Genomic DNA, 55301 nt, shown 5'->3' with positions numbered 1-55301 from the left:
TAGCATACTGCAAGGGGGGATTTTCTGTCATTGATATGACCCCGCTTTTTGCCCGGCTGCGGGCAGCCGTCACCCCATCACCAGATTCTTGAGCCAGTGACGCTGGCGGATCCTGCGCTGCACCAGCAGCACCTTGCACAGCTCCTCCAGCAGCACCACGGCCACCACCCAGGAGAGGGGCCAGCCCAGCAGGCTGACTGCCACCCAGGCGAGCGGCAGGCCTATGCACCACATGGCGACTATGTCGATGAAGATGCTGTAGTTCACGTCCCCCCCCGAGCGCAGCACCCCGACTATGCCCACCATGTTGAACACCTTGAGCAACATGCCGAGGCACATGATGGCAAGCACCTGGCCCGCTTCTCCCATCAGTTCGCCCGGCAGGTTGCCGACCCACTGCAGCAGGTTGGTCTGCAGCAGCCAGACGGCTATCCCCACCAGCAGGGCGCCTATGGGGGCGAGCAGCAGGAACAGCTGGGAGTGCTGCCAGGCCGCCTCGTACTCCTCGGCCCCGAGCCGGTGGCCGAGCAGGGTGGAGCAGGCCACCGCCAGCCCGAAGAAGAGGGAGATGAGGATGCTCTCCAGGGTGCCAAGGGTGGTCATGATGGCCAGCGAATCCGTGCCGAGGTGGGCATAGAGGAAGCCGTAGAGCAGCATGCCGAAGGCCCAGAGCCCGTCGTGGAACAAGAGCGGCAGGGCGATCAGGGTGAAGCGCACCACCTCCTTGCGCCGAAAGGCGTCCCACCAGTCCTGTTTGCGCGGCACCAGCCGGGGCTCCTGGCGCCACACATAGGCAAGCAGCAGCGCCGTCTGCAGCAGCCGTGAAATCGTGGTGCCCCAGGCCGAGCCCGCGACCCCCATGGCCTCGAAGCCGAAGTTGCCGAAGATGAGGGCGTAGTTGAGGATGACGTTGGCGATGATGGCAATGATGCCGATCCGGGTCGGCGCCGCCGCGTTGCCCACGGAGCGCAGGGCCGCCTCCAGGGGCACGACTATGGCGGTACAGAGGATGGTGGCACCTGTGATCATCAAAAACTCGTCGGCCAGCAGGCGCAGCGCGGGATCCTGGCTGGCAAAGCCGAGCACGCTGCCCGGCGAGAGCACATAGATGAGGGCAAACGGCAGGCTCACCAGCAGGGCGCCCACCAGGGCCAGCGCCAGGGAGCGGCGTACCCCGGCCAGCTCGCCCCGGCCATAGTATTGCGCCGCCAACACCGAGACCCCGCCAGAGAGCCCCGCTATCACCAGCAGATTGAAGAAGAAGACCCGGTTACCCAAGCCGACCGCCGCCACAGCCGTGGTGCCAAGCTGGCTCACCATCATGATGTCGATGAGTCCGAGCAGGGAGAACATCATGGATTGCAGCGACACCGGCAGGGCCAGTCGCCACAGTCGGGTCATGAACTCACGATCGGTGGTTTGTTTTAAAATCGCTTGCCAATAATTCATTTATGTTAACCGGGTATGTGAAAAGCAAGGTTTGTCATGGGTATGATAGGGGCTGATACGAGTGGCTTCACTGTGAGCATCTCTCGGCTTTCTTGTTCAAAACTATCATATTGAGGCGTTATGGCATTTGTCAGCGAGTGTCTTGAGATAGCTCCCGGCTGCGAGGAGCGGATGCTGGGGCGCGAAGGCCTGCCCCTGCTGGGGGAGGCGGGCATCTTCCTGACCGGCCTCTCCCGCTTGCGGGATCACTACCTCATTCGCCGCAACAGACCCGAATTTCACATCCTGATGGTGAGCCACGACGAGGGAGGGGCACTGCTGACGGAGCAGGGGGAGCAGCCCATCCCCGCGGGTTCGCTCATCTTTCTGCCGGCGGCCGTGCCGGGGGGGCTCAGGCTCATCGGCGAGCGCTGGCAGATCAGCTGGATCCTGCTCGATGACGTGCCGCGCTGGCAGCACCTGCACCGGCTCGGCCACCGCATCTGGCAGGGGGAGGAGGGGGAGCAGCTCTACCATCTGCTCAGCCTGATGCAGGGGGAAGGAGTGCGATCTCCCTTGCAGCCCCAGCTGCTCAGCCTGTTGCTGGCCCTGCTGGACCGCACCCTGCAAGGGGAGGTGCGCGGCACCCCTGAGCTCAGGCTGCAGGCGCTGTTTCGCCGGGTGGAGGCGCGCCTCGATGAGCCCTGGAGCGTGGCCCTGCTCGCCAGCCAGATGGCCTGCTCTGTGCCCCATCTGCATCGGCTCTGCCAGCAGGTGTTCGGCATGGGGCCCATGGCCTGGCTGACGGGGCTTCGAATGAACAAGGCGCGCCAGTTGCTGCTCTATACCAACTGGCCTCTTGGCGAGTTGGCGGCCCGGGTCGGATACAGTGACGGCGCCAACTTTGCGAACCGTTTTCGCCGCCTCACTGGTCAGACCCCCGGCGCCTTTCGTCGCCTGGGTCGCAAACCTGTTGCCACTGATGTGCAAACCCTTTGAAATTGTTGGCCCAAGCCCATAGGATCGGCGGGCCACACAGTCAAGGTAAGATCCATGTTTGAAGATAATAATCAGAAACGTCCCCTCTACATTCCCTACGCCGGCCCGGCCCTGCTGGAGACCCCGCTGCTCAACAAGGGCAGTGCCTTCACCAGCGAGGAGCGCAGCAGCTTCAATCTGGAAGGCCTGCTGCCCCAGAACATAGAGACCATAGAAGAGCAGGTGGAACGCGCCTATCGCCAGTTCATGGCGTTTGGCAACGACATGGACAAGCACATCTATCTGCGCAACATCCAGGACACCAACGAAACCCTGTTCTATCGCCTGCTGACCAACCACCTGACCGAGATGCTGCCGGTCATCTACACCCCGACCGTGGGCAAGGCGTGCGAGGAATTCTCCAACATCTACCGCCGTGCCCGCGGCCTCTTCATCTCCTATCCGGACAAGGACAGGATCGATGACATGCTGCAAAACGCCACCAAGCAGAACGTCAAGGTGATAGTGGTCACCGACGGCGAGCGGATCCTGGGGCTGGGGGATCAGGGCATAGGTGGCATGGGCATTCCCATCGGCAAGCTCTCCCTCTACACCGCCTGCGGCGGCATCTCCCCCGCCTACTGCCTGCCGGTGGTGCTGGACGTGGGCACCAACAACCAGCAACTGCTCAACGATCCCTTCTACATGGGCTGGCGCCACCCGCGCATCTCCGGGGAGGAGTACGACGAGTTCGTCGATGCCTTCATCCAGGCGGTCAAGCGTCGCTGGCCCGAGATCCTGCTGCAGTTCGAAGACTTCGCCCAGGGCAATGCCACCCCGCTGCTCAACCGCTACAAGGACGAGCTGTGCTGCTTCAACGATGACATTCAGGGGACAGCAGCCGTCACCCTGGGCAGCCTGATCGCCGCCTGCAAGGCCTCGGGGGCCAAGCTCTCCGAGAAGCGGGTCGCCTTCCTCGGCGCGGGCAGCGCCGGTTGCGGCATCGCCGAGCAGATAGTGGCGCAGATGAAGGCCGAAGGACTGAATGATGCCGAAGCTCGCGGCCGGGTCTTCATGGTGGACAGGTTCGGCCTCATCACCGACAAGATCCCCAACCAGCTCGACTTCCAGCGCAAACTCTCCCAGCCGCTGGAGCGGATCAAGGAGTGGCCGGTGGGGGACAACATCTCCCTGCTGGAGGTGATGGAACACGGTCGTCCCGACATCCTGATCGGGGTCTCGGGCCAGCCCGGCCTCTTCACCGAAGAGGTGGTCAAGACGATGCACAAGCACTGCAGCCGCCCCATCATATTCCCGCTCTCCAACCCCACCTCCCGGGTGGAGGCGACACCGGCGGATCTCATCCGCTGGACCGACGGCCAGGTGCTGGTGGCCACCGGCAGCCCGTTTGCACCGGTGGAGTACAAGGGCAAGCGCTACGTCATCGCCCAGTGCAACAACTCCTTCATCTTCCCGGGGATAGGCCTTGGTGTCATCGCCTCGGGCGCCACCCGGGTGACTGACGCCATGCTGATGTCAGCCAGCCGGGCGCTGGCGGAGTGCTCGCCGCTGGTGAAGGGAGAGGAGGGCTCCTTGCTGCCGGATCTGGCGGATATCCATCGGGTGTCCCGCTACATCGCCAAGATGGTGGCCAAGACCGCCATGCTGCAGGGCAAGGCGGTGCAGACCCCCGATGATGTGATAGACCAGGCCATAGAGGCGAACTTCTGGCGGCCGGAATACCGCCGCTATCGTCGCACTTCGTTCTGAGCGAAGAGGCCGCAAAAGCAGAAGGGATGCGCAAGCATCCCTTTTTTTGTGCACGGCAGAGGCGGATGAGGGGTTATTGTGCCGGCTGCTCGGCAGCGGGTTCGGCCACGGGCTCGGTGGCCGCTGGTGCGGCGGCCTGCACGCCGGTCACCCGGATCTCGACCCGGCGATCCGGTGCCAGGCAGTCGATGAGGGCGGCTCTCGCCTTGACGTCATCGCACTGGGTGCCGGTGACCGGATTGCTCTCGCCATTGCCCTGGATGCTCACCTTGTCGGCGGGCAGGCCCTTGCCGATCAGGAAGTTGGCGACCGTGCTGGCGCGGGCCTCGGACAGCGCCAGGTTGTTGGCATCCGAGCCGATGCGGTCGGTATAGCCCATCACCACGGCGTTGCCATCCTTGGGCTTGACGTCGACTATCTGCTGGTAGAGGTCGTCCAGGGCGGCCATGCCTTCCGGCTTGAGCTCGGCCTTGCCAAAGGCAAACAGCACATCAGAGCTCAGGTTGAAGGTCTGATCCACCGGCTCGGGCGGCGGCGGGGTCACCACCAGGGGGGCGGCCACCGGCACGGCGGCCACGGTGCGGTTGGGGTGCAGCACCAGCTCTATGGTGGCGGTGCTGATGTCGCTGACCCAGCGCTGGGTGCCGCTGCCCAGCTTGTCGTTGTCAGGATCGTCCCCGACCCGCACCAGATAGCGGTAGCGCGCCTGGATGTCGACCCAGTCGGTGAGCCTGGCGGTCAGCCCCAGACCCGCCAGGGGGGCCAGGTTGTCATCGCCGCCGTTGACGGAGTCGACGTGGTAGAGATAGCCGCCACCTTCGGCGAACACCGAGAAGATGTCGCCAAGGGGCAGTCTGCCTATCACCGACAGGGTGGCCCCCTGACTGTTGAAGTCGTTGCCGGCGATGTCCCAGTCACCGGTCGACAGATAGCCGAGTTCGGCGCCCAGGTTCTCGGTGAAGTTGTAGCCGACAAAGGCGTCGATGGCGGTGGCGTCCTTGTCGACATCCTGACTGAAATCATTGATGTCGTGGGCAATGGCCCAGCCTCCCCCAGCCCCTATATACCAGTCGTGAACAGGCGCCGCCTGGGCGGCACTCGCCGCCAATGCCAATGCAATCCACACGGGTTTCAGTCTTATGTTCATCGCGTATCCTCGTCGATGTTGGGTGTTATAGGGCTCCCAGCCCTTTGCTATGTATAGCCACCATTATGTATAGGCGATATGAGAGGTTTAACCACTTAAGTGGCGCATCTATATGGAGAATTTGTGAGGAAGCAGGCAAGTGTGGCGCCTTGGACGCCGCCTTGGGCTGGCGGGGAGGACAACAAAAAAAGGGGCCGTACGGCCCCCTTTTTTTTCAGGTGCGGATTGACCGCATTCAGCTGAACTTACTGTTTGACTTCCTGCACGCCGGTGACGCGCACTTCGACGCGACGATCCGGCGCCAGGCAGGCGATCAGCTCGTTCTTGCCCTTGACGCCGTCACACTGGGTGCCGGTGACCGGATTGGCTTCGCCATGGCCTTCGATGGCGACCTTGCCTGCCGGCAGACCCTTGCCGACCAGGAAGTCGGCCACGGTGCGGGCACGGGCTTCGGACAGCTTCTGGTTGTAGGCGTCAGAACCGATGCGGTCGGTATAACCTACCACCACGGCGCTGCCATCTTTCGGCTGAACGTCAACAATCTGCTGATACAGGGTGTTGAGGGCTGCAGTACCTTCCGGCTTCAGGGTGGATTTGCCGAAGGCAAACAGCACGTCAGAGCTCAGGGAGAAGTTCTTGTCGACCATGACAGGCTCGGGCTCGGCGACCACGGGGGCGACCACAGGTGCCACATAGGAGGTGCGGTTCGGGTGCATCACCAGTTCCAGGGTCGCGACGCTCATGTCGGTTTTCCAGGTCTTCTGCTCGTCACCCAGATCCCAGATGTAGCGGTAGCGGGCCTGCAGATCGATGAGGTCGGAGACCTTGGCGGTCAGACCCAGACCGGCCAGGGGCGAGGTGCCGTTGTCGCTCTCGCCATTGCCGTTGACATGGTTGAAGTAGGCACCGCCTTCGGCGAACACGGAGAAGATGTCACCCAGCGGCAGACGGGCAAGACCGGACAGGGTCGCGCCTTGGGTCTTGAAGTCGACGCCATCGACGCCACCCTTGCCGGCGTAGAGGTAGCCGAGCTCGGCCGCGTAGTAATCATTGAAGTTGTAACCGCCGAACAGGGAGATCGCGGTGGCGTCCTTGTCAGCATCCAGACCGAAGGAGTCCAGGTCATGGCCATAAGCCCAACCTGCACCCATACCTGTGTACCAGTCATCGGCCGCTTGGGCGGTGGAGGTTCCCATGGCTGCAATAGCCAGAGCAATCAGGGTTGGAGCCATTTTCATTTTCATCATTTTATCCTCGTTGAGTTGCCGTGCTATGGGCGTACTGCGCACTCTTTGTTATACCGATCGCAGATGACACTTCATGTTGTCATGTTGCGATTCCGTGACCTGGTCACGGACGGCTTGAATAAAAAATGGATGGTAACCTGGATTCTCATGAAGCTGTTTCTCCATGGACAACTAACCGGGCAATGGGCACTTTTAATAGTTCATCCAATGTCTTACAAGCGCAGCTACTGTATTCTTTTGAATCGGCTTGATCAAGTTTCTGCACAGATATGCAGCTACTATGGTGGCGCGACGGGGGCGGGGCCTGAGCAGAGAGGGGGGGGCAGGTACAGCGTGATGAGACAGAGGGTGACGTTTGAGGCGACAGACATGCAAAAGGGGATACCGTGGCATCCCCTTTTTGCGTTATCTGAGCGAATCAGATTACTGCTGAACTTCCTGTACGCCGGATACACGCACTTCTACGCGACGGTCCGGGGCCAGGCAGGAGATCAGCTGAGCCTTGGCGGTTACGCCGTTGCACTTGGTGCCGGTAACCGGGTTGGCTTCGCCACGACCTTCGATGGCAACCTTGCTGGCAGCCATACCCTTGCTGACCAGGAAGTTGGCAACGGTGCGGGCACGGGCTTCAGACAGCTTCTGGTTGTAAGCGTCGGAACCGATACGGTCGGTGTAACCAACAACAACGGCATTACCGTCTTTCGGCTGGAACTCAACGATCTGCTGGTACAGGGCGTTCAGGGCTTCCACGCCTTCGGCCTTCAGGCTGTCTTTGCCAAAGGCAAACAGCACGTCGGAGTTCAGGGCGAAGTTCTTCTCAACGATCTGCGGAGCAGGAGCCGGCGCTTCTTCAACAACAGGAGCCGGAGCCGGTGCTACGTAGGAAGTACGGAACGGGTGGTAAACGGCTTCCAGGGTCGCAACGCTCTGGTTGGACTTGTAGCGTACGTTGTCGGCGTGCAGGTCAGCCACGTCCCACATGTAGCGGTAACGAGCTTGCAGATCCAGCGCGTCGTTGACCTTGTAGGTCACACCGGCACCGGCCAGCGGGGATACCTTGGTATCGCTGGTGCCCATACCGTCGGTGTGGCCCCAGTAGGCGCCAGCTTCACCGAACAGGGAGAAGTCGTTGCCCAGCGGCAGACGAGCGATACCGGACAGGGTGGCACCCTGGCTCTCGTAGCGGTTGCCATCGGTGTTACCACGGCCGGTGTACTGGTAGCCCAGCTCGGAACCGAAGTACTCGTTGAAGTTGTAACCGACGAAGGCATTGGCAGCAGCCGCGTCTTCTTCACCAGCGTTCACGCCTTCGATCTTGTTCAGACCGTTGAAGTGAGTTGCACCGACACCGGCACCGAAGTAGATATCATCAGCGGCGTGTGCAGCAGTTGCACCCATGGCAGCCATGGCGATGGCGATCAGGGAAGGAGCCATTTTCATCATAAAATTAATCCTCGTTGAGATGGCACGTTGTTCACGTGCTTCGCACTTTGTAATTTATGTAAGCTGCTGGCTCTGCCGGGCAACAAGGGTTGCGCCGAGCAGGGATCCTAGATCCATCCAGGAGGCACGTTATCTGGGTGCACAAGTGAGCGAGTTGCACTATCGAGAGCGCATACTTCGCCACGAACAGCCGATGTCATTCCGATGACGTGGCGCACTTTATGCTCATTTCAAAACATGATCAAGCTCACAGATAATCTGTGGGGCAGATTGTGTCGTATGGATAACTGGCTGTTTATCTGGATTTATTAGTGATCCAAGTAGGCGCGATGCAGCTTTCGCTCAAGCTTCATATAGGCCTCAACCCAAGCGTGCTGCGGGGTCGCGATGGCGTCCCTGGTCGCAAAAACCGCGAGATAGTCGGCCTCGGTTGCTTCGCACAGCAAGGGTGTGAAGCCGAGTAAAAAATGGCGGGCGAGATAGGGATCCAGGGGCCAGATATTGAGGATGGCCCTGGCCACCGGCTGAATCGCGGCTGAACAGATGAAATGTTGATGGCCGGCTTCCAGCCACTGGGCCATCTCCTGCAGGCCTTGCTCGGGCACCAGTCCCCCATCCCCTTTCTCCGTCGCCAGCGTCATGCGGCTACCATTGCCAAGCAGCAGGCGGCCATCTTGCTGCAGGACGCCGTCGTGGCTGCGCAGGGGCAGCGGGGAGGCTTGCTCGAGATAGAGGCTGCACTTGTCCGGGAGGGAAGCCAGTACGGATGCGGCCTCGCTCTGCATGGCGGCGGGCAGCCAGAGTGCCTCGGCCCGGGTTTGCTGACTCTGACGGAGCTGACGGGGGAGGGAATTTGGGTCTGAATCCGGGTGAAGTCGGGAGATGATGCCGGGAAATGCCATGCTGAATACTCTTTAAGGGATAACCGGCGAATTATACGAGTTATGGCCGTGGCAACAATAAAGGTTTCTCTTCGAGACTGTTTACCTGAAGCGACTCTGCGATTACCATCCCCGAGGTTTGTTAGGGTTGTCGTCGAAAGACGCTTATTAAAGATAGAGGCTCGACCATAACGAGTCCGTTCAAAACTGATACACTTGACTACGAGTCGTCGCGAAAAATAAAGGTGGAGTGAATCCGCCGAACGGAGTATGGAACACATGAATTCAAATATCGTAACTGTTGGCAAGAAGATCCGTCAGATCCGCGAAGCGGTTGGCCTGAGCCGTCCCAAGTTTGCCGATCTGCTGGGCGTCCCCCCGACTACCCTGAAGAACTATGAACTGGGTTACCGTGAAGTTGGAGGCGCCTTCCTGGTCGCCCTGGCTCATCACCCGGAACTGCACAAGTTCACCCTCTGGCTGCTGGCCGACAAGAAAGTTGCCGAAATCGGTCAGATCGGTCCGGACGATATTGCCAAGGCTTGATTGCCTGAGCCTTGATAAAAATGCCGCCCGGGAGGCGGCATTTTTTATTTGTCAAAACAGGCATTTATTTAAATAAAGAGTGCGTTGTGTGCTTCATGTGGCGATTTCAACTAAATCACCTTGGCAAGCTGGATTAATCCTCGGAAAATTCCGACCCTTTAATTTCAGGCCCCTGATCCACAGAGCGAGACACGCATGAGCAATACCCTTCCCAAAGCCAGAGATGGCTTTACCAGCACCTTCGGCGTGCTTGCCGCGACCCTGGGCTCGGCGGTCGGCCTTGGCAACATCTGGAAATTTCCCTATCTGACCGGGGAAAACGGGGGCGCCGGTTTTCTGCTGGTCTATGTCATCGCCACCCTGCTGGTGGGGCTGCCGGTGATGATCTCGGAGATCATGCTGGGGCGTCAGGCAAAATCCGATGCGGTGAGCGGGCTCATCAAGCTGGCGCCCAAGGGGCAACCCTGGTGGCTGATCGCGGCCATGGGGGTGACGGCGGCCTTCCTCATCATGTCGTTTTACTCCGAAGTGGCGGCCTGGGTGTTTGCCTACATCTTCAAGGCGGCCAGCGGCGAGATCCTCTCGACCGATCCCGCCGTCACGGGCGCTGCCTTCAATTCGCTCATCACGGATCCCTTGCAGAGCCTGCTCTGGCAGTGGCTGGTGCTGGCACTGATGGGGGGCATATTGCTGATGGGGGTGTCGAAGGGGATAGAGGCCGTCACCAAGCGGCTGATGCCGGTGCTCTTCATCCTGCTGCTGGTGATCGGGGTGCGCAGTCTGACCCTGCCCGGGGCGAGCGAGGGGCTGAATTTCCTGTTCTCCCCTGATTTTTCCAAGGTCACCGCCGGCGTGGTGCTGACGGCCATGGGGCTGGCCTTCTTCAAGCTCTCCATCGGCATGGGCTGCATGATGACCTATGGCAGCTACTTTCGGGACGATCAGCACATACCGCTCACCACTGTCCGGGTGATGTGCGCCGACCTCTTCGTCTCCATGCTGGCGGGGATCGCCATCTTCCCGGCGGTGTTTGCCTTCGGCTTCGAGCCGACCGCCGGTCCCTCCCTGCTGTTCATCACCATTCCGGCGGTGTTTGCCAGCATACCGTTCGGCCACCTCTTCATGGTGCTCTTCTTCGTGCTCTCCGCCATAGCGGCGACGGGGGCCATGCTCTCCATTCTGGAAGTGCCGGTCTCGGTGCTCTCAGAGCGTTTCCACATGAGCCGAAGAAGGGCGACCCTGATCAACCTGCTGGTGCTGGGGGCGGTCGGATCGACCTGTGCGCTCTCCAACAGCACGTTGGCGGATGTGCAGATAGCGGGCAAGACCTTCTTCGATCTGTTCGACTTCGTCTCTTCCAACGTGTTGATGCCCCTTGGCGGTATCTTCCTCTGCCTCTTCGTGGGCTGGGTCTGGGGCTTCGAGCGGATGAAGACGGCGCTGACCAATGGGGGCGAGCTGGAGCTGGCCATCCTCAAGCCGCTGTTCTTCATCATCCGTTACGTGTCGCCGCCGCTCATCCTGATCGTCATGCTCAAGGGACTGGGGCTGTTCTGACCCCGGGGTCCGGACAGCAAAAGAGCGCCTGATGGCGCTCTTTTTCATTGGCGTGTTCCGATGGCGCCCTCAGAGTAGGCCGAGTCGGGAGAGCTCCTCCTTGAGCTGGTCCAGGTTGCGCTCGACGCAAGCCTCCCCCTCGTTGATGGCATCGCTGGCGCGGTGGAAGTCCATGATGGAGAGGCTGCCAAGGCGCGGACAGAGCTGGATCTCGGGGGGATCCCCGGCCATGCGGGCACGGGTGATACGCTCCTGCATGATGTTGATGGAGCCCGTCATCACCCCCCACATGCCGGGGGTGCTGGGTTCTCCCCGACCGAGCCACTGGCTGAAGAGGCCTCCCGGGGCGGGTTCGTCCGGCTCGTCTGTCCAGGGCTGATGCAGGTCGGTGTTGAGGTTGACGGCGATCACCACCTCTGCCCCCATGGCCCGGGCCAGGGAGATGGGGACAGGGTTGACCACGGCGCCATCCACCAGCCAGCGATCATCAACCCGGGTCGGGGTCAGAATGCCGGGCATGCCGCAGGAGGCACGCACGCACTGGCGCAGGGGCCCCTCTTGCAGCCAGATCTCGCGGCCGGTATCGAGCTCGGTGGCGACGCAGGCAAAGGGCAGCGGCAGGCTCTCGATGGCGGGATCGCCGAGGTGGCTGGCGGCGATGCCGAACACCTTGTCACCGCGGAACAGGCCGCCGGAGAGGGCGGGATCGAGCAACCCCATCACCTGCAAGCGGCTGAAGCCGCGCACCCAGGACTCCAGTTTGTCCAGCTCGCCGGCGGCATAGGCGGCACCGACGAAACTGCCGATGGAGCAGCCGGCCACCAGATCCGGTTTGACACCGAGGCGCTCCAGCGCCCGTATGATGCCGATGTGCGCCCATCCGCGGGCGGCGCCGCTGCCAAGGGCCAGGCCCAGGCGGGGTTTTCGTGCCACACTTTGTCTCTCCAAAGGGGTTGAGGCTCCCAGCTTACCCCGTGTTTTTGGCGCCGTCATCCTGCCAGCCTTCGCTGCGGTTGCGGCCGTTGGCCTTGGCTTGATAGAGGGCGAGATCGGCCCGGCGCATAGCCTCCTGCAGTGGTGTTCTCGGCAGGGCAATGGTGATAGCCCAGACTGATGGTCACCGCCAGGCCTGGCGCTATCTCCTGCCCAGTGGATGTTCTGCTATCCAGGCGCAGCCGCTCGGCCAGTTGTTCGAGTGGTTCGCTCCCTCGTTGCCAGCAGCAGAAACTCCTCGCCGCCCCAGCGGATCAGGGCATCTTCTTTCCTCAGCAGAGGCTGGCAGAGTGTGCACCAGCCGGATCAGCACGATCGCCGACGGCATGGCCAAAGTTGTCGTTGACCCGTTTGAAGTGATCCGCATCGAACATCAGGATCCCCGCTTGCACGGGCGGGCCAGATCGCCCGACTGCTCCAGCCGTCACCAGATAGTGGCGGTTGAAGGCGCCGGTGAGGGCATCGTGGCAGGAGAGGTAGTTGAGCCGCTGGTTGAGGCGACGGGATTTGAGACTGGAGAGCGCGCCAGCACCATAAAGAGGATGGCGAGCAGGGAAGGCGTGACTGGCAGAGCATGGCCCACGTGAGCGGCAGCAGGGTGACGATGTGACCAGGGTGAGTTGCGTATCAGGGATCGCCATGGTCAGTTGCAATGCCCCTTGCCGCCACTGGTATTCATGCGGTCGCTGGAACTTTTGTGGCACCACGGGCTGCGCGCTGCTGGCCAGCACCTGCTGGTACTGATTGAGCAGCAGATACTCACCGGGGGCCGGACTCATGCATTGAGCCGATTGCAGCCGCTCGAGCAGCATGTCTATGCTGATCATCCCTACCAGCACCTGTCCTTGTAGAGGGCTGCGACAGGGTGATCATGGTGCCCTCCCCGGCAAAATCTTCGTAGGGGCGGGAGACGATGGTCGCGCTGGCTGGGGTTGGGCTGACATCAGCGCATCCTGCCAGTAGTGCTTGAGATAGATGCTGCGGAAAACGAAACTCGCTGGAGGGGATCCAGGGGTAGAGATAGATAAAGTCATCTACCCCGGTGAAGTAGAGCCAGGCAACTCTTGCCCAGGCGCTGGCTGGCGGTGGAGAGCAAGGGGGACAGGCTCAGCGCCAGATGCAGTCTGCGCCTCCCGCTCGCTGCCGGGGCGGCAGTCGGCCCAGCCCGGTCAGGTTGCCCGCTGAGCCCGGCGGGCAGGTTGGCGGGAACCTTGTCGAGCGCCAGCCCCTCTCGCAGTGCGATATGCTTGATAGAGCTGGCGGGTCAGGGCCGACTGGGGGTCGCTGCGCAGCCGCTCTTCGGCCTGACCGCGCATCGCCTCGAGAAACACGGGTTCCATGGCTGCTGAATTGGGATCCCGCAAGTGGATGGCATGTTGAGGGTATCGCGCTCTGTTAGAGTTCGGTGACCTGTTTCAGGCTGATGCCGAAGGTGAGGGCAAGCAGCAGGATGACCAGCGGTACCAAGCAGCCAGATGCTGGCTGCGTGTGACGATATGAATGCGTGGTGCTGGCATAGGCGGCATAGGCCTGATCTGGACTGGTTCGGGAAATCAGTTTAGTGGCAGAACCATCGTGAAAAACGTCTCCTGTGGCGACCTGAAACATTTCGGTGATCTTCCCCGCTTCTGTTACGTTTTGTCACATTTATACATAGTCACGGCATAGTCAGGGGGTAACATGATGCCCATCATTGATGAAGTTACCTCCTCTCAATCTTCATGGATTGTTTGATGAAAATGCGTATCTGGCTGTCGATCGCCTGTCTCTCCCTTGCTGATTGCTGGGTGTCTGGGCGCTGCGTAACGGTGAAGCTGTCAGCAAACCCCAGCCCAAGCAGGTCAATATCAGGGCGCAAACGGTCAAGCAGAGTCTGGCTGAACCCTCCTCAAGCTGGTGAGCAAGCTGGCCGCCAATCGCTCCGTGGTGATAAGCCCCGAGGTGACCGGTCGCATCGTCAAGATAGCGGTGCAGTCCGGTCAGCAGGTCAAGCAGGGCGATACCCTGATTGCGCTGGATGCGGGCAAGCAGCAGGCGGAGCTCGCCGAGCAGAGTGCCAGTGCTGCGCGATGAGGCTCGCAAGCTGCGGGACATGCGCCGGCTGGTGGCCCGTGGCGCCGTGACCCAGTCAGAGCTGGAAGGGCAGGAGGCCACTGTGGCACAGGTGCAGGCAAGGGTGGATGCCGCCCGTTACGAGCTCTCCCTGCGCACCCTGCAAGCGCCCTTTGACGGCTCCGTCAGCCTCATTGACTTGAGTGAAGGGGCGTTGGTCAACAGTGGTGACACCCTGCTCCATCTGGATGAGCTCGACAAACTGCGCCTCGATCTGGCGGTGCCCGAGCGTTACCTCTCCCTGCTGCGTCCCGGCATGGCGGTGACCGCCACCAGCTCGGCCTGGCCGGATCAATCGTTTCATGGCACCCTGGACCACTCTCGATAGCCGCGTTTCCAACGATACCCAGAACATCAAGGCGCGTGTCATCATTCCCAATCCTGACGGCCAGTTGCGGCCCGGCATGCTGCTCAATGTGGAGCTGGCACTGCCGCCCAGCAGCTTACCCTGATCCCCGCCCAGTCGGTGGAGTACGCCGGTGAGCAGCGCTTTGTTTACCGTCTCGAGGCCGATGGTCGGGTCAAGCGGGTGGCCGTGGTGCTCGGCGATACCGATGGTGAAGAGGTGTGGGTCACCGAGGGCTTGAAGGTTGGCGATCGCATAGTGGTCGAGGGGCTGGTCAACCTGCGTGACGGCGCCCTGGTCCGCGATCTGACCGAGGTAAAAGGCTGATGTGGCTCTCCGATATGTCAGTGCGCCGCCCCCTGGTGGCGGTCGTCATCAGTGCCCTGCTCACCGTATTCGGCCTGGTGGCCTTCGCCAAGTTGACGGTGCGGGAGATGCCGGACGTGCAGACGCCGTCCGTCTCCATCACCACCACCTATGAGGGGGCCGCCCCCGAGGTGATGGAGAGCCAGGTCACCAAGCCCATCGAGGATCAGCTCTCCGGCATCAGCGGCATCAAGAACATCAACTCGGTAACCCGCAAGGGGCGCTCCTCCATCACTGTGGAGTTCAAGCTCGGCTGGAACATGCTGGAGGGTACCTCGGATGTGCGTGACGCCATCTCCCGCGCCCGGCCCAAGCTCCCGGACGAGGCGGACGAGCCCATGGTCACCAAGGACAACGGCAACGGCGACGTGGCTATCTGGCTCAACTTCAGCAGCACCCAGATGGACCGCACCGCCATGACAGACTACGTCAACCGCATGCTGGTCGACTCCTTGAGCCTGGTGGACGGGGTGAGCGAGGTATCCCTCTCCGGTGACCTGACTCAGGTGATGTATGTGAGGCTGCGCCCCGCCGACATGGCGGCTCGCGGCATCACGGTGGCCGATGTGCAGGATGCCCTCAAGCGGGAGAACATAGAGCTGCCCGGGGGGGAGATCCGCAACAACAGCATGACGATGGCGGTGCAGATAGCCCGCCTCTACCACAGCGCCGAGGATTTTCGCGGCCTGCCGGTGAAGACAGCCGTCAATGGCCAGAGCATCTACCTGGCTGACATCGCCGATGTTGAGGTGGGGGCCAAGAATGAAGACAGCGCCTACCAGCGCAACGGCCGCGAGAGCTTAGGCATTGGCATAGTCGCGCAATCCACCGCCAACCCCCTGGCGGTGGCCCAGGGCATAGAGCGCAAGATGACAGAGATGCAGCGCTTCTTGCCCGCGGGGGCCACCCTGGAGGTGGACTATGACTCCACCGTCTTCATCAAGCAGGCCATCGACGAGGTGTACGAGACCCTCGCCATCTGTGCCCTGCTGGTGGTGGCCGTGCTCTACCTCTTCCTGGGGCAGGCGCGCACCACCCTGATCCCCGCCATCACTGTGCCGGTGTCGCTTATTTCGGCCTTCATCGGCGCCTGGTATCTCGGTTTTTCCATCAACCTCATCACCCTGCTGGCGCTCATTCTCGCCATCGGCTTGGTGGTGGACGACGCCATAGTGGTGGTGGAGAACATCCACCACCACCTGCAGCGGGGTGAATCTCCCCTGATGGCGGCCTGGCACGGCACCCGGGAGGTGGGCTTTGCCGTGGTGGCCACCACCGCCGTGCTGGTGATGGTGTTCGTGCCCATCGCCTTCATGGAGGGCATGGTCGGGCGACTCTTTACCGAGTTTGCCATCCTGCTATCGCTCGCGGTGCTCTTCTCCTCCCTGGTGGCGCTCACCCTGACACCGGCCATGGGCTCCTGGCTGATGCGTGCCGTGGACAAGCCCAATGCCCTGACGGCGGCGCTGGATCGGGGCCTCGGCCGGGTGGAGACACAGTATCGCCGGTTGCTGGGCTGGGTGCTGCGCCGCTCCGTCTGGATGCCGCTGGTGCTGCTGCTCTGCCTTGGGGGTATCGGCGTCCTGTTTGGCAAACTGCCCGCGAGCCTGACCCCGACCGAAGACCGGGGTGTCATCTATGTGTTCGTGAAAGGGGCAGAGGGCACCAGCATAGAGCGGATGAAGCGCAACATGCAGCAGGTGGAGGCCGCCATCATGCCGCTGCTCGGCAAGGGGGTGGTGCAGGCCATGAGTTTCAGCACCCCGGCCTTCGGGCGCGGTGGCGATCAGACCGGCATGGTCATCATACAGCTCACCGACTGGGCTCTGCGGGACGAGACCGCCACCGAGTTTGGCCGTAGCTTGAGCGGGCGGCTGGCCGGCATTCCGGATGTGATGATCCGCACCTTCCAGCCCGGATTCAGGGGAGGCTCCACCGCCGCCGTGCAGTTCGTGCTGCAGGGCTCCGACTATGCGGAACTCTATCAGCAGGGGCTGGCGCTGCAGCAGGCCGCCAGCCAGAGCGGATTGATGCTGACCCCGGATCTCGATTACGCCGAGAAGACCCCGGAGCTGCAGGTGACCATAGAGCGGGAGCGGGCCAGTCAGCTCGGCATTCCTGTCTCCACAGTAGCCAGCTCCCTGCAGGCCCTGCTCGGCGGCGTCAGCCAGACCACCTATGTGGACAGGGGGGAAGAGTATGACGTCTACCTGAGGGCCAACCAGACCCAGTTCAACGGCATCTCGGACGTCAGCCGCATCTATCTCAAGGCCGCCAATGGCGAGATGGTGAGCCTCTCCACCCTGGCCACAGTCACCCAGGTGGCGAGCCCGCAGCGGCTCAACCACTACCAGCGTCAGAAGGCGATTGCCCTGACCGCGGACGTGGCCCCCGGCCACACCCTGGGGGAGGCGCTCGACTTCCTCGATGGCTGGGCAGGGGAGCATCTGCCGAGCGGCATGACGGTGGATTACGCTGGTGAGTCCAAGGATTATCGCGACAACCAGGGGGAGATGGTGATGGTGTTCGGCCTCGCCCTGCTGGTGGTCTACCTGGTGCTGGTGGCCCAGTTCGAGAGCCTGCTGACCCCGACCGTGGTGATGGTGACTGTGCCGCTTGGCATCTTCGGCGGCCTGCTCGGCCTCTGGCTGACGGGACAGGAGCTGAGCATCTACAGCCAGATAGGGATGATCATGCTGATCGGCATGGTGACCAAGAACGGCATCCTCATAGTGGAGTTCATCAACCAGCTGCGTCAGCGGGGGGAATCCTTCGAGGAGGCCATCATAGCCGCCTCGGTGCGCCGCCTGCGCCCCATCCTGATGACCTCACTCACCGCCATCATAGGCGCAGTGCCCCTGATGGTCTCCATGGGGGCGGGGTATGAGAGCCGGATGGCTGTGGGGACCGTGGTCTTCTTCGGGTTGTCGCTCGCGACCCTGGTCACCCTGCTGATAGTGCCTGCCATCTATCACCTGATCGCCAGACGGGCGGGGATGACGGGGGCGCGGGATCTGCTGGTGGACGAGGCGCTGGCCGAGGGGAACGCCCGGGTCAGCGAGGCCGCCCCCGAGAGCCGGGACAAGCCGGCGGCCTGATCCTGCCCCCCATCCGGGGGGCGGGATGCAAAAGAGGTGGCGGCCTAGGCCGGGCTGGTTAGCATATGACCAGTTCCCACAGGGGTCATCCTTCATGCTGCCATCCGCCATCTACGAGCCGTTGCCTTTTCTCTATCTGGGCAGCGGCTTGCTGCTGTTGAGCCTTGCCGGGCAGCCTGCGCTGCTGCTGGCCGGGCTGGCCTTCTATCTGGCCGGGTCGCTCGCCTGGTTCAGGCGAAGTGCCCATCGCAGGCCAGACAAGTCTCGCCAGCCGCGGCGGCGAGGTTGGCCGCAGTGGCTCTACGAGAGCCGCCCCTTCGCCCTCATCCTGCTGGGCCTGTTGATGCTGCGCCTCGCCACTCACCCCATCTTCCTGGCGCCAGCCTTCATCTGGTGCCTGCTCGGTGGCTATCAGCTGCTGCTGCGCCACCACCACAGGTTTATGCCGGCCCGCCCCTCTCTCTGAGGGCGGCCGCTTCTCCCCTTGTTCTATGGGGGCAAAAAGCCATCGCCCCCGCCTTGCTCTGCCGGTATAATGCGCGACCCGAATTGTTCCAGGTGTTCAAAATGCAGCCGGTTACCCACCTTTTCTCCTATCCCCGCTACTGGGCCGAGTGCTACGGCACTGCGCCCTTCCTGCCCATGTCCAGAGCGGAGATGGACAAGCTCGGCTGGGACAGCTGTGACATAGTCCTGGTGACCGGTGACGCCTATGTGGATCACCCGAGTTTCGGCATGGCGGTGATTGGCCGCATGCTGGAATCCCAGGGCTTTCGGGTTGGCATCATCGCCCAGCCGGACTGGTCATCCAAGGATGACTTCATGCGCCTGGGCAAACCGAACCTCTTCTACGGGGTGACGGCGGGCAACATGGACTCCATGATCAACCGCTACACCTCCGACAAGAAGCTGCGCCACGACGACGCCTACACACCGGGAGACATAGGCGGCAAGCGGCCCGACCGCGCCACCCTGGTCTATACCCAGCGCTGTAAAGAAGCTTTCAAAGAGGTGCCGGTCGTCATTGGTGGCATAGAGGCGTCGCTGCGCCGCATCGCTCACTACGACTACTGGTCCGAGACCATACGTCGCTCCATACTGCTGGACGCCAAGGCCGACATCCTCATCTATGGCAACGCCGAGCGGCCCCTCATCGAGGTGGCGCACCGCATCGCCAACGGCGAGACCATCGACACCATGCAGGACATTCGCGGCACCGCCGTGATCCGCAAGGAGCCGCTGCCGGGCTGGCGCGGGGTGGATTCGAGCAAGCTGGATCAGATTGGCCGCATCGATCCCATCATGAACCCCTATATGGAAGGGGCGCCCTGCTCGGATGACGAAGGCACTGCGCCGGTGGAACAGGAGGCCAAGCCGGTGCTGGTGCAGCCGCCCAAGCAGAAGCCCTGGGAGAAGACCTACGTCAAGCTGCCGGCGTTCGAGCGGGTGAAGGAAGACAAGGTGCTCTACGCCCATGCGTCGCGCATCCTGCACCACGAGACCAATCCGGGTTGTGCCCGCGCGCTCTCCCAGGCCCACGGCGATCGCATCATCTGGGTCAACCCGCCTGCCTTCCCGCTGGAAACCGACGAGATGGACGGCGTGTTCGGCCTGCCTTATCAGCGGGTGCCGCACCCGGCCTATGGCAAGGAGAAGATCCCGGCCTACGAGATGATCAAGACCTCGGTCAACATCATGCGCGGCTGCTTTGGTGGCTGCTCCTTCTGCTCCATCACCGAGCACGAGGGGCGCATCATCCAGAGCCGCTCGGAAGAGTCGATCATCAAAGAAATCGAAGAGATCCGCGACAAGGTGCCGGGCTTTACCGGCGTCATCTCGGATCTCGGCGGCCCTACCGCCAACATGTACAAGCTGCGTTGCAAGAGCCCCAAGGCCGAGCAGACCTGTCGCCGCGCCTCCTGCGTCTGGCCGACCATATGCCCGCACATGGATACCGACCATACCCCCACCATAGATCTCTATCGCAAGGCGCGGGATGTGAAGGGGATCAAGAAGATACTGATCGCCTCCGGGGTGCGCTACGACATAGCGGTGGAAGATCCGCGCTACATCAAGGAGCTGGCCAAGTACCACGTCGGTGGCTACCTCAAGATCGCGCCGGAACACACCGAAGAGGGCCCGCTCTCCAAGATGATGAAGCCGGGCATGGGCAGCTACTACAGCTTCAAGGAGCTGTTCGACAAGTATTCCAAAGAGGCGGGCAAGCAGCAGTACCTGATCCCCTACTTCATCTCGGCCCACCCGGGCACCACGGATGAAGACATGGTGAACATGGCGCTCTGGGTCAAGACCAACAGCTTCAAGCTGGATCAGGTGCAGAACTTCTACCCGTCGCCGCTCGCCAACGCCACCACCATGTATTACACCGAAAAAAACCCCCTCAACAAGGTGAGCCGCCAGGGTGGGGATGTGTTCGTGGTCAAGGGTGAGCGCCGCCGTCGCCTGCACAAGGCGCTGCTGCGCTACCACGATCCGGCCGGCTGGCCCATGATCCGCGAAGCGTTACTGGAGATGGGCAAGGGCCACCTCATCGGCAACGGCCCCAACTGCCTGGTGCCGCCGGAAGGCCGCGGCGAAGCCAAGGCCGAGCGCAGCATCAACAAGGGGCTGAAACCGGCCCTGACCCGCCATAGCGCCATCACCCATCAGCGCAGCAATGGGGCTGGCAACAAGGCCACTGGCGGTAAGGGTGCAGGCGCGGCCACCGCCTCCCAAGGCAAGGCTCGCAGCGGCACCCCTGCCGCCAGCAAGGGCGGCAAGGCGGGCAATGGCAAACCCGCCGCTCAAGGGGCAACTCAAGGCAAACCGGCTGGCAAACCCGCCCATAAGGGCAAGGCTCCGACCCGTGCTGGCTCGGTGAAGCCGGGCGCCAAACCCGCCGTTCAAGGCGGCAAGCCTGCGGCTAAAGGCAATAGTGCCAAGCGACCGGCTCGGTGATATTTGCTGATTCGAAAGCGATAGGAATAAAAAGGCGACCGAGTGGTCGCCTTTCTAAGAAAGTCATAATGGATAAATATATATTTAATACACTAGTGATATTATCACTATATTAATAGACGTAATAAAAATAGAGATAAGGGGGTATTTTGTATTCCTTCCTATCATAGATTAGTGTGTCGACTCGCCGATCTGTTTCAAATTTCTCATTAATACACTCCACGCTTCTTCCATTAAATTTCTCGGTCGACTTGGTGTTAGTGGATATACTGGTCAGAAGAATATCCTTGTAACCAGATGATGTGTCATTTTTTCGGACATGAAGCAATGATTTTCTGACGGCATATTCAGAATTACACATCTGATTATTTTTGCTAAGTCGATAGTGGGAGTCAACAATCAACCCTTTTATAACCAAGGCAAGCGACCCATTATCTTTCGGCTGGAACAGGTTCAAGGTAGTAACAAGATGGCCCTTTGTACCCCAGTTAATTCTTAAGCCAAATGCAAGATGTGAAGAGTTCAACTGATATGGTGCGGTATCAATAAACATATCACCATCGGAATAATCCTCATGTTCGAGAAGGTCATGACGCACTGTTCTATATTTTATGCCCATATTATTGCTATCAATGACTACAATATCCAGGCTGGAGTACATCATTTGGCCATGAGCGCGCAATGGAATAGCAATGATCACCATATTGTCATGCGCAGGCCATGTCTTGCACGTATAACTCTGTGTTGACCCCTGATACTTCTTTCCATCATGTACTATCTCTACATGGTCATTGAATGCTGCCGCCGCCAAAAGTGACTTCATGTACTGGTAACATGGATCGGCAGATGCATCGGCACTAACCAAAATAAATAATAAAAATACCAATCTAGATATCATGTCTCTATACCATTTGGCCTATAAGAATATATAACAATAATTAACTGATACCACCATGCATGTTTTTATTATCGTGGTTAGGTCTGATTCATAGCAGTACACAATATATTTATATTAAACACTATAAAATCCTAAGGCTATTATAAATATAAGGAACCCACCTTTTTTCCTTACTACCACGTGGTCATGCGGGCCTTCTTATGCGGTGAGGATGCTAATTCCTGTCAGTGACATAAAAATCTGGGGCACCAACCTTTTACTTGGAGTGAACGTGAGGTGGCCGAATGTTGGGCGGCGTTGTTCCGATGGCCATTGTGGGTGCGGTGCTGGCGCAGTCAAAGGTGGGTATCCCAGACTCCGCGCTCTCTTGACATGGCCTGATAACTTAACATTAATCAGGCCAATAATACGTGAGGTTATTCCCATCCGTTATAGTGGATGGCTATCCTACTTTACCAGAGCCGAATTGTTGGTTTCACCGGTGGCAGCGATCAGGGGATGTGTCACAGAGCCGTGCATTTTGGCAATCAGGGGGATGCTCAAAAAGAAGGGGATGGAGACATAGAAGCTGGAGAAGCCGATGTCGCTAAACATGTTATATAGCGAGATGCTCATGACGGCCATTGCGCCGAGAATGAGGTAGATGACAGTACAGATATGCCAGAAGTTATTGGTCTTGCGTTTATCTGATTTTACTATTTTGCCACAACAGGAGCAGGCTATTTCGTTGCCTTTCTCCAGAAGACGTGATAGCTCGCGGTTGAGTTTGTAGCGTTCGCCGCATTCACCACAATGGACCTGAATTCTAATATTATCGATGCTCTTATCACTTTTCATATCAAAACTTCCGTGCCTAAAGAAACCGAAATTGTAATAGGAACATATTAAATGGGCGTAAATCAATTGGTATTTTTTGCAGTTTACTTTTCGCTACATGTGTGATGCAGATTCTGGAACACCCACTTTTTTAAAAGTGAGATCCCGCTGGGAGAAGGTAGGCAGCGGCCTTGGGCTGCTGCTCGGGATCATCGGCTTCAATCTGCTGTTGCCCTTCTTGTTTGAAAAGCAGGCGGGCTTTGATGGAAGCCAGATGCTCTGGGCAGCCGTGACGGCGTTGATCTGCTCCGAACTGGGGGCCATCTCATATGTTGGGCTTCGCAGGCTCAGCACCAACCTACATTGTCAATTAATGTCGTAGGTTGTGGCTGAGCGGAGCGAAGCCCAACGTTTACCCAAAAGATGTTTATCCTTGGTAAGTTGAATTATGATTTTGAAATAAATTTCTACCTCGTAACCATGTTCATCACTCTACGTCCAAATTAATATCAACAGCCCAATCGCTCTTTATCCATCCTCGCCTTATATAAAGGTGGATGGAGGAATAATGCCAGTCGACAGGCTTGATGCAATAACCGTGTTTGACCGGGTTGAAATGGATGTAATTAACGTGGGCCTGTAAATCCAGGTCATCCCGGATCAAATGCTCCCAATACCGGCGCTGCCAAATGCCGCGTTCCCGCTTGGCTATCCGGCTTTCTCTTATCCGCTCTGTTTTAGGAAGGGCACGGGAGAAGCCTGCCTTTATCAAGGCCCAACGGATGGAATAATCACTATCGTCTGGCGGCAATCGCCAGATAGTGTGCAGATGATCCGGCATCGCCACCATGGCAATGATCTCGAACGGATGTTGCTTCTTGACGTGGCGGATGACTCCGCGCAACAGATCGATATGGCGGATCAGCAGATCTTGCTTGCGGTTGGCCAGATTGACGGTGAAGAACCAACAGGCTCCGCTGGCTTGGGCGCGGCGATAGCGCATTGATTTCCTTATCGTTGGCTACGAGCTTGTGGATGTCCGGATTTTTGGTGATCTCGAATGTTCGGTAAACGTTGGGCTTCACTTCGTTCAGCGCCAACCTACGCCACCACCGCCGACAGGGAAATCCCACGCTACCGCCCGTGGATGACAGCTTCCAATATGCTCCTGTGACCTGCACTGGCAGCAACACATCGCAGTTCAACAGGTTCTGGATGGCTATGGTAAGCCAAACGAAGCTGGGCCCGCGAGCACAAAACGAGGCAATCATCAGAAAATCATCGTTTTTTGAACCAGGTCATCAAAGCGCTTAAGCAGGTGCGATAAAGGCGGGCAAGCAGGTGCGGCTTTGCTATCTTGCTCGGCCTATGGGGAAGGGGATGGATGACGACGTCCCTTGCGGATCTTTTACGAGAGTCGGCAAATATGGGGCACCCACTTCTTGAGGAAATTATTAAATGATCAAACCTGATGCCAGGCGGCTGGCTTGTTGATCCCCCTGATTTGGGCTGCAACGGAAATAACAAAGGCGACCAGTTGGTCGCCCTTGATGTTATGAGGTTGAAGCGCGAGGCTTGCCCTTGAATGTCACTCTTATTGCAGATCCGTGCTCAGGCTGGGGGCACCGAAGTTCACCAGGCTGGCATGGGAGTGCTCGAAGTACTGTGACCAGAAGTCACCGAGGGCATCCATGGTCTTGCCGGAACGATAGGCGTGTTTCACCGCGTCGGTAACCAGTCCGGCCCCCGTGACATAGACGCGAGCGCCTTGCAGATCGGCAAACAGCCCCTTGCTCTTGGCCTGTTTGAGCTCGTCACCGACATTGAGCTGCTTGATCTTGTTGGTGGCATAGAAGCTGGTGTAATCGGAGTGTTCCAGCATGTCCGAAATAAGGAACACGACCCGATCGTTGACGCCTTGCTCGGCCTTCATATCCTCGCCCACCTTTCGCAGCGAGTTCATGATCTCGCTCTTGGGGATGTCTTGGCGGGCGTCACGCAGCGCTTTCACGAACTGTTTGCCAAAGCCGTTACGAAAGACTTTCGTCTGTGTCGCCAGGCAGGTGTCCAGACTGCGCAATTTGCGCATGTTGACATCGTCCCGGATCTCTCCGTTCAGCGGCATATCCAGTTGCCCCGCGTAGGCCAGGCGAAGGTATTCGCCGGGCAGGAAGGCGGAGAAGGTATAGAGCTTGACGCGATCACCGGCCTGCACGAACCGTTCGATCTGCCCCCAACTGCTGCGTTGCAGATCGTCAGGCATCGGAATGGTCTGGTCGATGATGACCACCAGCTCGCGACCTGTGCCCGCGGGCTTGAGGTCGGTCAGGCCATTGCGCTCATAGCAGCTCTGTATGTCGTTACGGTCGGCGGCCAAGGCTGCGCAAGGCAGCGTCAACGCCAGTAGTAATACCTGGGTGATCTTCACGGTTAGGCACTCTGCTTGGTGGGGAAGAGGCCCAGGGTCTTGAGGGCCATCTGCTGTTCACGGATATCGCGCAACTGCGCTTCGTCCACCCCCAGTGCGCGGCTGGCCGCGGCCAGGCTCTCTTCGGGCAGGCCAGTGACATCATGGAAATCGGCGGCCTTGACGACAGTGCCGGTCTGGCCGGAGGCATCTGTGGTGGACGGGAGCGCCGCCTCTGTCTGAGCAACTACCTGAGCAACTGCCGGTTGCACGGCAGGCGTCGGCTCGGCCGGCACAGTCGGTGCTGCCTGAGGCGCCGGCTGAGGCGCCGGCTGGGGGGCGGGCTTGGGTGGCACAGTGCCCGCTTTGTACTCGATAAAGGCCAGGAAGTTACGATGGGCAGATTTCTCCCCTTCCAGCGCACCCAGCACACCTGAGTTGGTGTGGTCACGGCTCGACAGCAGGGTCTGCAAGCGGCGGAGCTTGTCATCGGCATGACTGGCGATGGCGGTGCGTTGCTGGTCCATGGCGTCCAGCATCTCCTCGGCGGTCGCGTATTCGTGCGTCAGACGCCAGGCAGTCTGTGAGTGGGTACCGGCAAAGTAGTATTTGCTGGCAAGCCAGATGCTGATCCCCTGGATGGCGATGTAGATGAGCGACAGCATGACGTAGGTGGTCAGGCTGGCCTCACGGATGGCCTGCATCTTGTCGTCTATGGTGGCCTCTTCCGCCTCGCTGTTGATTGCCTGAGACTCCTCCGGCAGATCAAAGGGCGATGCCATGCTGCTGTCGCTCTGTGCCGTCGCCTCAGCGCGCATGCTGTTCACCATCTCGGTCTCTATGCTGTCGAGGGTGGCTGAACGGACCACGAAGGCACCAACGGCCATGCAGGCGACAAATACAGCGCAGACAATCAGCCAGACAAACTTGCGGGTAACACCCGAGTTCACGTCTTTCAGTCGTGCCAGCAGCTGTTCATAGTCGGGTTTGTCAGAGTCCGAGAAGGAGTCTTCCAGATTGATGGCCTTGTTTGCCTTGAGGGTACGAGAGCGTTTGGAAGGCTCTTCCCCTTGCCACCAGTGGCGGGCGCGGGCGATCAGACTGTTGTGATGCAGGGAGTGACCGGCCACTTCGGCGAAGAACGCCGATGCGACGGCGAGCAGCAGTGCCGTACCTGCCGTCAGCAGATGGCGGTCATTGGTTGACGCATCCATGTTCATCCAGCCTGCGAGCACGTAGGCAAACCCCATTGCCTCGACCAGCACCAGTACCAGCACCAGGGCCAGCACCCATGCCGGGCGCGGGGAGCGACCTGCCTCTCCCGCCTTGGCCAGGTAGTCGAGGGAGGCATTGTAGGCATCCGGCCCCTTCAGGTGTTTCTTGTACTCGCGGTAGTACACATTCGACAGGGTCACTTCATGGTTGATCCAGCCATCACCATCGACCGAGGCGGGCTTGCGCGCGAGGCGAGCCACAGTGCCGATCAGAGGCAGGCTGTGCCATACCCGGATCAGGAAGTAGGAGACATTCTCCCAATGTCGCCACACCACAACGGCGCTGATGAGGAATGAAATAATGCCAACGGTCAGCATCTGGTTGGCGAGGATCAGCGCTTTGAGCGCTGCCAAAGAAAAGTCTTCCACTAAGTTTCTCCGTTTTCTTATTGGGAATGGGTGGCGGGAATGGGCATGTAGGAAGCCACATAAGCCTCGGAACCTGCCGGATAGAACAGGGCTCCCTGGCTGACCTTGGCATTGCCTTTACTGAACACGAGATCCATGCAGGAGACGGGCGCCTTGGGGTCGCTGGTGAAGACGCGGTAAAGCACTTCACTCTCGCCCTCGTAGGTGTTGGCCACCGCCTTGAGGGATTGGGCTTTCTTCTGGTTTGAGGACTTGTAACCCTGAACCACCTGCAGGAGCGGCTGGCGATCGACCTTGGCGTTATCCCGCAAGATGGAAACCGGAGAGACAGTCACCAGGTGGCCGTTGACGGTATTGGCCCAGACGCGGTTGTTGTAGCCTGGCATGTACTCCTTGGTGGCATGGCGTGGGAGCGGCTTGTCGTCTGCCATGCTCAGCACCTGGCCCGCACTGCGCGGCTTATCCGCCTCACAGCTCGACATCGGCATGTCGCTGGCGTAGGCGCTGCTGATCAGCGCAAAGCCGCTCGCCTTGGGCTTGATGTTCTGGGCCATGTTCCACTGGTAGGTATTGGCAGGTGCGCCGCCAAAATCCACCGCTGCCTTGGCGTTGGGCGCAACCTTGGCCGTGTTGCTGTCAGGTGCGCTCTGTTTGGCTGTGGCTTGACGAGGGGTGGCTTGCGACCCGGCCGCCACCTTGCTGGAACTGCTTGCGGACTGAGCAGCGGGTTTAGCCGCAGCCACACGAGGCTTGGCAGCATCGGAAGCGCCATAACGCAGATATCTTGTGTTGCCCTCTTCGGACTGAGCCCGCATCACCAGGGCCTGCTCGTTCGCGAGTTCAACTATCTCGACCCGGCGATTCTGACCGCGCAGCAAGGGGTCACTGTTGTCTGCGATGGGGCGCGAAGAGCCCGCTCCTTGGTAATAGATGGAGGTGGCCGGGATCCCTGCTTTTACCAGGACCTTGCCGACAGCCCTGGCCCGTTGCTCGGACAGTTTCTGGTTGAATTCTGCAGGGCCGGTCGCATCGCTATGACCGACGAGGAGAATGCGGCGCTCTTGACGCTCAGTGGATGCCTCGGCTTGAGTGGCGGCGGGGGGGGTGGCATACACCTGAGCCAGTTTGGTCACCACCCGTTGACCGCTTTCCGTCAGCTGGTCAGAACCAATGGCGAACATGCCCGAATCGGGTATCTGGGCAACCAGACCCGCATTCTGGGGCACATTGGTCGCCACCGCGGGTTCGGCCAGGGTCAGCTGCTCTGTGGTGATCTTGAGATTCTCTTCCTTCGCGATACGGTCAAGCTCTTGCAGCCGGGATTGCCACACATAGCCTGCCGCACAGCCCAGTACGCCGCCTATGGCCAGCCCTGCGACGGCCCCTTTTTCCCCGTTAAGAGCGTAACCCGCGGCCCCACCTGCGATCATGCCTGCGCCACAGAGCACGGGCATACCATAATCTTTGCCGATGTCATTGACCGTCGATTTGAAACTCTGCATCTGCTGAGAGCTGCAGCCAACGGCAGCAATCAATACACAGCTGAGGGGCGCAAGACGAAACGATTTATCCATAGCTATTCCTTGCCATTCTTATTTAATGCCGAGATTCAGGCATGCAAAAAATGCGCAGAGAAAGTGATCTCTCAATACGCGGTAAAATAATCGACAATTATTGATACGAAAGGCATTAGTGGTGAGTTTTTTGAATATCGGCCCACAACGCGCTAATTCTCGTAAATAACGGCTTCTTGTTTGCCCTATTTGTCAGCAGAGGCAATCGCCCATGTCGTTGAATAGGCATCAAGTGGCAATGATAAGCCAAACGAGGCTGATCAAGCGAGCGCAAAAGTGATGCAAGCATCAGAAAAACATCGTTTTTTAAATAATGTTACCAAGTTGTTTCTTTCTCGGTGATAAAGGGGGCGAGTGGCTGTCAGGCTGTTTGTGAGGGGGTGATCTGCCGTTGTGCCCTATTGGGTCGCGGCACGGCAAGATGGAGAACAGGAGGTGACATCTGGCGTTCTTATCGCTATGTGTTGGTGAAAAAACATGCATCAACAGGATAAAACATGGCATTGATCGCAGTTGGTGAATTAATTATCGAGAGGGGCTGTTGAATAGTGGCTGCATTGCTATCTTGTGCTGCTAAATAATATCGATAAGGAGAGCGGCCGCATGCTTGCCTCTCTTGTAAATCCTTCACGAACACTTCAGCAGGCTTATCTGCATTGGGAGAGATAGATGGCGGTTAAGGTCAGATCCAGAAGAGAGAAGATTGGCAGCGGGCTCGGGCTGGTGCTCGGGATCATTGCCTTCAACCTCATGGTGCCCCTGCTGTTTGAGAAGCAGGCGAACTTTGATTTCAACCAACTGCTCTGGGCTGTGGTCAGCGCCATGCTCTGCTCCGAGCTGGGGGCCAGAGTGGGCAAGTGGCTGGATGCCAGAGAGCAGGCCAAGGGGCTCTCGAAAGAGCTCGAATAGAAAACTCTCTATAGCAAGGCCGGATGTTACCCTGTGCCATCGCACTCATGACAAGGAGTTCCCATGCGCATTGCCCTGATTGGCCTCGGTGATATCGCCCAGAAGGCCTATCTGCCGCTGCTCGCGAGCGACGAGCGGGTCACCCCGCTGCTCTGCACCCGCAATCCCCAAGTGCTGAACAAGCTGGCCCGCCAGTACCGGATCGCCGAGTGCTTCACCGAGGTGGACGCGCTGCTCGGGAGCCGCCCGGACGCCGTGATGATCCACGCCGCCACCGCCGTACATGGCAAGCTGGCGGAGCAGTGCCTGTGCGCCGGCATCCCCACCTTTGTCGACAAGCCGCTCTGCTTTGATTACGCCGAGGTAGAGGTGCTCGCCAACCTCGCCCTGGCGCAGGATTGCCCGCTCTTTGTGGGCTTCAACCGCCGCTATCTGCCTGCCATGAGCGCCGCCCGTGCCGAGCCGCTCACCGAACTCCACTGGCAAAAGCACAGACACGCCTTGCCGGGGCTGCCGCGCCAGTTCCTGTTCGACGACTTTATCCATGTGCTCGACAGCCTCTGCTTCTATGGCGGCCTGCCGAGCGGAGATCTCCACGCTGTGCTGCGGCGAAGTGCCCAGCAGCCCGAGCTGCTGGCCGGAGTGAGCGTCGCCTGGCAGAGCGGGCAGGTGGCGGTGAGCGGCAGCATGAACCGCAGCGCCGGCCTCACCGAGGAGCGCATCGATGCCTATGGCGACAACCTGTCGCTCCACCTGGAGAACTGCACCAGAGGCACCCTGGCCCAGGGCAAGGTGGTGCAGACCCTGACCCCCGACGACTGGCAGCCGGTGCTGGCGAGCCGGGGTTTTGTCGCCATGCTGGCCCACTGGTATCAGCAAATTGAAACGGGCAAGGCAGATGGGGGACTTATCGAGAGCTATCTGCACAGCCACCAATTGGCGGAGCGACTGGTGGAGCTGGCGGGGTAGTGAACCCGGTTTGCCTTTCCCATGGACTGCCGATGGGCCACAGGGGCGAGAAAACAACCGAAGTACTGTACAAGATGACGCATCCCTGCGCGGTTGGCAGGGGAGGGCGCCGCCGCGCGAGCCAAGGGGACGCTTGTTTGCTATCTTGGCGCCCATGAAAGATCTGCAGAGCAACAGAGTGTGATGAGCAACGTTTCGCAAATGGCGCCGGGTTTGCCACGGGCCGCTGATGAGCGCCCGGTCGCGGCGGACAAGGTGATCCCTTCATGAGCATTATTCTGGGTATAGACCCCGGTTCGCGGATCACCGGCTACGGCGTCATCCGCATAGTCGCGGGCAAGGCGGAGTACCTGGGGTCGGGCTGCATCCGCACCGACCTGGGCGAGCTGCCGTCACGCCTCAAGCAGGTGTATGACGGGGTGAGCGAGATCATCACCCAGTTCAAGCCCGATGACTTCGCCATCGAGCGGGTCTTCATGGCCCGCAACGCCGATTCAGCCTTGAAGCTGGGTCAGGCGCGGGGCAGCGCCATAGTGGCGGCGGTCAACGCCCTGCTGCCGGTGAGCGAATACTCGGCGACCCAGATCAAGCAGGCGGTAGTGGGCACGGGTGGGGCAGCCAAGGAGCAGGTGCAGCATATGGTGACCCATCTGCTCAAGCTCTCTGCCACCCCTCAGGCGGATGCGGCGGATGCCCTCGGGGTGGCGCTCTGTCACTTCCACACCCGCCAGAGCCTCATCAAGATGGCGGGGCGTGCCACCAGCTCGGTGCGTGGCCGTTACCGCTGATCCCCAGACGGGCTCTGCGAGGACGCCCCACCGCGCCAGGCACAATCCTGTTGCCCGGCGTGCTGTTGTCAAAAGCGCTGATTGGGTCACAAGCTGTCGCACGATCAGGGGGGACTCTGATGAGAAATGGGGGCGATGCAGGTGCGGAAGCTCCCGTTTAATCAACAACTTGTGACGCACATCACACATTTTGCGTAAATAAAGCCAGCTTCGTCTTACTCCACCACACTCCCATAATATGGCGCCTGTTGAATAGCAGTGTCCGTATGAGCCTTTTTCCAGGCTCCTGTTCTAGTCATCATCGGGAGATATGAGAGTGAAACCATTTGCAGCTGAATTTATGGGCACCTTCTGGCTGGTGCTGGGGGGTTGTGGCAGTGCCGTGCTGGCTGCCGCTTTCCCGAATGTGGGGATAGGCCTGCTGGGTGTGGCCCTGGCGTTCGGTCTGACCGTGCTGACCATGGCCTTCGCCATAGGTCACATCTCTGGTTGTCACCTGAACCCGGCCGTGACCCTGGGTCTGTGGGCCGGTGGCCGTTTCCCGGCATCGGGCGTCGTGCCTTACATAGTGGCTCAAGTCCTTGGCGGGATCGCGGCGGGTGGCGTGCTCTATGTGATCGCCAGCGGCCAGGCCGGATTTGACGTGAGCGCCGGCTTTGCCTCCAACGGTTATGGTGAGCACTCACCGGGCGGCTACAGCCTGCTGGCGGCACTGGTGTGTGAAGTGGTGATGACGGGCTTCTTCCTGTTCGTGATCATGGGCGCCACCGACAGCCGCGCACCGGCGGGCTTCGCCCCTATCGCCATCGGTCTGTGCCTGACCCTTATCCACCTCATCAGCATTCCGGTGACCAACACCTCGGTGAACCCGGCTCGCAGCACGGGTGTGGCACTGTTCGTGGGTGACTGGGCCGTCAGCCAGCTCTGGCTGTTCTGGGTCGCTCCCATCGTCGGTGCCATTCTGGGGGCATTGGCCTATCGCGTGATCGCCACCAAAGAGTGAGCTGTTACTGAACTATGTGTGGTATCGACACGCCTGCGGGCGTGTTTTTTTGTTTCTGGAGGGCAGCAAAACCGGGATGACCCCGGTTTTATTGGTTGGCTGAGGAAGAGGGGGGAGGGCTTACAAGCGCCCGGGCGCTCAGCATCTCTTTATAGCGCTGGTGCAGCAGCTTGACCCGCGCCACACCCGCGCCACATAGGCCCGGGTTTCGGCATGTATGGGAGGGGATGCCGCCGTGCTTGTGTCTTGCAAAGGGTTTACAGGCCCCGGGCGCTCAGCATCTCTTTATAGCGCTGGTGCAGCAGCTTGACCCGCGCCACATAGGCCCGGGTTTCCGCATAGGGCGGTATGCCACCGTGTTTTTGCACCGCACCGGCCCCGGCGTTGTAGGCGGCCGTGGCCAGGGCAACGTTGCCGTCATACTGCTTGAGCAGGCCCGCCAGGTATTTCACCCCACCGAAGATATTCTGCTCGGCCATCAGGGCATTGCCGACCCCGAGCTCGCGGGCAGTCGCCGGCATCAGCTGGGTCAGCCCCATGGCCCCCTTGCGGGAGACGGCCAGCGGGTTGAAGGCGGATTCGGCGTGGATCAGCGCCCGGATGAGGGCTGGCTCCACCTGATAGGTCTTGGCCGCCGCCTGTATGGTGCTGGCATAGTCGTAGAGGAAGAGGCCTGTGGTGCGCCAGTTGACCCTGGAGGCGGGATCGCAGGCGTAGCAGTCGTTGAACAGCAGCAGCTCGTAATGACCCTGCTCCGGCATCATGTCGGAATAGCGCACCACACCGTTCTTTTGCACCGACTTGTAGACCTGGATCTGGCGCGCGGCGGGGGGCGGTGCGGGCTCTGCCACCTTGGGTGACGGGATCGACTCGGATGTCAGGACCACCACCTCGGCCGGTGGCGGCGTCTGACTCCAGGCACTGAGGGGGAACAGCAAAATGGCTCCCAGCAACATCCATGCTTTCAACGGCTTGCTCCTTAAGCCTTGTTAGCCACGTTGAGTAAAGCATCCGGGGCGAGGCAGAACAAGGGCCCCGACGAGGAGTCGCAATAAATGCCCGGGCAGAGGGGGCCACTGGCTCCCCGAGGCGGGTGCTGCAGCCTCGCAAGAGGCAATGGACGGCGCCGTAACTCCCCAACTGGCTATTGGCTTTTTTGTAAGTTAAAGGCGTGTTATCTTGCTGTTGCTCCACTCTGGTCTGATCTCTTCGTGGGGCCGGTTGATGGGTCAAGAGAGGGCCAGGTGGCCAGAGCGAAATGGGTATGAGAAGCAGGCGGGCGATGGAGCTCAGATTCGAAGAGTACTGTGATGCGGATCTTTCCCTGATCAGGGACTATTACGAGACGACGTTTTCCCACTATGTGCCGGATCTGGCCGAACGGATCTTCGTGGTACGGGATGCCCATTGGCTGGTGGGGGCCGTGCGCCTGCGCGACGAACAGGACTATTACCACCTGTGCGGTTTCCGGTTGTTGCCGCACTACCAGTCACTGGGGCTGGGCTCCCGGCTGCTGCAGCACGCCTGCAGCGATCTGCTGGACAAACCCGTGATCTGCCACGCCTTGCCCTTCGAGAAACCCTTCTACCTCAAGGCGGGCTTTGCCCACCTTCCCCTGCATGAACTCGACGGACCGCTTCATACCCTCTATCACCAGCAGCGCGAACAGGGTTACCAGATCGAGCTGCTGGTGCGTCAGGCGACGGCCACTGTCTACAACTGATCCTTCGGCTTGGTCAGCAGGCGGATCTTGCCCGGTGACAGCTCCAGCCCCAGCAGATTCTCCTTGAGCCAGGCCTGGTTGGGATCCTTGTCGTCGAGCTTGTAGACGGGCTGGGTCTCCAGCCGCTTCTCCATGCTCTGCAGCAGCATCCTCAGCATGAAACCGAACTTCTGCTCCGCCGCCGCGGGCTCCAGCTTGTAGTCAATCAGCTTCATGTTATCGAGGAAGAGCGCGCTCTGGGCCTTGTCGTAGCGCGGTCTGGCCTCATAGGTCATGTTCAGCAGGGCATCGTACTGGGTCTGGTCCGGCAGGGAGATCTTCAGCTTGCCCTTGCCAAAGACCCTGGCGGTATCCGGGCTCTGGCGGCCGATCTGGACGTCGCTCTGCTCGAGCTGGACATGGGCCTTGATGATGCCGGGCAACTCCAGCTGTTTGTCGACTTGCACCTGGGATTGCAGGTACTGGTTTATCTGTTGCTCATTGATGTCATATGAGCCTTGACCTAGCATGGCCAGACTCAGCAGCATAGATTGCAGGATCATGCTAACGACCTGATAGAATGGGTTTGTCCCACAGCATACCATTGTGGCCCTGTGGGATCTGCCCATGCCCTTTGTTCATTACACCAAGGAGTCGTCTTGCTCGACGGTCTGGAATACGACATTCAGTTGCTGTTCTCCCGCTTTCTCGGCTGGCTGTTGCTGTTGTTTCACACCGTGATAGTAGCGGGGATCTCCCTGCGAGTGGTGATGAAGCGGCGCCCCATAGGGGTATCCCTCGCCTGGCTGGCGCTCATCTATGCCATCCCGTTTGCCGGGGTCGGCTTCTATGTGCTGTTTGGGGAGATACGGCTCGGCCGCAAGCGGGCCGAACGTGCCCAGGCCATGTACCGCCCTTACGCCATCTGGATCCGCCAGCTCGCCCGCCTCTTCCCCCAGCACTGCTGCGAGGTGGGCAGCAAGGCGCGCCCGCTCCATGATCTGATCCAGGGGCGGTTGGCCATGCCCATGCTCTCGGGCAACCGGATGACGCTGCTGCACAAGCCCGACACCATCATTCAGGAGATAGTGCGCGACATCCGCGGCTCCTCCCAGTCCTGCTATCTGGAGTTCTACATCTGGCATCCCGGCGGGGACGTGGATGCGGTGTGCGAGGCCCTTGTCGAGGTGGCGGCGCGCGGCGTGGATTGTCGCGTGTTGCTCGATTCCGTCGGCAGCAAGACCTTCTTCCGCTCCGGCTGGCCTAAGTCGCTGCGGGCGGCCGGGGTCAAGGTGGTGGAGGTGCTGCCGGTGGGTGCCTGGCGCATCCCGTTCCAGCGCCAGGACTTGCGCATGCACCGCAAGCTGGTGGTGATAGATGACAGGGTCGGTTACACCGGCTCCATGAACATGGTGGATCCCCGCTTCTTCAAGCAGGATGCCGGTGTCGGTCAGTGGGTCGACATCATGATCCGGGTGCAGGGGCCAGTGGTGCCCCTGATGTGGTCCACCTTCGTCTGGGACTGGGAGATGGAGACCGGCGAACGGCTGCTCGACAGCCTGCAGCACGAACCCGAGGCCTGGCCGCAAACCAACTATCGGGCCCAACTCATCCCCTCAGGCCCCTTCGTCGGCGGTGACTGCATCCAGCAGAGCCTGCTGCTGGCCATCTACCAGGCGCGCCACCACCTGGTGCTGACCACCCCCTATTTCGTACCGGACGACCCCCTGGCGGCGGCGCTCTCCTCGGCGGCGGCGCGGGGCGTGCTGGTGCAGCTGGTACTGCCGGCGCGCAACGACTCCCTGATGGCCAACCACGCGAGCAACTCCTTCATGGAGGATCTGCTGGCGGCCGGGGTCGAAATTTACCGCTATGATGCCGGTCTGCTGCACACCAAGAGCGTGCTGGTGGACGACGACTTCGCCCTGGTGGGCACGGTCAACCTCGACAGACGCAGCCTCTGGCTCAATTTCGAGATCACCCTGCTCATCGACAACCCGGTGTTTGTCGCCGAGATGAATCAGCTGGTGCAGGGCTACATGCTGGAGGCGACCCCCATGTCGCTGACCCAGTGGCGGGCCCGCCCCTGGTACAAAAAATTGCTGGAGAACATCTTCTACCTGTTCAGCCCCTTGCTGTGACAGTCGAGAATGGGCCATGAGCCGGGATCTGGCTTGCTTGTGTTCCCATCCTCCCCGTAGAGTGCGCCTATGCACCCGCCATAGAAAAATCAGGAGTAAGAGAGCAGATGAAAAAGACAGTGGCCATGGCTGCCGGAGCGGCATTGGTGGTGGGTGGGCTGGGTGCCTGCTGGTACACGGGCAATGCCTTCGATCGCATCCTGGGGGAGCAGATCGTGAGGGCCAAGCAGGAGAGCGGGGTCGAGATCACCTGGTTACCCACCAGCGAGAACCTGTTCACCCGTGATGGGGTGCTCAAGGTGGTGGTGACACCCCAGACGCTGGCGAGTTTCGATCCCCAGATGGCGGGAAGCGAGCCCATAGAGCTGCAACTGCGCGTCAACAGCCGCCTGCTGCCGCTCTATATCAAGAGCAACATGCTGCTCGACACCTCGGCGGGGACCCTGGCCCCGGTCTTCACCGCCCTCGGCATGCAGCAGTGGCAGCTTGGCCTGGAGTCGGCCAGCAGCCTCTGGACCATGAGCAACAGCTCCCGTTTCTGGGCCAGCGACTTCAAGGTCAAGGAGGGACTCAACGAGTTCAGCTTCCTGCCCCTGAGCGGGGATTATCGCGGGGATCTCGATGGCAATGGCCACCTGGTCTTCCAGTGGCTGGGCATGACGGTCCACGATGCGCAGAGCAAGATGGATCTGGCCCTGGCGGATCTCAAGGGCAGTGCCGACATGGCCGAGATCAGCGGCATCTGGCTCTCTCCTAACAGCGAGATGACGCTGTCCGCCCTCTCCTTGCAACTGCCGGAGAGCGTCAAGCTCTCGTTGCAGGGGGTCAGTACCAACACCCAGCTGGCGGGGGACGATGCCCAGACCCTCTCTAGCCGCTATCAGATGAAGGTGGCGACCCTCAACCTGGAGAACGAGAGCGACAGCCTGGCACTGACCCAGGGAAGTCTGGATCTGGCGCTCAAGGGGCTGGATCTGGAGGGCTATCAGACCCTGCAGGAGGCCAGCAGCCAGCGGGTGGACGAGGCGGCTGTCCAGCAGGCGCTGGACAAGATGCTGCAACGGGGCGCCACGCTGGAGCTGACCGATCTCAGCGCCCAGCTCAACGGCGAGCCCGTCAGCCTGAAAGGGGAGGCCAAGCTGGCGCCAACGACCCTGGCACAGCTGATGGGAAGCGAAGAGGGGATGCAGGCCCTGTCCGGACTGCTCAATGCCAGCCTCGGGGATCAGCTGGGCAAGGCGGTGCCGCAGCTGGCGCCCATGCTGGCCCAGTTCACGGCCCTGGGTTATCTGAAGGCGGAGCCGGCGCACCTCAATGCCGAGCTCAAGCTCGACAAGGGGCTGGTCACCATCAACGGTCTGCCCCTGCCTCAATAAGCGCAAATAAGCACAGCCAGACGAAAAAGGCTCCCTCGGGAGCCTTTTTGCTGGGCGTCGAACGACGGACAGGGTTACTTGAACACCACAGTCTTGTTGCCGTAGACGAAGACCCGCTCGTTCAGCACCAGCTCCAGGGCACGGCTCAGCACGGATTTCTCCACATCCCGTCCCGCCTTGGCCATGTCGTCGGCGCTGAAGGCATGGCCCACGTGGATCACGTCCTGCTCTATGATGGGACCTTCATCCAGGTCGTCGGTGACGAAGTGGGCGGTGGCACCGATCAGCTTGACCCCGCGATCGAAGGCCTGACGATAGGGGCGGGCACCGATGAAGGCGGGCAGGAAGGAGTGATGGATGTTGATGAGCTTGCGCGGATAGGCTTCCACGAAGCTCGGGGTCAGCACCCGCATGTATTTGGCCAGGATCACGTAATCCGGCTGGTAGCCGTCAATGAGGGCGCGTACCTGCTCTTCGTGCTCGGTGCGGCTGAGATCTTCATGACTCACGGCATGGAAGGGGATGTCGAACTTGCCCGTCAATTCTGCGAGCGTGTCGTAGTTGCCGATCACCGCCACTATGTCCATGTCCAGCGCGCCGGCGTAGTTTTTCATCAGGATGTCGCCGAGGCAATGGGTCTCCTTGGTGACCAGGATGACGATGCGCTTCTTGCCCGCCTTGACCAGACGGCGCTGGGCGCCCGCCGGCAGGGCGTCGTCGAGATCCGCCAGCAGGGTCTCGTCATTGAAACGCCCCTCCAGCTCGGTACGCATGAAGAAGCGGCCGTTTTCGTGATCCACGAACTCGTCGTTCTTGTTGATGTTGAGCTGGTGCTTGTAGCAGATGTTGGTGATCTTGGCGATGAGCCCCTTGGCGTCGGGGCAATCGGTCAGCAGTATTTTCTTTTCCATCTCTGTCATGATTCCGTTTGTGGTGTTGGCGCCCGAGTCTGCGCGGGCTGCACGTTTTTGCTGGCACTATGCCATAAACAAAATCAGAAAGGACAGCGCGCCGTGCAGCTGAGTGGCAAGTCGCCAGCGGGCGGCGGTGCGCTGCATCCTATTCATCTTTGATGGGTTTTGGGCTGGTATCCTGCGTTTTTTTTCTTTAGGCTGTCTGCGCTTATTCTCAGGGCGGGGTGAAATTCCCCACCGGCGGTATCCCGATCTGACTCGGGGAGCCCGCGAGCGCCCGACCTTGGTTTGGAACCTGGGTCGGGGTCAGCAGATCCGGTGAGATGCCGGAGCCGACGGTCACAGTCCGGATGAAAGAGGATAAGACAGATATTGCAGTCATGGCTCCCGCGGGCCGGCCGCTGCATACCTATCTCTGTCTGCCTTTCCATGCCCTGATTCTGGTCCTTGTCTTATTTAGGAGTCTTACCATGAATCAGTCTCTACTCAGTGAATTTGGTGATCCCATTGCCCGCGTCGAAGCCGCGCTGGCCGCATTGCGTGCCGGTCGTGGCGTGCTGGTGGCCGATGATGAAGATCGGGAGAACGAGGGCGACCTCATCTTCGCCGCAGAATCCATGACCAACGAACAGATGGCCATGATGATCCGCGAATGCTCCGGCATCGTCTGCCTCTGCCTGACCGACGAACGGGTACGCCAGCTCGAGCTGCCCATGATGGTGGAGGCGAACTCCAGCCATTATCAGACCGCTTTCACCGTGACCATAGAAGCGGCCCAGGGCGTCACCACGGGTGTCTCCGCCGCCGACCGCATCACCACCATCCAGGCCGCCATTGCCGACGGCGCCCGGCCATCGGATCTGCATCGCCCTGGCCATGTCTTCCCGCTGCGTGCCCGCACCGGTGGCGTGCTGACCCGGCGTGGTCACACCGAAGCCACTGTCGATCTGATGCAGCTGGCCGGCCTCAAGCCTTACGGGGTGTTGTGCGAGCTGACCAAGGCCGATGGTTCCATGGCCAGGTTGCCCGATCTGGTAGCCTTTGGTCGTCAGCACCGGATGCCGGTGCTGACCATCGAAGATCTGGTGCAATATCGTCAAATGCTGTCAGAACGTTCGGCTTAAGCTTCATACGAAATTGTAATAAGGGCATTTTTTGGTTACGCTTGGTGCGAACCTCATCCAGAGCACTCGTTTTTGACTTAGATTTGCACAGAAAGTGTGCGTTTAAAAAAAAATGAGGGTTTTAATGCATTTATCTGTGATGGGGCCTATCCAAACTCGTATTTATTTGTGCCATAATCACGCCGCTTGCTAAACGTCTGGCGAGTTAAAGGGAGCTTTAAAAATGAAGAAAATGTTGTTGGTAGGTGTTGTTGGTCTGTCTGCCCTGCTGGGCGGTTGTGCAAACACCAGCGAACTGGAAACTTCCGTTCAGAATCTGTCTAACAAAGTTGACCAACTGGCTCAAGATGTTAGCGCAGTTCGTGCTGATCAATCCAAGATGGCTGCTGATATCGCAACTGCTAACCAAGAAGCAGCTCGTGCTAACCAGCGCATCGACAACATGGCTACTTCCTACAAGAAGTAATCCATGCGAAAAAATGGCGCATTTTAATGCGCCATTTTTTTTTGCCTGAAATTCGTCATTTTCCTTATTCCCACTGCACGTTCTTCGCCTTTGACCCATGAGGCAATGCCGATTTCCCTCGGCACTCCCCCATCATTACTCAGCCAGTTCGATTCCTGATCAGTAGAGCAGGCTATAGAGTTTGCGACGATAGCTCTGCGCCGCCGGGTGTGCTGCCCATGGTGGTCAGGATATCGAGATAGGTCTTCTCTGGCATCGCCAAACGCCATGTCGCGCTTGAGAATGTCCACAGCAGTCCCAATGCCTCTTCCTGACGGCCAGCCTGGTTGTATTGCACCGCCAGCTCCTGGCTGAGGGCAAAATTGTCCGGCTGTTCTGCATGGCGGCTCCAGCGCGCGCAGCTCGGGCTGTCTGCTGCTTGCAGGGCCAGTGCCAGCCGTGAAGTCAGGGTCTGGAAGTGGCTATCCTGCGCCACCATCGGGATGGTGCCGAGCAGCTCCTGCGCTTCATCCAGCAGATTGAGGTCGAGCGCCGCCTGAATGAGCCACAGGCTGATGTCGTGACGTTCAGGGGCCAGCTGGTGGGCCTTGGTCAGATGGGCATAGGCGATGCTGCCTGTTCGTCAGCCAATGCCTGTTGCCCCTTGGCCAGCAGCTCTTCCTCTTCTTGGGGGCGAAGGCGGCGAAATAGTGGCGCAGGGTGGCTTCGTCCTGAGGTCCTTCCAGAATGGCCTGTTCGTCAGGGCGACCCTGATGGAACAACACCAGCGCCGGCAGGGCGCGCAGGCCGAGCTGGCTGGCCAGCGGCTGCAACTGGGGATCGTTCATATCCACCTTGGCCAGGGTGACCTGCTCATTGGCGGGCCCAACCAGTGATTCGACCAGCGGCGTCATTCCCTGGCACTCCGGCATCTGCGGCGCATGGAAATAGATGACGACCGGCTTCTTCATGGAGGCATCGATCAGTTCTGCGTGAAAATTCTGGGGAGTAATGTCGACGATCATCAGTTGGACTCTTCCGAAAGGGTGTTGAGTTAACATGGGGTTGAGTGACTGGCAATTCAAGCGCTCATCCAGCTGGTAACACGTCACGGAGGTTGTTGCCGCTGCGAGACTGAGCCAACCGCTGGCAAAGGGCCAATCCTGTACCTGATAAGCGGTGTCATCGAGCCGGTTGTCGAGTCGCCACCCTTGTTCCGGAACAAAGCGCACCTTCTCCAGCCCGGCTGCTATCCCGCCCCCGTGGGCTTTCAGTACCGCTTCCTTGCGCGACCAGAGCCGATAGAAGGCGCTCTCCTGCTCTTGCGCGGGCAGTGCGCAGAGCCACTCATATTCACTCTGTGCATAAAACCGGCGGGCCAGGGGGAGGGGATGATGCCGCCGTTTGCCCAGTTCGATATCCACCCCAAGCGGCCCATGCGGGCAGAGCGCCAACACCAGCCAGTTGCCACTGTGGCTGAGATTGAACTGCCAGTCATGGCTGACCAGTCGTGGGCTTGCCGTGAGGGCCGTTGAAAACCAGCGCTGGCGGCGGACAGCTGCAGCCGCTCGGCCAGCAGCTGGCGCCGCAGGCGCGGCTCAGCAGATATTCCTGGCGCCGTTCAGGATGGGTCATGGTTTGCCAATGTCGATCATCGTCCGGCGACAGCTCTGATTGCAGCCTGATCAACTGCTCGGCGTCGATGAGCGCCGGTTTTAACAAATAGAGATCCGCATAGAGCATAATATTTCACTTTAAAATGAGGTCGAAACAGCGATAACGATCCGTTTTGACAGGGCAAAACCGGTACTTTTGCGATTGTATATTGTTTGGCCATGATCACATTAATCATGCAAAACAGTGCATTTCCTTGCAAAAATGTGAGGTTGATAGGGATTTTCGCTTGCCTCGATAGAATTCTTGGATATAGTCGGGTGCTGTTGCCTTATAAATTGCCCTGTCGGGCTGCATTTTAACAAGTTTCACTCTATTTGCGGGGATAAAGGATTGCGCCACCTGATGCTACTGCTGGTCGCGCTCGGAATGGTGGGTTGTGCTTCTGCACCCCAGACCGAGGTCGCGAGCAAGATCGAGGTTTCCATGATGGAACCCGTGATTGAACCTGAAGTTTCACCCACACCAGATGTCAACGAAATCCTGACCGTATACAAAGAGTGGCGTGGCGTCCCTTACCGCATGGGGGGCAGCAGCCAGCGAGGCATAGATTGCTCCGCCTTCGCCCGTGAAGTGTTCCGCAATGCCGTCGGCATCGAATTGCCCCGTGATACCCGCTCCCAGGTCCATGAAGGCACCCGCGTTTCCAAGCAGGATCTGGTGGAAGGGGATCTGGTCTTCTTCAAGATCAACCGCCGCCTCAATCATGTGGGCATCTATGTCGGCAACGGTGAATTCATCCACGCCTCCACCCGCGCCGGGGTGACCCGCTCCAAGCTAGACAACTCCTATTGGCGCAGCAAGTTCTGGCAGGCACGCCGGATCGAGATCTGAGTCAGGCTGGACAAACGGCTCGCAGTACGGACTGTTTTTCCAACCTCACTTGAACCGGGCTCCACGAAGCCCGGTTTTTTATGGCCCTCGTTTAGACTTTCCCTGGCCGACTCTCTATAGTGTGGCCCCCTCGACCCTCGGCAGGCCCAGCATGAAGCATCCCATCAGCAATGACCGCAATCCGGATTGCACCCCCGCAATCGCCATCTCGATGGTTACGACTTTGAGGCGCTCTGCCAGCAGACTCCCGAGCTGGCCACTTCGTCTCTTCGTCAACGACTACGGCACCCGCACCATCGATTTTGCCAATCCCGCCGCCGTCAAGGCCCTGAACCGGGCTCTGCTGGCTCACCACTACGGCATTGTTCACTGGGACCTGCCCGCCGGTTACCTCTGTCCACCCATTCCGGGGCGGGTGGATACCTGCACTGGGTGGCCGACCTGCTGGCCGAGAGCGCCGGCAAGGTGCCTGTCCGGCAAGGGGGTGAGGGTACTGGATATCGGGGTCGGTGCGAACTGCGTCTATCCACTGCTCGGCTGTCGCGAATATGGCTGGCGCTTTGTCGGCTCCGATATCGATCCGGTATCGGTGAAGGCGGCGGCCTTGCTGGCCAAAAGCAACGGACTTGGCAACCAGATTGAGTGTCGCCTGCAGGGCAATGCCGAACATGTCTTTCGCGGCATCATCAGGCCGAAGGAGCGCTTTGCGCTGACCCTGTGCAATCCGCCCTTCCACGCCTCGCTGGCTGAGGCGAGCAAGGGGAGCGAGCGCAAGCTGCGCAATCTGGGCAAAGAGGTGAAGGGGGCGCCGGTGCTCAATTTCGGCGGCCAGAAGGCCGAGCTCTGGTGTGACGGGGGCGAGGCGCGTTGACCAGGATGATCAATCAGAGCAAGGAGTTTGCCAGCCAGTGCCTCTGGTTCAGCTCGCTGGTGTCCAAAAAAGGAGAATCTGCCGGCCGCCAAAAAGGCATTGGCTCGGGTGGGGCACGTCAGGTTCGGGTGCTTGAGATGGCGCAGGGCAACAAGGTGAGCCGGGTCCTGGCCTGGAGCTTCCTGGATGATGCCGGCATGCGTGCGGTGGTCTGCCCCGCCGCTGAGCTGAAGTGGGGGTTGACAAAGGCCCGTGGCGGGCCCTTTTTTCCTTGACGCCACAGTTTCCGTAGAAGTGAGCCGTCACTGCAATCGATTTCCTCATTGGTAGATAATGCTTTTTGATGTGATATGAGTAGTGACTTCCGCCTTGGTACAGGTGTACGCCGAGATTTTTTTGCACTTACAGCTGTAACTTTAATAAAATGGGACTGGTTAGACCTCTTTACCGGCATTGAATCATAGGGATCGGTACATGAAAGTTGTCGATTTTCTGAAGCACAAGCGCGAAATCCTGGCGCAACACCCCTTTGAGCTCAAGGATTGGCTCTCTCCGGCGATCCGTGACTACTGGCGTGAGTTTCAGCAAAAGGCACATCTTCACCCTTTGTTGGGACGGGTGCTGGACTTGCAAAGCGAAGCCCAGAACGCAGGCAGCAACAGCAGCGCGCACCGTGGCTCAGGTGGCCAACGGCCAGCCTGCAATGGCTCAGGATCCCGTCATCGAGCTGGAGGGCGAAGCCGCTGCGCTTTATGGCGAGCTGCAGGCCCGGATCGGGGAAGAGACCCATGTGGGTGAGTGGTTGCAGATAAGCCAGGGGTTGATCGATCAGTTCGCGGCGGTGACCGGGGATCATCAGTGGATCCACACCGATCCCGAGCGTGCGGCGGCCGAGTCGCCGTTCAAGACCACCATTGCCCACGGTTTCCTGACCCTGGCCCTGCTGCCCCAGCTCACCGGCTCGGTGGACGAGGCGACGCCGGAATTCCCGAGCGCCCGCATGGTGGTGAACTTCGGTCTGGAGCAGGTTCGCTTCCCGTATCCCATCAAGGTGGACAGCAACATCCGCGCCCGTACCAGGCTGTCAAGAGTGACCCCCATCAAGGGTGGGCTCGAGCTGCTCAAGGAGATCAAGATAGAGATCGAAGGGATCCGCCGCCCTGGCTGCGTCATCGAGTCGGTCACCCGTATCTATTTCTGACACCCGTCCCTCATGGCGATACACACAGGCCCACTTCGGTGGGCCTGTGTCGTTTCAGGGGGGCCTAGAAGCTGGCGCCCAGGGTGATGATATGGCGCCATTCCTTCTCGCTCAGGCTGGTTCTTGCGTCCTGATAATCGAGCCAGGCGTCGTCCCAATCCAGCTCGCTCGACCAGGAGAGGCGCAGGTGATCGTTGAAATAGTACCTGAGCCCCAGGCTGCCGCTGATGGACTGCCGTCTGGTCAGATAGGGTGAGGGCTGGTCGATGAACTTCTCGTAGCGCCCCTTGCTGAAGAGTTCAAACTTCTCCTGCCACAGCTCGAGGGGCTGGCGATAGTCCCACCCCAGGCTGAGGAAGGGGTAGTTGATGATCCGCTCGTCGAACAGATCCGAGTTGCTCCATACATCAGGGGTGAAGTAGGCCCGCTCCAGACCCAGCTGGCTAATAAGCTCCAGGCGGCGTCGCTTGTCATTCCAGAAGCGGTAGCCGGGACCGGAGGCATAGTCGATTTCAAGGTATCCGGCCTCGATCAGGTTGTAGTCGATGTCGATGGATGAGCTCAGGAACCAGTGGTCGTCGAAGAAGAAGTCGAGCTTGGGCTTGAGCTTGTATTCGTGGCTGTCGGTGATGTTGTTCGCCGTCTCGTAGATATATTCGCCATCCAGGCTGTAACGCCAGTCCAGATTGGCCAGCTCGGTGGAGACCTTGAGGTTGACGTTGTTGGTCTTCTTGGTGTTCTCCTTGAGCTTGATGTTCAGATCGCTGGTGCCGGTCAGGAGCCAGGCATTCACTTCGTCAGGGGAGTCCAGCAAGGGGATCCCCGTCTTGGTCAGCGGCTTGGGTTTCTCCTGTTTGTCCAGGCGCCAGCGCTTGATGGCATGGCGCTGGACTGTCAGGGCCTTGCTATAGGATGGCTTGATGCGGATCTGATCGTCCGTGATCTCTTCTATGGTGCCGGTCAGGCGATCGCCGTTCTGCATCCACAGTATGTCCGCCAACGCGGCTGAGCCCGGCAGCAGGGTCAACAGGAGCGCCAGCAGGGGAAGGCCGCATCTCGTCATGGTGATCTCCGGGAGAGTCTTAGCCGCTGATGGGGCGGGGCAGCCCGTTCTTGTCGTCGAGCAGGGCAGTCACCCGGGAGCCATCTATCTCGGGGGCCGCGATGAACTGCTCGACCTCGGGGGAGAGCACCAGCGGGGCACCCTCGGACATCTCCTCCTCGGTGCGGGAGAGGGGGGAGTGCACCTCCAGCCAGCGGCGACCGTCCGGCTCCAGCGCCGTCTTGACCGGCTGGTTGATCACCTGGACCCGGGTACCGACAGGCACCAGGCTGAACAAGGTCTCTATGTCGTCCGGGCGCAGCCGGATGCAACCCGCGCTGACCCGCAAGCCGACCCCGAACTCCTTGTTGGTGCCGTGAATGAGGTAGTCCTTGTTGCCATAGCCCAGGCGCATGGCGAACTTGCCGAGGGGATTGTCCGGGCCCGGGGGCACCACGGCCGGCAGGTCTATGCCCTTTTGCTCCAGCCAGGACTTGCGCACCATGGGGCCGGGTACCCAGGTCGGGTTCGGATTCTTCGCGATGACAGTGGTGGTCATCTCAGGGGTCTCGCGGCCTATGTCACCTATGCCGATGGGCAGCACCATCACCTCCGCCTTGTCCTTGGGGAAGTAATAGAGCCGCAGCTCCGGCAGGTTGATGACGATGCCCTCCCGCGGCACATCGGGCAGCAGCATCTGGGTTGGCAGGGTCAGCCGGGTGCCGGGTGTGGGCAAATAGGGGTCAACCCCCGGATTTGCCTCGAGCAGCGCCAAAAAGCCAATCTGGGTATGTTTGCCGACCAGCTCCAGATGATCGCCAGGTTGGACTATGTAGTCTTCCAGCTCACCGATGAGACGGCTGTCCGCTGGCGGAAGCGGATAGGTTTTCGACCAGGCCGGCGTGGTCCAGAGGCTGGCAGCGGCCAGCAGCAGTGAGACGATACGGGTATTGCGCATGGTGTTTCCTATCGGCAGTTCTCGAGGGAAGCGCTTCCCTCCCCAAAAATGAGCGGAGATTGTCAACCAATCGCCCGGGGATTACCAGCGTCGGACCGCCCTTCTCCCGGGCCGGATTGAGGCAGGTTGAGGGGGATTTTCGGCCCTCAGTCCCCTGCTTATCGGGGAAAGGCGGATAAGCCTGAATCGGCGCCGGGGTGGTTGGCCCTGAGACCATGTCTGACACCTTGGCGCCGCACGTCGGCAAGCAGGCCTGGGCCTGGCAAGGGGAGGGGGAGTCGGCACAGACTGACGGTTTAATAGCCAGTCGTCTGATCTGCAACGAGATTTACGTTGATTTCCCGACTCAGGTTGGGTCAATATGAGGGCCCGTGGAGAGATGCCGGAGTGGCCGAACGGGATTGACTCGAAATCAATTGTGGCAGCAATGCCACCCAGGGTTCGAATCCCTGTCTCTCCGCCATTTATCAAACCCAACTTGTCAAACAGGTTGGGTTTTTTGTTTATGTGCTGTTTGTGGTGCACGGCCATAGTGCATGGCATTGAGCCTGAGGCATGACACCCGCGAGGAAGTGGTGGTAATACCAGCGCCAGCTGCCGTACTCGGTTCTGTGAAATCCACATATCTTCATCGCCTGCGCACTCCTCATTCACCTGAGGGCAGCCCCTTTACCATCAGAAAATGGCAGAAAATCAGCCGCAAAGCGGCTGAAAAAGCGAGTCATCGACCATGACCCGGCTGTAGGCACCCGATCAAGCCGGTTGCACTGCGGCGCGCCAGGCCCCTTGAATATCAGAGATGCCATGACTGCGCAGGTCATGGCTTCACGGCGATCGCCACTGTGTGACTGTGCGCTCTTCCTCTCATGTGCGAAGACCCGAGCGGCCGCCACCTCGGAAGGCTGCCCGGGATTGTCAGGCTTCCACCTTGAGGGAGGCCATGTCGATGACGAAGCGGTACTTCACATCGCTCTTGAGCATCCGTTCATAGGCATCGTTGATATCCTGGATGGCAATCACTTCCACATCCGACACTATGTCGTGTTGGCCGCAGAAATCGAGCATCTCCTGAGCCGCAGCCATACCGCCAATCATGGAGGCCGCTACCGCCTTGCCGCCGATCACCATGGGCATGCTGTCCAGGGCCGGTTCGAGCGGGCCGAGATAACCCACCAGCACCAGGGACCCCTTGAAACGCAGGGTGGGAATGTAGGCATTGAGATCGTGCACATAGGGCACGGTATCGACGATGAGGTGGAAGTGACCCGCAACCTGAGCCATCTGGGCGGCATCGGTCGAGATGACGACCCTGTCGGCGCCGAGCCGATGGGCATCCTCTTCCTTGCCGGGCGAGCGGGTAAACAGCGTCACTTCGGCACCCATCGCCTTGGCCAGCTTGATGGCCATATGGCCGAGACCGCCGAGTCCCACGACGGCGACCCGGCTGCCGGGGCCGATGTCGGCGTTTTTCAGGGGTGACCAGGTCGTGATGCCGGCGCACAGCAGCGGCGCCGCCCCCTGCAAGGCGAGGTTATCGGGAATGCGCACGACGAATTCCTCCTTGACCACGACCTTCTCGGAATAACCGCCTTGGGTCAGGCTGCCATCGATACGGTCGGGGGCGCCGTAGGTGTAGGTTGCTGTCTCGCTGCAGTGTTGCTCATGGCCCTCTTCGCACGCCTCGCAATGACCGCAGGCGTCCACCATGCAGCCGGCCCCGACCCGGTCACCAACCTTGAATCTGCTGACCTGGCTGCCGATGGCAACCACCCGGCCGATGATTTCATGGCCCGGCACTATGGGATAGCGGGTCCAGCCCCAGTCATTGCGGGCGGTGTGCAGATCCGAATGGCAGACGCCGCAGTAGAGAATGTCGATCTCCACATCATCGGGGCGTGGCAGTCGGCGAGTGATGGGATGAGGTGCCAGCGGTGCCGTGGCCGAGGCGGCCGCATACGCGTTGACGGATTTAATCATGGTGTTCTCTCCGATGGGGTGGCAACAGTTGCCGGGGTATCTCTGTGCAACGCTGGGGCTGCACGGCGTCTTGAGCGGGTTGAGTCACGGGATCGGAACCTCATCCGTTCACCTGGGAGGGTTGCAGCCGCTTGCCGCTGCCGACCACCAGCGTGGCCACCATCAACAGGGCGGCGCTGCCAATCAAGGTGGCGCCTATGGTGTAGTGATCGAGCAGCCAGCCACCGATGCCAGCCCCCAGCATGATGGAGAGCTGGATGGCGGCAACGATGAGGCCGCCGCCACTCTCGGGGGCATCGTGGATCCCCCGGGCTATCCAGGCGGACCAGGCAACCGGAATGGCAGCATTGATGGCACCCCACAGGGTCAGCATCAGCGCGACGCCCCAGAAGGAGTGCTGCATGGCGAGCAGGCCAAGGGTGATGAGTGCAAGCATCATGGGCAGCCACCGCAGCAGCCGATAGAGGTGACGATGCAGGGTGGCGCTGGCCACAGTGGTGCCCACGAATCCGGCCATTCCCAGTGCCAGCAGCAGGGAGGAGAGTTCCGGCAGGCTGGTTTGGGTACGCGTCTCCAGAAACGGTCGGAAGTAGGTAAACGCACAGAAGGCGCCAGCAAAGGTGAGCATGACGCCGAGCATGGCCATCGCCACATTGGGCCGTTTCAGCAGCCCCAGCACTTGTGCCACGCGGCGATCGCTTTGCATCGAGGGCAGGCTGACGGCCATCCACAGCAGGTTCAGCACCACCAGCGGTGTAAGCAGCCAGAACACGCCCCGCCAGCCGATGATGCCACCCAGATAACTGCCGAGCGGAGCGGCAAAGGCGGTGGCGACGGCATTGCCGGTGTACATGAGGCCGAGGGCCCTAGGCACCGAGTCGGGGGACACCAGCCTCATGATGGTGGCGGTGGCCAGTGCCCAGAATCCACCGACCACCACGCCCAGCAGGGCCCGGGCCAGCATCAGCAGCGCAAAGTTGGGGCTTAGCGCGATCAGGATCAGGGAGAGCAGCATCACCAGTGCCAATACCATCAGCACATGACGCCGCTCATGGTGGGCGCAGACCCGGGTGACCAGCAGGCTGGCGACGACGGCGAAGAGACCCGAGATGGAGATGGCAAGGCCCGCCTGGCCATCGCTGGCACCGAGATCGCGGGCGATCGGGGTCAGCAGGCTGACCGGCATAAACTCGGCGGCGATCAGCAGAGTCACGCAGAGGGACATGGCCCCCACGGCCCCCCAATGTTCTTGTACTGCGGGGAGGGATTCGACAGCGGCATGATGAGTCTTCATTTTACGACCTGATATTGAAGGATGGAGGTGCGTCATTTGACGGCTTCAATGGTGAGTGTGCCCGAAGGCTGGGCGGTCAAGGCATCCAGACCCGATGCAAGGCGTCCCAGTCGGATTAGGCCGCTCGAGTAACCGAAGTCCCGGTAGTAGATCGCCAGATTGCCCCAGGGTGCGTAGTAAGCGATGTCTCCGACTTGCGGGTCTATCCCCTCTGGCGCCGCCTGAGTCGTCAGCTTGCGCGGCAGGTAGGCAATTTTTTCCGTCTGCGCGTACTCCTCCAGTGCCAGGGTCAGGGGGAGCAGGGAGAAAAAGTCCCGGGCGCTCGGCGTATCGTCGAGCGTCGCCACGGCGGTGCGGCCATTGATGGTCATCTTGATGCGCATGTTGTCTTGTCCGTTGAGGCTGAGGGTGACGTTTTGAGCGAACTCCTGCTGCCACCAGGCCGTGGTGTCGGGGAGGCTAGCCATGGCGAGGGGCTGGCCGATTCGTGGTGTCAGCAAGCGATAGGGCTTGCCGTCGCTGGCAAGGCTGATCCGATCCAGCGGCGCCATCCAAGGGTGGTTGGCCAGGGCAAATTTGCCCAAATGAGCTGGCATCAGGGCACGGGCTTGCAGATCCTCTGCTGCCTTGACGGCTTCCTCCGGTGTCATGTGGATCAGTGGCCAGCGCGGGTCGTATTGCCCCATGTCCAGCACGGCCAGATCGATTGGCCCCAGGCGCCGGCCGATATCGGCAAAGTGGCGACCGTAGCCGCTGTCACCGCTGAAGAACAGGGTTTGCCGGACACTCTTAAGGGCGAAGGCGACCCAGAGCGTCTGGTTCTTCTTAAACAATCGCCCGGAGTAATGACGTGTAGGCAAGAGATGGATGGTCAGTTCGGGATCCAGTTGCAGGGTGCTGTTCCAATCCGCCTCATGGATGCGGGCCTGTGGGTAGCCAAAGCGCTCCAGATGAGCGCCGACACCGAGTCCGCTGACCACTGCCTTGACCCTGGGCAGCAGTGCCTTCAGGGTTGGGTAGTCGAGATGATCCCAGTGATCGTGGCTGATCAGCAGGTAGTCAATGTCGGGGAAATCCCCGGCGCTATACGGATTACTGCCTGCAAAAGCTTCATTGGCATAGGGCAGGGGGGCGGCATTGTCACTAAAGACGGGGTCAATCAGGATGCGTTTGCCCGCCAACTGGACGTAATAGGAGGAGTGTCCGAGCCAGATGACCAGATCCGCATGGTGGTCGAGACGGTGAAGGTCGGTCTTGACGGCAATGAGGGGGGTGGTGGGAGTCAGATCTTTGGCAGGATTCAGCCACCCCGACAGGATGATCGAGAGGGTACTGCTGTCACCGGTCAGTACAGGTGTGGGCTCTAGATTCTGAAATTCACCGCCTTGGTAATGGGGTGATCGGGTGATGACATCAAGGCGTGCGCCTGAAGGGATTGCCCCCATCTGCGGTTGCCCGATAAAGAGCATGGCCGAGGTGGCCAGTGCCACCGCGATCAACAGCAAGGCCGGCAGTATGGTGCGTGTTTTAGTGGTCATTGCCGCTCTCCCGACATCAGCTTTCGTGCAGCAGACACGTCATGTGACACCGCATCCGATGGAAAACGCGCGGCGGTATGGCCCGCCGCGTGCTTGGTCTTTACTTCAGGTTGGTCTTGAAGAACTGCTCAAACTGACCAAAGGGGATCTTGCCTGCCACGTTATCGTAGAGATCCACATGGTTGGCGCCCGGTACCACGACCAGTTCTTTTTGCTGACTTCCCACGGCCTTGAAGGCATCTTCGGCAAAGTAGCGCGAGTGGGCGTTCTCGCCGGTGACGACAAGCGTAGGAATCGTGATCTCGCTGGCATAGCTCAACAGCGGCATGTTCATAAACGACAGCGGCATGGTGGTGGTCCAGGCACCGTTAGAGTTCACCGAACGCGCATGGAAACCGCGCGGGACACGGTAGTAATCGAAGAACTCCTTGAGTACCGGATGCGGATTGTCCGGCAGTGCCTCTGGCAGGGTCCGGCTGGCTGCCGTGACCTTACCCTTCTTATCGACATAGAGATCGTGATTGCTATGGGCAAAAGAGCCACTTTCCGCGTCTTGCCAGCGTTGTTCGTTCAGGTGTTTCAATATGGCGCGGCGATCGGCAGTGGTGTAACGATCCTTGCCATCGCCCACCCCATGCCCCATGGCTCGACTCATGTCATACATCACGCTGGTCGCCACGGCTTTGACGCGAGTGTCGGCGGCGGCGGCATTGAGGGCCATACCACCCCAGCCGCAGATCCCCAGCAGACCGATCCGGGTACGGTCCACCTCCCCTTGCAGACCAAGGAAATCGACGGCGGCACTGAAATCTTCGGTGTTGATGTCGGGCGAGGCCACATCGCGCGGTTGGCCGCCGCTTTCGCCGGTGTAGGAGGGGTCAAACGCCAGAGTGACGAACCCGCGCTCGGCCAGGGTTTGGGCATAGAGACCGCTCGACTGCTCCTTCACCGCGCCAAAGGGGCCGCCCAGGGCAATGGCCGCCAGCTTGGCGTTTCCCCGGTTCTTCGGCAGATAGAGGTCAGCGACCAGGGTGATGCCATAACGGTTCTTGAAGGTCACCTTGCGATGCTCGACTTTGTCGCTCTGGGCAAAGGTCTTGTCCCATTGGGTCACCATGGAGACGGGTTCAGTGGGATTGGCAGTTTGGGCATGGCTCATGGTGGAGACTCCGGTCAATGCGGCGCCCAGCAGCAGGGCAGACGCGATAGCGGTCAGCTTCTTGGGGATAACATTCATGGCAAAGTTCCTCTAAATCGGATTTCTGATGCGTGGTCCTGATGGTGGGGGCTGGTTTTGTGACCCACGACACACATTCTAGTTAGAACAATTAATGATGATTAGAGGCAGTATTTTGATAATATTCATGCCTATATGTTCTGAATAAACGTGATCTGACGCTGGTCGTGGCGGACAGAAACATAGCGGGGTGAACAAATAGTGGGGTGAAACAAGATGACAGGACGCGAGAATTACAACGATCTCCACGTCTTTATGCTGGTCTCTCGGGAAGGCAGTTTTACCCGGGCAGCCGCCAGATTGGGGCTTGCCCAGTCCGGGGTCAGCCGAACGATTCGGGATCTCGAGGCTCGCCTGGGAGTGCAACTGCTAGTGCGCACTACCCGCAGCCTCTCTCTCTGACCCAGGCGGGTGAGCAGTTGTACCGTACGGCGCAGGGTTGTTTTCAGTCCCTTGATGCGGGTCTGGCCACGCTAGCCCATTTTCGCGACATCCCTTCCGGCACTGTGCGGATCAACGCCAGTCAGCACGCCATCGACAAGGTGCTGCTGCCCAAGCTGGCCCTCTTCAGGCAACACTATCCGGATATCCGGCTGGAACTCATCAGCGAGAGCCGCTTCGTGAACATCATCGATGAGCGCTTCGATGCCGGCGTGCGGCTGGGGGGGGAGGTGGACGAAGGAATGGTGGCCGTGCGCATCACCCCGGATATGGAGATGGTGATGGTGGCGACGCCGGATCACTTTCTGCAATACGGCTTTCCGCAGACACTGGCCGAGCTGGCGGTGCATCCCTGCATTGCCTATCAGTTTGCCGATGGCAGCCTCTATCAGTGGGAGCTGTGGCAGGAGGGCAAACTGGTCAAGCATAGGCCAGAGGGGCAGTGGGTCTTCTCCGACAGCTACATGGAAGCGGCGGCAGCAAGAATGGGGTTGGGATTGGCCTATGTCCCTGAGGAGCTGGTCGCCGATGAACTGGTGCGCGGAACCTTGATCCGGGTGTTGCAGCGGTTCAGCCACCGCCTGGATGGCCTCTATCTTTACTACCCCCATCGCAACGTGTCGCCCGCCTTGAGAGCCCTCATCGACACGCTGAAACTGTGAGGAGAGAAGCCAGATGCCTTGGCATATGGCGCCGACAGGGTGAGCGCCATGATGCCTCAACCCTGCTCGCAGGATGGACTCGGGCACTGATGGCGACATCGCCCATCAGGGCATTTTTGGACAAATACCAGAGGAAACAAACTCCTGGTCAGGGTCAAGGCCCCTGGATAGGCGCAGGATTCAGGCCAAGTTCAGCGCTACCCCGGTATGGTGTTCGGCGTCGATGGGAGGCAACGAATGGCAAGCGAGGTGGTTGCAGGTTGAGCCCTGCCCGTTTCTCTTCAAGCCCGCCAAGACGCTGAGGGGCGGCGGCATGGGGTGACATCCTGACTCGGGCTTGTTCTCACGGACGACGTCCCTTTTCTGCCGCGACGAGCGGCCGTCCTCATGCCGGTCCATGATCTCTTTCTGCCGCACCGGCGGCCCCCCATTCTCATGCCGTCCAGGAGGACATATGACCGAATGCCATCTGCCCAAGTGCAACCCCGCTACTCTCATTCGCCAGATAGGGATAGGTCTGGCGGCCGGCGCCCTCTGCTTGCTGATGCTGAGCTATGTGAGCCCTGCTCGAAAGAGCGCGCCCGAGACGTCCCCCGCGCCAGCAGAAGCCTCCTCGCCCCAATCCCGGACGAGCGGCGCCGCGGCAACCGCCCGCCAAGGTGATGAGGCGAGCTTCCCCCTGCCGGCGCTGACGGCCGGGGCTGATGGAGAGAAAGGGGAGGGGATGACCGCCGGGGTGACAGTCACCCCCATGATGGGCGAGCCGAGCGCGGCCGTCTTTACAGCGCCGCAAGAGATAGCGGCGCAAGAGAAGGCGGTCCATCAGCCGCCCATGGGGATACCGGCGAGCCTCCCCCCAGCAGCTCCTCAGCCTGCGGCCAAGGATCCCATCCCCTCCGAGCCCGCGTCCAAACCGGCGCCCACGTCCGAGAGCAAGCCCGAGATAAAGCCCGAGGCCAAGGCGCAAGCCACAACGCCCGGCAAGGTGAGCCTGACGCCAGCCAAGGTCCTGCAACAGAAGAACGGCAACCACCTCAGCGTTCAACTGATGGGGTCCCGCAGCCTGGCGGCCATAGAGCAGTTTGTGCTCGCCAACCGGCTCGCCGGCCAGGTGTGGGTCTATCAGACCCGGTTCAACGGCAGCCCCTGGTACGTAGTGCTGAAGGGGGAGTATGCCGGCATGAGCCAGGCCCAGGCGGCCATTCGCACGCTGTCGCCAGCCCTGCAGAAGGCGGATCCCTGGCCCAAGTCATTCGCCCAGGTGAAGCGCGAATTGCAACAGTAGCCCTGCTGCCTGGATGACGGGGCTCAGCCCTTGCGGCTGGCGAGCTGACGCAGCAGCTGGGTGCTCTGGTGCAGGCTCTGCTGCTGCACCTCGCTCAGGGGGCACTGCTTGAGCACGTATTCGGCGCTGGCCACCACCGTCTTCCAGCGCGGTGCCTTGGGCAGGGTGTCCAGGCTCAGGTATTTGTCGAGGGTGCGGGTCTGGGGGCTGGATCTGTCCATGTAGACGCGCCACAGCTTGCTCTTCTCCGCCAGCACTATCTTGCCCTTGCCGGTGCTCTGTTGCCAGGTCTCCAGGGTGAGGCGCATGGTGTCCACCAGAGCCCGGCGCAGGGGCTCGTCATCCTGCTGGCGAATGAGGTTGTCGGCCAGCGATCTGAACTCCCCCCCCAGCCGGCTCAGTTCACCCAGCAGTTGGCCATCTTCGATGATGGCCTGGCGCGACAGGCTCTTGAGGGCGTTCTCCAGCGCCATCACCCTGTTGTCATCCTGGCGCTGCTCGGTGCTGAGGGTGAGGGCGAAGGCGTGCTGACCCCCCAGGCTGATGGGCAGGGCCCGTGCATTGAGCCCATCCTTCTGGCCCGCCACCAGGAAGCTCAGATCCTGCTCCGGCCGCGCCGTCATGTCGGGCCACTGGCTCGCCAGCGGGGTCGCCAGCCACTCGTCCAGCGGCAGCCCCTCCATGGCTTCCGGCTCCTGGCCCAGCAAG

Annotated in this window: 51 protein-coding genes, 1 tRNA gene, 3 pseudogenes and 1 riboswitch (1 of these 56 cut by a window edge); of the genes and pseudogenes, 26 read left to right on the top strand and 29 right to left on the bottom strand. The window is 60.2% G+C overall.

Annotation, left to right across the window (positions count from 1 at the left end):
- Nucleotides 1-69: 69 nt before the first annotated feature.
- On the bottom strand, nt 70-1449 hold the full coding sequence (locus ACF2JD_RS06805; protein ID WP_408752535.1) for an MATE family efflux transporter: 1380 nt from the start codon (nt 1447-1449) through the stop codon (nt 70-72).
- Nucleotides 1450-1569: 120 nt separating this feature from the next.
- On the opposite strand from ACF2JD_RS06805, the gene ACF2JD_RS06800 reads away from it, so the two are divergent.
- On the top strand, nt 1570-2427 hold the full coding sequence (locus tag ACF2JD_RS06800) for a helix-turn-helix transcriptional regulator (protein WP_162520036.1): 858 nt from the start codon (nt 1570-1572) through the stop codon (nt 2425-2427).
- A gap of 54 nt (nt 2428-2481) precedes the next feature.
- Nucleotides 2482-4176, top strand: coding sequence for an NAD-dependent malic enzyme (locus ACF2JD_RS06795; RefSeq protein WP_106886137.1), 1695 nt, complete (start codon nt 2482-2484; stop codon nt 4174-4176).
- Nucleotides 4177-4249: 73 nt separating this feature from the next.
- Here ACF2JD_RS06795 and ACF2JD_RS06790 read toward each other — a convergent pair whose 3' ends face one another.
- The 4 genes from ACF2JD_RS06790 to ACF2JD_RS06775 all read right to left on the bottom strand — a co-directional run bounded on the left by ACF2JD_RS06790 (nt 4250) and on the right by ACF2JD_RS06775 (nt 8915).
- On the bottom strand, nt 4250-5323 hold the full coding sequence (locus ACF2JD_RS06790) for an OmpA family protein (protein WP_440987064.1): 1074 nt from the start codon (nt 5321-5323) through the stop codon (nt 4250-4252).
- Between the two features lie 245 nt (nt 5324-5568).
- Complete coding sequence (gene ompA / locus ACF2JD_RS06785; protein ID WP_106886139.1) at nt 5569-6567, bottom strand: porin OmpA; 999 nt, start codon at nt 6565-6567, stop codon at nt 5569-5571.
- Nucleotides 6568-6993: 426 nt separating this feature from the next.
- On the bottom strand, nt 6994-8013 hold the full coding sequence (gene ompA / locus ACF2JD_RS06780) for a porin OmpA (RefSeq protein ID WP_025327822.1): 1020 nt from the start codon (nt 8011-8013) through the stop codon (nt 6994-6996).
- 308 nt (nt 8014-8321) lie between these two features.
- Nucleotides 8322-8915: a hypothetical protein gene (locus ACF2JD_RS06775; protein WP_440987063.1), complete on the bottom strand. Its 594-nt coding sequence runs from the start codon at nt 8913-8915 to the stop codon at nt 8322-8324.
- Between the two features lie 258 nt (nt 8916-9173).
- Between ACF2JD_RS06775 and ACF2JD_RS06770 the strand changes: the two genes are divergently transcribed.
- Together ACF2JD_RS06770 and ACF2JD_RS06765 are read left to right on the top strand one after the other, a co-directional pair.
- Complete coding sequence (locus ACF2JD_RS06770) at nt 9174-9440, top strand: helix-turn-helix domain-containing protein (protein ID WP_005298604.1); 267 nt, start codon at nt 9174-9176, stop codon at nt 9438-9440.
- A 195-nt stretch (nt 9441-9635) separates the two neighbouring features.
- Complete coding sequence (locus tag ACF2JD_RS06765; RefSeq protein WP_106886141.1) at nt 9636-10997, top strand: sodium-dependent transporter; 1362 nt, start codon at nt 9636-9638, stop codon at nt 10995-10997.
- A 69-nt stretch (nt 10998-11066) separates the two neighbouring features.
- Here the strand turns inward: ACF2JD_RS06765 and ACF2JD_RS06760 are convergent, their stop codons facing one another.
- The 4 genes from ACF2JD_RS06760 to ACF2JD_RS06745 form a co-directional block, all read right to left on the bottom strand.
- The gene (locus tag ACF2JD_RS06760; protein WP_440987062.1) at nt 11067-11930 is read right to left on the bottom strand and encodes a patatin-like phospholipase family protein; all 864 of its coding nucleotides are present in this window, start codon (nt 11928-11930) and stop codon (nt 11067-11069) included.
- Nucleotides 11931-12262: 332 nt separating this feature from the next.
- Nucleotides 12263-12829, bottom strand: coding sequence for a diguanylate cyclase (locus tag ACF2JD_RS06755; protein WP_440987061.1), 567 nt, complete (start codon nt 12827-12829; stop codon nt 12263-12265).
- Between the two features lie 330 nt (nt 12830-13159).
- Nucleotides 13160-13330, bottom strand: a complete 171-nt coding sequence (locus ACF2JD_RS06750; RefSeq protein WP_440987060.1) for a hypothetical protein — start codon at nt 13328-13330, stop codon at nt 13160-13162.
- Between the two features lie 55 nt (nt 13331-13385).
- The gene (locus ACF2JD_RS06745) at nt 13386-13598 is read right to left on the bottom strand and encodes a hypothetical protein (protein ID WP_440987059.1); all 213 of its coding nucleotides are present in this window, start codon (nt 13596-13598) and stop codon (nt 13386-13388) included.
- Nucleotides 13599-13723: 125 nt separating this feature from the next.
- On the opposite strand from ACF2JD_RS06745, the pseudogene ACF2JD_RS06740 reads away from it, so the two are divergent.
- The 4 genes and pseudogenes from ACF2JD_RS06740 (at nt 13724) to ACF2JD_RS06725 (ending at nt 20870) form a co-directional block, all read left to right on the top strand.
- Nucleotides 13724-14775, top strand: a pseudogene (locus ACF2JD_RS06740) (efflux RND transporter periplasmic adaptor subunit).
- Nucleotides 14775-17912: an efflux RND transporter permease subunit gene (locus ACF2JD_RS06735; protein ID WP_440987058.1), complete on the top strand. Its 3138-nt coding sequence runs from the start codon at nt 14775-14777 to the stop codon at nt 17910-17912. The pseudogene ACF2JD_RS06740 and the gene ACF2JD_RS06735 overlap by 1 nt, the downstream one beginning before the upstream one ends.
- 94 nt (nt 17913-18006) lie before the next feature.
- Complete coding sequence (locus tag ACF2JD_RS06730) at nt 18007-18378, top strand: hypothetical protein (RefSeq protein WP_163136619.1); 372 nt, start codon at nt 18007-18009, stop codon at nt 18376-18378.
- Nucleotides 18379-18479: 101 nt separating this feature from the next.
- Nucleotides 18480-20870 carry a YgiQ family radical SAM protein gene (locus tag ACF2JD_RS06725; RefSeq protein WP_440987057.1) on the top strand — a complete coding sequence of 797 codons (2391 nt, stop codon included), beginning with the start codon at nt 18480-18482 and terminating at the stop codon, nt 20868-20870.
- A 112-nt stretch (nt 20871-20982) separates the two neighbouring features.
- Here ACF2JD_RS06725 and ACF2JD_RS06720 read toward each other — a convergent pair whose 3' ends face one another.
- Both ACF2JD_RS06720 and ACF2JD_RS06715 read right to left on the bottom strand, forming a co-directional pair.
- Nucleotides 20983-21768, bottom strand: coding sequence for a PA3715 family protein (locus tag ACF2JD_RS06720; RefSeq protein ID WP_440987056.1), 786 nt, complete (start codon nt 21766-21768; stop codon nt 20983-20985).
- A 447-nt stretch (nt 21769-22215) separates the two neighbouring features.
- Entirely contained in the window at nt 22216-22605 is a 390-nt protein-coding gene (locus tag ACF2JD_RS06715; RefSeq protein ID WP_394294560.1) for a hypothetical protein, read from the bottom strand.
- Nucleotides 22606-22702: 97 nt separating this feature from the next.
- Between ACF2JD_RS06715 and ACF2JD_RS06710 the strand changes: the two genes are divergently transcribed.
- Nucleotides 22703-22966 carry a hypothetical protein gene (locus ACF2JD_RS06710; RefSeq protein ID WP_440987212.1) on the top strand — a complete coding sequence of 88 codons (264 nt, stop codon included), beginning with the start codon at nt 22703-22705 and terminating at the stop codon, nt 22964-22966.
- Nucleotides 22967-23071: 105 nt separating this feature from the next.
- Here the strand turns inward: ACF2JD_RS06710 and ACF2JD_RS06705 are convergent, their stop codons facing one another.
- The 4 genes from ACF2JD_RS06705 to ACF2JD_RS06690 all read right to left on the bottom strand — a co-directional run bounded on the left by ACF2JD_RS06705 (nt 23072) and on the right by ACF2JD_RS06690 (nt 28208).
- Nucleotides 23072-23587: an REP-associated tyrosine transposase gene (locus tag ACF2JD_RS06705; RefSeq protein ID WP_440987055.1), complete on the bottom strand. Its 516-nt coding sequence runs from the start codon at nt 23585-23587 to the stop codon at nt 23072-23074.
- A gap of 591 nt (nt 23588-24178) precedes the next feature.
- A complete protein-coding gene (locus tag ACF2JD_RS06700; RefSeq protein ID WP_393937481.1) occupies nt 24179-25012 on the bottom strand; it encodes a hypothetical protein in 834 nt (277 codons plus the stop codon).
- Between the two features lie 2 nt (nt 25013-25014).
- Complete coding sequence (locus ACF2JD_RS06695) at nt 25015-26619, bottom strand: hypothetical protein (RefSeq protein ID WP_440987054.1); 1605 nt, start codon at nt 26617-26619, stop codon at nt 25015-25017.
- A 32-nt stretch (nt 26620-26651) separates the two neighbouring features.
- Nucleotides 26652-28208, bottom strand: coding sequence for an OmpA family protein (locus ACF2JD_RS06690; protein WP_440987053.1), 1557 nt, complete (start codon nt 28206-28208; stop codon nt 26652-26654).
- 669 nt (nt 28209-28877) lie between these two features.
- On the opposite strand from ACF2JD_RS06690, the gene ACF2JD_RS06685 reads away from it, so the two are divergent.
- The 4 genes from ACF2JD_RS06685 (at nt 28878) to aqpZ (ending at nt 31877) form a co-directional block, all read left to right on the top strand.
- Nucleotides 28878-29117, top strand: a complete 240-nt coding sequence (locus ACF2JD_RS06685) for a hypothetical protein (RefSeq protein ID WP_106886152.1) — start codon at nt 28878-28880, stop codon at nt 29115-29117.
- A 63-nt stretch (nt 29118-29180) separates the two neighbouring features.
- The gene (locus tag ACF2JD_RS06680; protein ID WP_440987052.1) at nt 29181-30086 is read left to right on the top strand and encodes a Gfo/Idh/MocA family oxidoreductase; all 906 of its coding nucleotides are present in this window, start codon (nt 29181-29183) and stop codon (nt 30084-30086) included.
- Nucleotides 30087-30352: 266 nt separating this feature from the next.
- A complete protein-coding gene (ruvC, locus tag ACF2JD_RS06675; RefSeq protein ID WP_106886154.1) occupies nt 30353-30874 on the top strand; it encodes a crossover junction endodeoxyribonuclease RuvC in 522 nt (173 codons plus the stop codon).
- Between the two features lie 316 nt (nt 30875-31190).
- Nucleotides 31191-31877, top strand: coding sequence for an aquaporin Z (gene aqpZ / locus ACF2JD_RS06670; RefSeq protein WP_025327805.1), 687 nt, complete (start codon nt 31191-31193; stop codon nt 31875-31877).
- 257 nt (nt 31878-32134) lie between these two features.
- Here aqpZ and ACF2JD_RS06665 read toward each other — a convergent pair whose 3' ends face one another.
- Nucleotides 32135-32833 carry a lytic transglycosylase domain-containing protein gene (locus ACF2JD_RS06665; protein ID WP_139744059.1) on the bottom strand — a complete coding sequence of 233 codons (699 nt, stop codon included), beginning with the start codon at nt 32831-32833 and terminating at the stop codon, nt 32135-32137.
- Nucleotides 32834-33159: 326 nt separating this feature from the next.
- Here ACF2JD_RS06665 and ACF2JD_RS06660 point away from each other — a divergent pair, with 326 nt between their 5' ends.
- Nucleotides 33160-33600, top strand: a complete 441-nt coding sequence (locus ACF2JD_RS06660) for a GNAT family N-acetyltransferase (RefSeq protein ID WP_289976245.1) — start codon at nt 33160-33162, stop codon at nt 33598-33600.
- Here the strand turns inward: ACF2JD_RS06660 and ACF2JD_RS06655 are convergent.
- Entirely contained in the window at nt 33591-34142 is a 552-nt protein-coding gene (locus ACF2JD_RS06655) for a DUF1439 domain-containing protein (RefSeq protein ID WP_161507403.1), read from the bottom strand. The genes ACF2JD_RS06660 and ACF2JD_RS06655 overlap by 10 nt on opposite strands.
- A gap of 96 nt (nt 34143-34238) precedes the next feature.
- Between ACF2JD_RS06655 and cls the strand changes: the two genes are divergently transcribed.
- Both cls and ACF2JD_RS06645 read left to right on the top strand, forming a co-directional pair.
- Complete coding sequence (gene cls / locus ACF2JD_RS06650) at nt 34239-35720, top strand: cardiolipin synthase (RefSeq protein ID WP_106886158.1); 1482 nt, start codon at nt 34239-34241, stop codon at nt 35718-35720.
- A gap of 107 nt (nt 35721-35827) precedes the next feature.
- On the top strand, nt 35828-37096 hold the full coding sequence (locus ACF2JD_RS06645) for a DUF945 family protein (protein WP_163147757.1): 1269 nt from the start codon (nt 35828-35830) through the stop codon (nt 37094-37096).
- 74 nt (nt 37097-37170) lie between these two features.
- Here ACF2JD_RS06645 and purU read toward each other — a convergent pair whose 3' ends face one another.
- A complete protein-coding gene (purU, locus tag ACF2JD_RS06640; RefSeq protein ID WP_005326970.1) occupies nt 37171-38007 on the bottom strand; it encodes a formyltetrahydrofolate deformylase in 837 nt (278 codons plus the stop codon).
- Nucleotides 38008-38216: 209 nt separating this feature from the next.
- Nucleotides 38217-38376: riboswitch (FMN riboswitch) on the top strand.
- A 104-nt stretch (nt 38377-38480) separates the two neighbouring features.
- On the opposite strand from purU, the gene ribB reads away from it, so the two are divergent.
- Entirely contained in the window at nt 38481-39134 is a 654-nt protein-coding gene (gene ribB / locus ACF2JD_RS06635) for a 3,4-dihydroxy-2-butanone-4-phosphate synthase (protein ID WP_106886160.1), read from the top strand.
- Nucleotides 39135-39357: 223 nt separating this feature from the next.
- Nucleotides 39358-39600: an Lpp/OprI family alanine-zipper lipoprotein gene (locus ACF2JD_RS06630; RefSeq protein WP_025327798.1), complete on the top strand. Its 243-nt coding sequence runs from the start codon at nt 39358-39360 to the stop codon at nt 39598-39600.
- Between the two features lie 172 nt (nt 39601-39772).
- Here ACF2JD_RS06630 and ACF2JD_RS06625 read toward each other — a convergent pair whose 3' ends face one another.
- From ACF2JD_RS06625 to ACF2JD_RS06610, 4 genes and pseudogenes are all read right to left on the bottom strand, one after another.
- Nucleotides 39773-40078 (bottom strand): tetratricopeptide repeat protein, encoded by a 306-nt coding sequence (locus ACF2JD_RS06625; protein ID WP_440987051.1) that lies wholly within the window; start codon nt 40076-40078, stop codon nt 39773-39775.
- 15 nt (nt 40079-40093) lie between these two features.
- Nucleotides 40094-40150 (bottom strand): annotated as a pseudogene (locus ACF2JD_RS06620) (hypothetical protein); the annotation flags it as partial.
- Nucleotides 40151-40166: 16 nt separating this feature from the next.
- The gene (locus ACF2JD_RS06615) at nt 40167-41003 is read right to left on the bottom strand and encodes a 4'-phosphopantetheinyl transferase superfamily protein (protein ID WP_440987050.1); all 837 of its coding nucleotides are present in this window, start codon (nt 41001-41003) and stop codon (nt 40167-40169) included.
- 70 nt (nt 41004-41073) lie between these two features.
- Nucleotides 41074-41322, bottom strand: a complete 249-nt coding sequence (locus ACF2JD_RS06610; protein WP_440987049.1) for a hypothetical protein — start codon at nt 41320-41322, stop codon at nt 41074-41076.
- Nucleotides 41323-41598: 276 nt separating this feature from the next.
- On the opposite strand from ACF2JD_RS06610, the gene ACF2JD_RS06605 reads away from it, so the two are divergent.
- From ACF2JD_RS06605 to ACF2JD_RS06590, 4 genes and pseudogenes are all read left to right on the top strand, one after another.
- Complete coding sequence (locus ACF2JD_RS06605; protein WP_025327795.1) at nt 41599-42087, top strand: C40 family peptidase; 489 nt, start codon at nt 41599-41601, stop codon at nt 42085-42087.
- Nucleotides 42088-42298: 211 nt separating this feature from the next.
- A complete protein-coding gene (locus tag ACF2JD_RS06600) occupies nt 42299-42958 on the top strand; it encodes an RlmF-related methyltransferase (RefSeq protein WP_440987211.1) in 660 nt (219 codons plus the stop codon).
- 5 nt (nt 42959-42963) lie between these two features.
- The gene (locus ACF2JD_RS06595) at nt 42964-43233 is read left to right on the top strand and encodes an RlmF-related methyltransferase (protein ID WP_440987048.1); all 270 of its coding nucleotides are present in this window, start codon (nt 42964-42966) and stop codon (nt 43231-43233) included.
- A 199-nt stretch (nt 43234-43432) separates the two neighbouring features.
- Nucleotides 43433-44159 (top strand): annotated as a pseudogene (locus tag ACF2JD_RS06590) (MaoC family dehydratase).
- 64 nt (nt 44160-44223) lie between these two features.
- On the opposite strand, the gene ACF2JD_RS06585 reads toward ACF2JD_RS06590, so the two are convergent.
- Both ACF2JD_RS06585 and ACF2JD_RS06580 read right to left on the bottom strand, forming a co-directional pair.
- A complete protein-coding gene (locus tag ACF2JD_RS06585; protein WP_106886165.1) occupies nt 44224-45222 on the bottom strand; it encodes a DUF481 domain-containing protein in 999 nt (332 codons plus the stop codon).
- A 19-nt stretch (nt 45223-45241) separates the two neighbouring features.
- The gene (locus ACF2JD_RS06580; RefSeq protein ID WP_025327791.1) at nt 45242-46159 is read right to left on the bottom strand and encodes a L,D-transpeptidase family protein; all 918 of its coding nucleotides are present in this window, start codon (nt 46157-46159) and stop codon (nt 45242-45244) included.
- A 373-nt stretch (nt 46160-46532) separates the two neighbouring features.
- Here ACF2JD_RS06580 and ACF2JD_RS06575 point away from each other — a divergent pair.
- Nucleotides 46533-46622, top strand: a tRNA-Ser gene (locus ACF2JD_RS06575).
- A gap of 452 nt (nt 46623-47074) precedes the next feature.
- Here ACF2JD_RS06575 and ACF2JD_RS06570 read toward each other — a convergent pair.
- The 4 genes from ACF2JD_RS06570 to ACF2JD_RS06555 form a co-directional block, all read right to left on the bottom strand.
- Nucleotides 47075-48136, bottom strand: coding sequence for an alcohol dehydrogenase catalytic domain-containing protein (locus tag ACF2JD_RS06570; RefSeq protein ID WP_440987047.1), 1062 nt, complete (start codon nt 48134-48136; stop codon nt 47075-47077).
- Nucleotides 48137-48236: 100 nt separating this feature from the next.
- On the bottom strand, nt 48237-49430 hold the full coding sequence (locus ACF2JD_RS06565) for an MFS transporter (RefSeq protein WP_408780379.1): 1194 nt from the start codon (nt 49428-49430) through the stop codon (nt 48237-48239).
- 32 nt (nt 49431-49462) lie between these two features.
- A complete protein-coding gene (locus tag ACF2JD_RS06560) occupies nt 49463-50968 on the bottom strand; it encodes a cyclophilin-like fold protein (protein WP_440987046.1) in 1506 nt (501 codons plus the stop codon).
- 100 nt (nt 50969-51068) lie between these two features.
- Nucleotides 51069-52205, bottom strand: coding sequence for an alpha/beta hydrolase (locus ACF2JD_RS06555; protein WP_440987045.1), 1137 nt, complete (start codon nt 52203-52205; stop codon nt 51069-51071).
- A gap of 216 nt (nt 52206-52421) precedes the next feature.
- Here ACF2JD_RS06555 and ACF2JD_RS06550 point away from each other — a divergent pair, with 216 nt between their 5' ends.
- The 3 genes from ACF2JD_RS06550 to ACF2JD_RS06540 all read left to right on the top strand — a co-directional run bounded on the left by ACF2JD_RS06550 (nt 52422) and on the right by ACF2JD_RS06540 (nt 54593).
- Nucleotides 52422-52607 carry a LysR family transcriptional regulator gene (locus tag ACF2JD_RS06550; protein ID WP_440987044.1) on the top strand — a complete coding sequence of 62 codons (186 nt, stop codon included), beginning with the start codon at nt 52422-52424 and terminating at the stop codon, nt 52605-52607.
- Between the two features lie 17 nt (nt 52608-52624).
- Nucleotides 52625-53308 (top strand): LysR substrate-binding domain-containing protein, encoded by a 684-nt coding sequence (locus tag ACF2JD_RS06545; RefSeq protein ID WP_440987043.1) that lies wholly within the window; start codon nt 52625-52627, stop codon nt 53306-53308.
- Nucleotides 53309-53762: 454 nt separating this feature from the next.
- On the top strand, nt 53763-54593 hold the full coding sequence (locus ACF2JD_RS06540) for an SPOR domain-containing protein (RefSeq protein ID WP_440987042.1): 831 nt from the start codon (nt 53763-53765) through the stop codon (nt 54591-54593).
- Between the two features lie 23 nt (nt 54594-54616).
- On the opposite strand, the gene ACF2JD_RS06535 is transcribed toward ACF2JD_RS06540, so the two are convergent.
- Nucleotides 54617-55301, bottom strand: the 3' portion of a protein-coding gene (locus ACF2JD_RS06535; RefSeq protein WP_440987041.1) for an ATP-binding protein. 2753 nt of this gene lie beyond the right edge of the window; the window shows 685 of its 3438 coding nt (coding positions 2754-3438); the start codon falls outside the window, past its right edge; its stop codon occupies nt 54617-54619.

The sequence above is a fragment of the Aeromonas ichthyocola genome (assembly GCF_046087985.1).
In the GTDB taxonomy this organism is placed as follows: domain Bacteria; phylum Pseudomonadota; class Gammaproteobacteria; order Enterobacterales; family Aeromonadaceae; genus Aeromonas; species Aeromonas rivipollensis.
Note: the sequence above shows the minus strand (reverse complement) of the source record. Positions and strands in the feature narration are given on the sequence as shown.

What these genes read in the sequence shown, in the direction of transcription:
- ACF2JD_RS06585 (WP_106886165.1), bottom strand. Translation starts at nt 45,222, where the DNA reads ATGACGAGATGCGGCCTTCCCCTGCTGGCGCTCCTGTTGACCCTGCTG.
- ACF2JD_RS06625 (WP_440987051.1), bottom strand. Translation starts at nt 40,078, where the DNA reads ATGGTGGCGCAGGATAGCCACTTCCAGACCCTGACTTCACGGCTGGCA.
- ACF2JD_RS06775 (WP_440987063.1), bottom strand. Translation starts at nt 8,915, where the DNA reads ATGGCATTTCCCGGCATCATCTCCCGACTTCACCCGGATTCAGACCCA.
- ACF2JD_RS06570 (WP_440987047.1), bottom strand. Translation starts at nt 48,136, where the DNA reads ATGATTAAATCCGTCAACGCGTATGCGGCCGCCTCGGCCACGGCACCG.
- ruvC (WP_106886154.1), top strand. Translation starts at nt 30,353, where the DNA reads ATGAGCATTATTCTGGGTATAGACCCCGGTTCGCGGATCACCGGCTAC.
- ACF2JD_RS06680 (WP_440987052.1), top strand. Translation starts at nt 29,181, where the DNA reads ATGCGCATTGCCCTGATTGGCCTCGGTGATATCGCCCAGAAGGCCTAT.
- ACF2JD_RS06745 (WP_440987059.1), bottom strand. Translation starts at nt 13,598, where the DNA reads ATGTTTCAGGTCGCCACAGGAGACGTTTTTCACGATGGTTCTGCCACT.
- ACF2JD_RS06600 (WP_440987211.1), top strand. Translation starts at nt 42,299, where the DNA reads ATGGTTACGACTTTGAGGCGCTCTGCCAGCAGACTCCCGAGCTGGCCA.
- purU (WP_005326970.1), bottom strand. Translation starts at nt 38,007, where the DNA reads ATGGAAAAGAAAATACTGCTGACCGATTGCCCCGACGCCAAGGGGCTC.
- ACF2JD_RS06805 (WP_408752535.1), bottom strand. Translation starts at nt 1,449, where the DNA reads ATGAATTATTGGCAAGCGATTTTAAAACAAACCACCGATCGTGAGTTC.
- ompA (WP_025327822.1), bottom strand. Translation starts at nt 8,013, where the DNA reads ATGATGAAAATGGCTCCTTCCCTGATCGCCATCGCCATGGCTGCCATG.
- ACF2JD_RS06630 (WP_025327798.1), top strand. Translation starts at nt 39,358, where the DNA reads ATGAAGAAAATGTTGTTGGTAGGTGTTGTTGGTCTGTCTGCCCTGCTG.
- ACF2JD_RS06720 (WP_440987056.1), bottom strand. Translation starts at nt 21,768, where the DNA reads ATGATATCTAGATTGGTATTTTTATTATTTATTTTGGTTAGTGCCGAT.
- ACF2JD_RS06795 (WP_106886137.1), top strand. Translation starts at nt 2,482, where the DNA reads ATGTTTGAAGATAATAATCAGAAACGTCCCCTCTACATTCCCTACGCC.
- ACF2JD_RS06540 (WP_440987042.1), top strand. Translation starts at nt 53,763, where the DNA reads ATGACCGAATGCCATCTGCCCAAGTGCAACCCCGCTACTCTCATTCGC.
- ACF2JD_RS06605 (WP_025327795.1), top strand. Translation starts at nt 41,599, where the DNA reads ATGCTACTGCTGGTCGCGCTCGGAATGGTGGGTTGTGCTTCTGCACCC.
- ompA (WP_106886139.1), bottom strand. Translation starts at nt 6,567, where the DNA reads ATGAAAATGAAAATGGCTCCAACCCTGATTGCTCTGGCTATTGCAGCC.
- ACF2JD_RS06665 (WP_139744059.1), bottom strand. Translation starts at nt 32,833, where the DNA reads ATGTTGCTGGGAGCCATTTTGCTGTTCCCCCTCAGTGCCTGGAGTCAG.
- ACF2JD_RS06560 (WP_440987046.1), bottom strand. Translation starts at nt 50,968, where the DNA reads ATGACCACTAAAACACGCACCATACTGCCGGCCTTGCTGTTGATCGCG.
- ACF2JD_RS06770 (WP_005298604.1), top strand. Translation starts at nt 9,174, where the DNA reads ATGAATTCAAATATCGTAACTGTTGGCAAGAAGATCCGTCAGATCCGC.
- ACF2JD_RS06550 (WP_440987044.1), top strand. Translation starts at nt 52,422, where the DNA reads ATGACAGGACGCGAGAATTACAACGATCTCCACGTCTTTATGCTGGTC.
- ACF2JD_RS06690 (WP_440987053.1), bottom strand. Translation starts at nt 28,208, where the DNA reads ATGGATAAATCGTTTCGTCTTGCGCCCCTCAGCTGTGTATTGATTGCT.
- ACF2JD_RS06750 (WP_440987060.1), bottom strand. Translation starts at nt 13,330, where the DNA reads ATGGAACCCGTGTTTCTCGAGGCGATGCGCGGTCAGGCCGAAGAGCGG.
- ACF2JD_RS06730 (WP_163136619.1), top strand. Translation starts at nt 18,007, where the DNA reads ATGCTGCCATCCGCCATCTACGAGCCGTTGCCTTTTCTCTATCTGGGC.
- ACF2JD_RS06765 (WP_106886141.1), top strand. Translation starts at nt 9,636, where the DNA reads ATGAGCAATACCCTTCCCAAAGCCAGAGATGGCTTTACCAGCACCTTC.
- ACF2JD_RS06565 (WP_408780379.1), bottom strand. Translation starts at nt 49,430, where the DNA reads ATGAAGACTCATCATGCCGCTGTCGAATCCCTCCCCGCAGTACAAGAA.
- ACF2JD_RS06710 (WP_440987212.1), top strand. Translation starts at nt 22,703, where the DNA reads ATGTGTGATGCAGATTCTGGAACACCCACTTTTTTAAAAGTGAGATCC.
- ACF2JD_RS06660 (WP_289976245.1), top strand. Translation starts at nt 33,160, where the DNA reads ATGGAGCTCAGATTCGAAGAGTACTGTGATGCGGATCTTTCCCTGATC.
- ACF2JD_RS06735 (WP_440987058.1), top strand. Translation starts at nt 14,775, where the DNA reads ATGTGGCTCTCCGATATGTCAGTGCGCCGCCCCCTGGTGGCGGTCGTC.
- ACF2JD_RS06655 (WP_161507403.1), bottom strand. Translation starts at nt 34,142, where the DNA reads ATGATCCTGCAATCTATGCTGCTGAGTCTGGCCATGCTAGGTCAAGGC.
- ACF2JD_RS06790 (WP_440987064.1), bottom strand. Translation starts at nt 5,323, where the DNA reads ATGAACATAAGACTGAAACCCGTGTGGATTGCATTGGCATTGGCGGCG.
- ACF2JD_RS06705 (WP_440987055.1), bottom strand. Translation starts at nt 23,587, where the DNA reads ATGCGCTATCGCCGCGCCCAAGCCAGCGGAGCCTGTTGGTTCTTCACC.
- ACF2JD_RS06595 (WP_440987048.1), top strand. Translation starts at nt 42,964, where the DNA reads ATGATCAATCAGAGCAAGGAGTTTGCCAGCCAGTGCCTCTGGTTCAGC.
- ACF2JD_RS06715 (WP_394294560.1), bottom strand. Translation starts at nt 22,605, where the DNA reads ATGAAAAGTGATAAGAGCATCGATAATATTAGAATTCAGGTCCATTGT.
- ACF2JD_RS06645 (WP_163147757.1), top strand. Translation starts at nt 35,828, where the DNA reads ATGAAAAAGACAGTGGCCATGGCTGCCGGAGCGGCATTGGTGGTGGGT.
- ACF2JD_RS06555 (WP_440987045.1), bottom strand. Translation starts at nt 52,205, where the DNA reads ATGAATGTTATCCCCAAGAAGCTGACCGCTATCGCGTCTGCCCTGCTG.
- ACF2JD_RS06580 (WP_025327791.1), bottom strand. Translation starts at nt 46,159, where the DNA reads ATGCGCAATACCCGTATCGTCTCACTGCTGCTGGCCGCTGCCAGCCTC.
- ribB (WP_106886160.1), top strand. Translation starts at nt 38,481, where the DNA reads ATGAATCAGTCTCTACTCAGTGAATTTGGTGATCCCATTGCCCGCGTC.
- ACF2JD_RS06800 (WP_162520036.1), top strand. Translation starts at nt 1,570, where the DNA reads ATGGCATTTGTCAGCGAGTGTCTTGAGATAGCTCCCGGCTGCGAGGAG.
- ACF2JD_RS06725 (WP_440987057.1), top strand. Translation starts at nt 18,480, where the DNA reads ATGCAGCCGGTTACCCACCTTTTCTCCTATCCCCGCTACTGGGCCGAG.
- ACF2JD_RS06685 (WP_106886152.1), top strand. Translation starts at nt 28,878, where the DNA reads ATGGCGGTTAAGGTCAGATCCAGAAGAGAGAAGATTGGCAGCGGGCTC.
- ACF2JD_RS06610 (WP_440987049.1), bottom strand. Translation starts at nt 41,322, where the DNA reads ATGCTCTATGCGGATCTCTATTTGTTAAAACCGGCGCTCATCGACGCC.